This is a genomic window from Pseudoxanthomonas sp. SE1 (genome assembly GCF_029542205.1).
In the GTDB taxonomy this organism is placed as follows: Bacteria; Pseudomonadota; Gammaproteobacteria; order Xanthomonadales; family Xanthomonadaceae; genus Pseudoxanthomonas_A.
This window is the reverse complement of sequence record NZ_CP113783.1, coordinates 2,868,092-2,925,441: the sequence shown is the minus strand read 5'-3', so window position 1 is coordinate 2,925,441 and position 57,350 is coordinate 2,868,092. Positions and strand designations below refer to the sequence as shown.

General features: G+C 63.3%; 53 protein-coding genes and 2 pseudogenes (2 of these 55 running past the window's edge). 43 read left to right on the top strand and 12 right to left on the bottom strand.

Going from position 1 to position 57,350, the window contains the following annotated elements:
• The 3 genes from OY559_RS13790 to OY559_RS13780 form a co-directional block, all read right to left on the bottom strand.
• Nucleotides 1-897, bottom strand: partial view of a carboxylate-amine ligase gene (locus tag OY559_RS13790; RefSeq protein WP_277726816.1) — the 5' portion only. Its footprint begins 246 nt before the window's first position; the window shows 897 of its 1,143 coding nt (coding positions 1-897); the start codon lies at nt 895-897; its stop codon lies off the left edge, out of view.
• Nucleotides 898-1,014: 117 nt separating this feature from the next.
• On the bottom strand, nt 1,015-2,904 hold the full coding sequence (gene parE / locus OY559_RS13785) for a DNA topoisomerase IV subunit B (RefSeq protein WP_277726815.1): 1,890 nt from the start codon (nt 2,902-2,904) through the stop codon (nt 1,015-1,017).
• Nucleotides 2,905-2,919: 15 nt separating this feature from the next.
• Entirely contained in the window at nt 2,920-3,630 is a 711-nt protein-coding gene (locus tag OY559_RS13780; protein WP_277726814.1) for a hypothetical protein, read from the bottom strand.
• A gap of 161 nt (nt 3,631-3,791) precedes the next feature.
• Between OY559_RS13780 and OY559_RS13775 the strand changes: the two genes are divergently transcribed.
• The 9 genes from OY559_RS13775 (at nt 3,792) to OY559_RS13735 (ending at nt 11,021) form a co-directional block, all read left to right on the top strand.
• A complete protein-coding gene (locus OY559_RS13775; RefSeq protein ID WP_277726813.1) occupies nt 3,792-4,043 on the top strand; it encodes a hypothetical protein in 252 nt (83 codons plus the stop codon).
• Nucleotides 4,044-4,181: 138 nt separating this feature from the next.
• The gene (locus OY559_RS13770) at nt 4,182-5,843 is read left to right on the top strand and encodes a CTP synthase (protein WP_277726812.1); all 1,662 of its coding nucleotides are present in this window, start codon (nt 4,182-4,184) and stop codon (nt 5,841-5,843) included.
• An 88-nt stretch (nt 5,844-5,931) separates the two neighbouring features.
• Nucleotides 5,932-6,765, top strand: coding sequence for a 3-deoxy-8-phosphooctulonate synthase (kdsA, locus tag OY559_RS13765; protein WP_277726811.1), 834 nt, complete (start codon nt 5,932-5,934; stop codon nt 6,763-6,765).
• Between the two features lie 17 nt (nt 6,766-6,782).
• The gene (gene eno, locus OY559_RS13760; protein ID WP_277726810.1) at nt 6,783-8,066 is read left to right on the top strand and encodes a phosphopyruvate hydratase; all 1,284 of its coding nucleotides are present in this window, start codon (nt 6,783-6,785) and stop codon (nt 8,064-8,066) included.
• Between the two features lie 3 nt (nt 8,067-8,069).
• Nucleotides 8,070-8,420, top strand: a complete 351-nt coding sequence (gene ftsB / locus OY559_RS13755; RefSeq protein WP_277726809.1) for a cell division protein FtsB — start codon at nt 8,070-8,072, stop codon at nt 8,418-8,420.
• Complete coding sequence (ispD, locus tag OY559_RS13750; protein ID WP_277726808.1) at nt 8,420-9,115, top strand: 2-C-methyl-D-erythritol 4-phosphate cytidylyltransferase; 696 nt, start codon at nt 8,420-8,422, stop codon at nt 9,113-9,115. The genes ftsB and ispD overlap by 1 nt, the downstream gene beginning before the upstream one ends.
• A gap of 16 nt (nt 9,116-9,131) precedes the next feature.
• Complete coding sequence (gene ispF, locus OY559_RS13745) at nt 9,132-9,623, top strand: 2-C-methyl-D-erythritol 2,4-cyclodiphosphate synthase (protein WP_277726807.1); 492 nt, start codon at nt 9,132-9,134, stop codon at nt 9,621-9,623.
• Nucleotides 9,620-10,678: a tRNA pseudouridine(13) synthase TruD gene (gene truD, locus OY559_RS13740; protein WP_277726806.1), complete on the top strand. Its 1,059-nt coding sequence runs from the start codon at nt 9,620-9,622 to the stop codon at nt 10,676-10,678. The genes ispF and truD overlap by 4 nt, the downstream gene beginning before the upstream one ends.
• A 118-nt stretch (nt 10,679-10,796) precedes the next feature.
• The gene (locus OY559_RS13735; protein WP_277726805.1) at nt 10,797-11,021 is read left to right on the top strand and encodes a hypothetical protein; all 225 of its coding nucleotides are present in this window, start codon (nt 10,797-10,799) and stop codon (nt 11,019-11,021) included.
• A gap of 56 nt (nt 11,022-11,077) precedes the next feature.
• On the opposite strand, the gene OY559_RS13730 is transcribed toward OY559_RS13735, so the two are convergent.
• Nucleotides 11,078-11,626, bottom strand: a complete 549-nt coding sequence (locus OY559_RS13730; protein WP_277726803.1) for a Smr/MutS family protein — start codon at nt 11,624-11,626, stop codon at nt 11,078-11,080.
• An 89-nt stretch (nt 11,627-11,715) separates the two neighbouring features.
• On the opposite strand from OY559_RS13730, the gene surE reads away from it, so the two are divergent.
• From surE to OY559_RS13705, 5 genes are read left to right on the top strand one after another with little or no spacing between them, the layout of a single operon-like run.
• Nucleotides 11,716-12,495 (top strand): 5'/3'-nucleotidase SurE, encoded by a 780-nt coding sequence (surE, locus tag OY559_RS13725; RefSeq protein ID WP_277726802.1) that lies wholly within the window; start codon nt 11,716-11,718, stop codon nt 12,493-12,495.
• The gene (locus OY559_RS13720; protein ID WP_142124411.1) at nt 12,492-13,169 is read left to right on the top strand and encodes a protein-L-isoaspartate(D-aspartate) O-methyltransferase; all 678 of its coding nucleotides are present in this window, start codon (nt 12,492-12,494) and stop codon (nt 13,167-13,169) included. Before surE ends, OY559_RS13720 begins: the two co-directional genes overlap by 4 nt.
• A gap of 5 nt (nt 13,170-13,174) precedes the next feature.
• The gene (locus OY559_RS13715) at nt 13,175-13,831 is read left to right on the top strand and encodes an exopolysaccharide biosynthesis protein (RefSeq protein ID WP_277726801.1); all 657 of its coding nucleotides are present in this window, start codon (nt 13,175-13,177) and stop codon (nt 13,829-13,831) included.
• Nucleotides 13,832-13,868: 37 nt separating this feature from the next.
• On the top strand, nt 13,869-14,657 hold the full coding sequence (locus OY559_RS13710) for a peptidoglycan DD-metalloendopeptidase family protein (protein WP_277726800.1): 789 nt from the start codon (nt 13,869-13,871) through the stop codon (nt 14,655-14,657).
• A 2-nt stretch (nt 14,658-14,659) separates the two neighbouring features.
• Nucleotides 14,660-15,523, top strand: a complete 864-nt coding sequence (locus OY559_RS13705; protein ID WP_277726799.1) for an endonuclease/exonuclease/phosphatase family protein — start codon at nt 14,660-14,662, stop codon at nt 15,521-15,523.
• On the opposite strand, the gene OY559_RS13700 is transcribed toward OY559_RS13705, so the two are convergent.
• The 3 genes from OY559_RS13700 to yhbY are packed head-to-tail and all read right to left on the bottom strand — an operon-like array spanning nt 15,484 to nt 16,833.
• Entirely contained in the window at nt 15,484-16,119 is a 636-nt protein-coding gene (locus OY559_RS13700; protein WP_277726798.1) for a D-Ala-D-Ala carboxypeptidase family metallohydrolase, read from the bottom strand. The two genes, OY559_RS13705 and OY559_RS13700, sit on opposite strands and share 40 nt — an antisense overlap.
• Before the next feature lie 7 nt (nt 16,120-16,126).
• Nucleotides 16,127-16,504, bottom strand: a complete 378-nt coding sequence (locus OY559_RS13695; protein ID WP_277726797.1) for an Mth938-like domain-containing protein — start codon at nt 16,502-16,504, stop codon at nt 16,127-16,129.
• A 23-nt stretch (nt 16,505-16,527) separates the two neighbouring features.
• Nucleotides 16,528-16,833, bottom strand: a complete 306-nt coding sequence (gene yhbY, locus OY559_RS13690) for a ribosome assembly RNA-binding protein YhbY (RefSeq protein WP_192201551.1) — start codon at nt 16,831-16,833, stop codon at nt 16,528-16,530.
• A 101-nt stretch (nt 16,834-16,934) separates the two neighbouring features.
• Here yhbY and rlmE point away from each other — a divergent pair, with 101 nt between their 5' ends.
• The 18 genes and pseudogenes from rlmE to OY559_RS13600 all read left to right on the top strand — a co-directional run bounded on the left by rlmE (nt 16,935) and on the right by OY559_RS13600 (nt 38,737).
• Nucleotides 16,935-17,567: a 23S rRNA (uridine(2552)-2'-O)-methyltransferase RlmE gene (gene rlmE / locus OY559_RS13685; RefSeq protein WP_277730008.1), complete on the top strand. Its 633-nt coding sequence runs from the start codon at nt 16,935-16,937 to the stop codon at nt 17,565-17,567.
• A 49-nt stretch (nt 17,568-17,616) separates the two neighbouring features.
• Nucleotides 17,617-19,545 carry an ATP-dependent zinc metalloprotease FtsH gene (gene ftsH / locus OY559_RS13680; protein ID WP_277726796.1) on the top strand — a complete coding sequence of 643 codons (1,929 nt, stop codon included), beginning with the start codon at nt 17,617-17,619 and terminating at the stop codon, nt 19,543-19,545.
• A 189-nt stretch (nt 19,546-19,734) separates the two neighbouring features.
• Nucleotides 19,735-20,634 carry a dihydropteroate synthase gene (folP, locus tag OY559_RS13675; protein ID WP_277726795.1) on the top strand — a complete coding sequence of 300 codons (900 nt, stop codon included), beginning with the start codon at nt 19,735-19,737 and terminating at the stop codon, nt 20,632-20,634.
• A 57-nt stretch (nt 20,635-20,691) separates the two neighbouring features.
• Nucleotides 20,692-21,642 (top strand): tRNA (adenosine(37)-N6)-dimethylallyltransferase MiaA, encoded by a 951-nt coding sequence (miaA, locus tag OY559_RS13670; protein WP_277726794.1) that lies wholly within the window; start codon nt 20,692-20,694, stop codon nt 21,640-21,642.
• Between the two features lie 173 nt (nt 21,643-21,815).
• Complete coding sequence (hfq, locus tag OY559_RS13665; RefSeq protein ID WP_062355623.1) at nt 21,816-22,094, top strand: RNA chaperone Hfq; 279 nt, start codon at nt 21,816-21,818, stop codon at nt 22,092-22,094.
• A 34-nt stretch (nt 22,095-22,128) separates the two neighbouring features.
• A complete protein-coding gene (gene hflX, locus OY559_RS13660) occupies nt 22,129-23,469 on the top strand; it encodes a ribosome rescue GTPase HflX (protein WP_277726793.1) in 1,341 nt (446 codons plus the stop codon).
• 235 nt (nt 23,470-23,704) lie between these two features.
• A complete protein-coding gene (hflK, locus tag OY559_RS13655; RefSeq protein ID WP_277726792.1) occupies nt 23,705-24,835 on the top strand; it encodes an FtsH protease activity modulator HflK in 1,131 nt (376 codons plus the stop codon).
• Nucleotides 24,832-25,695: a protease modulator HflC gene (gene hflC, locus OY559_RS13650; RefSeq protein WP_277726791.1), complete on the top strand. Its 864-nt coding sequence runs from the start codon at nt 24,832-24,834 to the stop codon at nt 25,693-25,695. Before hflK ends, hflC begins: the two co-directional genes overlap by 4 nt.
• Before the next feature lie 94 nt (nt 25,696-25,789).
• Nucleotides 25,790-25,975: a DUF2065 domain-containing protein gene (locus tag OY559_RS13645; protein WP_277726790.1), complete on the top strand. Its 186-nt coding sequence runs from the start codon at nt 25,790-25,792 to the stop codon at nt 25,973-25,975.
• A gap of 221 nt (nt 25,976-26,196) precedes the next feature.
• Nucleotides 26,197-27,489 (top strand): adenylosuccinate synthase, encoded by a 1,293-nt coding sequence (locus OY559_RS13640; RefSeq protein ID WP_277726789.1) that lies wholly within the window; start codon nt 26,197-26,199, stop codon nt 27,487-27,489.
• A 273-nt stretch (nt 27,490-27,762) separates the two neighbouring features.
• Complete coding sequence (locus tag OY559_RS13635) at nt 27,763-28,083, top strand: hypothetical protein (RefSeq protein ID WP_277726788.1); 321 nt, start codon at nt 27,763-27,765, stop codon at nt 28,081-28,083.
• 309 nt (nt 28,084-28,392) lie between these two features.
• Nucleotides 28,393-28,695, top strand: a complete 303-nt coding sequence (locus OY559_RS13630) for a hypothetical protein (protein ID WP_277726787.1) — start codon at nt 28,393-28,395, stop codon at nt 28,693-28,695.
• 112 nt (nt 28,696-28,807) lie between these two features.
• Nucleotides 28,808-33,718: a DEAD/DEAH box helicase gene (locus tag OY559_RS13625; protein ID WP_277726786.1), complete on the top strand. Its 4,911-nt coding sequence runs from the start codon at nt 28,808-28,810 to the stop codon at nt 33,716-33,718.
• Between the two features lie 32 nt (nt 33,719-33,750).
• Complete coding sequence (locus OY559_RS13620) at nt 33,751-35,802, top strand: DUF262 domain-containing protein (RefSeq protein ID WP_277726785.1); 2,052 nt, start codon at nt 33,751-33,753, stop codon at nt 35,800-35,802.
• A gap of 527 nt (nt 35,803-36,329) precedes the next feature.
• Nucleotides 36,330-36,812 carry a hypothetical protein gene (locus OY559_RS13615; RefSeq protein WP_277726784.1) on the top strand — a complete coding sequence of 161 codons (483 nt, stop codon included), beginning with the start codon at nt 36,330-36,332 and terminating at the stop codon, nt 36,810-36,812.
• A 183-nt stretch (nt 36,813-36,995) separates the two neighbouring features.
• Nucleotides 36,996-37,391, top strand: a pseudogene (locus OY559_RS13610) (PAS domain-containing protein); the annotation flags it as partial.
• Between the two features lie 36 nt (nt 37,392-37,427).
• Nucleotides 37,428-38,372, top strand: coding sequence for a sensor histidine kinase (locus tag OY559_RS13605; RefSeq protein WP_277730007.1), 945 nt, complete (start codon nt 37,428-37,430; stop codon nt 38,370-38,372).
• Entirely contained in the window at nt 38,369-38,737 is a 369-nt protein-coding gene (locus OY559_RS13600) for a response regulator (protein WP_277726783.1), read from the top strand. Before OY559_RS13605 ends, OY559_RS13600 begins: the two co-directional genes overlap by 4 nt.
• A 48-nt stretch (nt 38,738-38,785) precedes the next feature.
• Here the strand turns inward: OY559_RS13600 and OY559_RS13595 are convergent, their stop codons facing one another.
• Nucleotides 38,786-39,013: a hypothetical protein gene (locus OY559_RS13595; protein WP_277726782.1), complete on the bottom strand. Its 228-nt coding sequence runs from the start codon at nt 39,011-39,013 to the stop codon at nt 38,786-38,788.
• 175 nt (nt 39,014-39,188) lie between these two features.
• On the opposite strand from OY559_RS13595, the gene OY559_RS13590 reads away from it, so the two are divergent.
• From OY559_RS13590 to OY559_RS13555, 8 genes are all read left to right on the top strand, one after another.
• Nucleotides 39,189-39,374, top strand: coding sequence for a hypothetical protein (locus OY559_RS13590; RefSeq protein WP_277726781.1), 186 nt, complete (start codon nt 39,189-39,191; stop codon nt 39,372-39,374).
• A 10-nt stretch (nt 39,375-39,384) separates the two neighbouring features.
• Nucleotides 39,385-39,666, top strand: coding sequence for a hypothetical protein (locus OY559_RS13585; protein WP_277726780.1), 282 nt, complete (start codon nt 39,385-39,387; stop codon nt 39,664-39,666).
• 75 nt (nt 39,667-39,741) lie between these two features.
• On the top strand, nt 39,742-40,899 hold the full coding sequence (locus OY559_RS13580) for a sensor histidine kinase (RefSeq protein ID WP_277726779.1): 1,158 nt from the start codon (nt 39,742-39,744) through the stop codon (nt 40,897-40,899).
• Nucleotides 40,900-41,142: 243 nt separating this feature from the next.
• Nucleotides 41,143-41,895: a hypothetical protein gene (locus tag OY559_RS13575; RefSeq protein WP_277726778.1), complete on the top strand. Its 753-nt coding sequence runs from the start codon at nt 41,143-41,145 to the stop codon at nt 41,893-41,895.
• Nucleotides 41,896-42,026: 131 nt separating this feature from the next.
• Nucleotides 42,027-42,380 carry a hypothetical protein gene (locus OY559_RS13570; protein ID WP_277726777.1) on the top strand — a complete coding sequence of 118 codons (354 nt, stop codon included), beginning with the start codon at nt 42,027-42,029 and terminating at the stop codon, nt 42,378-42,380.
• Nucleotides 42,381-42,555: 175 nt separating this feature from the next.
• Complete coding sequence (locus OY559_RS13565) at nt 42,556-42,960, top strand: hypothetical protein (RefSeq protein WP_277726776.1); 405 nt, start codon at nt 42,556-42,558, stop codon at nt 42,958-42,960.
• Between the two features lie 1,433 nt (nt 42,961-44,393).
• Complete coding sequence (locus OY559_RS13560; RefSeq protein ID WP_277726775.1) at nt 44,394-44,588, top strand: hypothetical protein; 195 nt, start codon at nt 44,394-44,396, stop codon at nt 44,586-44,588.
• 465 nt (nt 44,589-45,053) lie between these two features.
• Complete coding sequence (locus OY559_RS13555; protein ID WP_277726774.1) at nt 45,054-45,485, top strand: hypothetical protein; 432 nt, start codon at nt 45,054-45,056, stop codon at nt 45,483-45,485.
• 12 nt (nt 45,486-45,497) lie between these two features.
• On the opposite strand, the gene OY559_RS13550 is transcribed toward OY559_RS13555, so the two are convergent.
• Nucleotides 45,498-46,196, bottom strand: a complete 699-nt coding sequence (locus OY559_RS13550; protein WP_277726773.1) for a DUF2971 domain-containing protein — start codon at nt 46,194-46,196, stop codon at nt 45,498-45,500.
• Nucleotides 46,197-46,277: 81 nt separating this feature from the next.
• Nucleotides 46,278-47,376 (bottom strand): annotated as a pseudogene (locus OY559_RS13545) (IS3 family transposase).
• A 141-nt stretch (nt 47,377-47,517) separates the two neighbouring features.
• On the opposite strand from OY559_RS13545, the gene OY559_RS13540 reads away from it, so the two are divergent.
• On the top strand, nt 47,518-48,156 hold the full coding sequence (locus tag OY559_RS13540; protein ID WP_277726772.1) for an Arm DNA-binding domain-containing protein: 639 nt from the start codon (nt 47,518-47,520) through the stop codon (nt 48,154-48,156).
• 312 nt (nt 48,157-48,468) lie between these two features.
• On the top strand, nt 48,469-49,074 hold the full coding sequence (locus OY559_RS13535) for a restriction endonuclease (RefSeq protein ID WP_277726771.1): 606 nt from the start codon (nt 48,469-48,471) through the stop codon (nt 49,072-49,074).
• 453 nt (nt 49,075-49,527) lie between these two features.
• Here OY559_RS13535 and OY559_RS13530 read toward each other — a convergent pair whose 3' ends face one another.
• Nucleotides 49,528-51,438 (bottom strand): AIPR family protein, encoded by a 1,911-nt coding sequence (locus tag OY559_RS13530; protein ID WP_277726770.1) that lies wholly within the window; start codon nt 51,436-51,438, stop codon nt 49,528-49,530.
• 527 nt (nt 51,439-51,965) lie between these two features.
• On the opposite strand from OY559_RS13530, the gene OY559_RS13525 reads away from it, so the two are divergent.
• Nucleotides 51,966-56,123, top strand: coding sequence for an RHS repeat-associated core domain-containing protein (locus OY559_RS13525; protein WP_277726769.1), 4,158 nt, complete (start codon nt 51,966-51,968; stop codon nt 56,121-56,123).
• Between the two features lie 694 nt (nt 56,124-56,817).
• Here the strand turns inward: OY559_RS13525 and OY559_RS13520 are convergent.
• Nucleotides 56,818-57,350, bottom strand: the 3' portion of a protein-coding gene (locus OY559_RS13520) for an NAD(P)/FAD-dependent oxidoreductase (RefSeq protein ID WP_277726768.1). The gene runs 361 nt beyond the window's last position; the window shows 533 of its 894 coding nt (coding positions 362-894); the start codon falls outside the window, past its right edge; the stop codon is at nt 56,818-56,820.

Genomic DNA, 57,350 nt, shown 5'->3' with positions numbered 1-57,350 from the left:
GTCGATCAGTCCTGCATCAAAGCCGTACCGCTGCGCGCGCCACAGGTTCTCCGCAATCACGGCCTGGTCGCCGGTCCCCAGTTCCGCATGCAGGGCAGGCCTGCGATCCAGGTGCCGTACCAGGCAGCGGAACAGCTGCGCGATCGCCAGTGCGTCGCGCGGATCGGTGCACGCGTCGGTGACGCGCAGTTCCAGCGTGGGAAAGGCGAGCGAGGGCCGTAGTGCCCACCACAGGAAGCTCGCATCCGGGATGGCACGGCCGTCGACCATGCGTTGCACGTAGCGATCATATTCCGCTTGGTCGCGGAACAGCGGTGGCAGCCCGGTTCGCGGGATCTCCTGATAGGCGGTTTGCCGATATCCCATCAGCCCGGTGGCGTGCCCCATCCAGAACGGTGACGACGTACTGAACGCCAGCAGCAACGGCAGGAAGGGTTGCATGCGCGCCATCAGCCCGACACGCGACGAAGGATCGGCAGGTTGCACGTGCACGTGCAGTCCGCACAACAGGTTGCGGTGACCGAGCATCTGCAACTCATCCATCACCTGGTCGTAGTGCGGTTTGTCGGTGCTGCGTTGGCCGCGCCACTGCGCCGAGGGATGCGTGCCGGCCGCCAGGATCCCCAAGCCATGCTTGTGCGCAATACCACCAACCCCGCGACGCAACGCCAGCAGATCGGACTCCGCGACGGCGGGATCATCGTGTACCCGGGTCTGCACTTCGACCTGGGTCTGCAGCATCTCGCTGCCGCAGCGGTCCCCCAGCGTGTCGCGGCATTCCTCGAAGAAGCGGCGTGGCATGTGCCGCAGGCGCCGGCCGTTGCTGCGCACGAGGAAGTATTCCTCCTCGAGTCCGAAGGTGTAGGGGTGGGCGTTGTGCGGTGGTGTCTGCGCCATGCCCGCGTTATCTCATCGGGAGGGTGAACGGCATGTTGAACCGTGCCCACCATGGCACCGCCATCATTCGCGACGGGACCGCCGCGACGGCCCCTCACGTTCAAGCCCCGCCGGATTTCAGACTTCGAGGGAAGCCAGGTCGCCCTTCGCTTCCAGCCAGGTCTTGCGGTCGCCCGCACGCTTCTTGGCCAGCAGCATGTCCATCAGGCCGTGCGTCTGCAGGCTGTCGTCCACGGTCAGCTGCACCAGCCGCCGCGTGTCGGGGTGGATGGTGGATTCGCGCAACTGGGCGGGGTTCATTTCGCCGAGACCCTTGAAGCGGGTCGTGTTGACCTGGCCGCGGATCTTCTCGCGCTCGATCTTCTCCAGCAGCAGGCGCTTCTCTTCCTCGTCCAGCGCATAGAACACCTGCTTGCCCACGTCCACGCGGAACAGCGGCGGCATGGCGACGAACACGTGGCCCGCCTGCACCAGCGCCGGGAAGTGACGCAGGAACAGGGCAGCCAGCAGGGTGGCGATATGCAGGCCGTCGGAGTCTGCGTCGGCCAGGATCACGACCTTGCCGTAGCGCAGCCCGCTGATGTCGTCCTTGCCGGGATCGCAACCGATGGCGATGGCCAGGTTGTGCACTTCGTCGGAGGCGAGCACCGAGGTGCTTGCCACTTCCCAGGTATTCAGGATCTTGCCGCGCAGCGGCAGGATGGCCTGGAAATCCTTGTCGCGCGCCTGCTTGGCACTGCCGCCTGCGGAGTCGCCCTCCACCAGGAACAGCTCGGTGCGCGAGAGGTCCTGGCTGATGCAGTCGGCCAGCTTGCCGGGCAGGGCAGGGCCCTGAGTGACCTTCTTGCGGACGACCTGCTTCTCGGTCTTCAGGCGCGCGCTGGCGCGCTCGATGGCGATCTGCGCGATCTTCTCGCCAAGCTCCACGTGCTGGTTCAGCCACAGACTGAAGGCATCATGGGCCGCACCTTCGATGAAGCCGGCGGCCTGGCGTGAGGAAAGGCGTTCCTTGGTCTGGCCACTGAACTGCGGATCGGTCATCTTCAGCGACAGCACGAAGGCCACGCGGTCCCACACGTCTTCCGGCGCCAGTTTCACGCCGCGCGGCAGCAGGTTGCGGAAATCGCAGAACTCGCGCAACGCATCGGTCAGGCCGCTGCGCAAGCCGTTGACGTGCGTGCCGTGCTGGGCGGTGGGAATCAGGTTGACGTAGCTTTCCTGCACCAGTTCGCCTTCCGGCACCCAGGCCACGGCCCAGTCGACGACCTCGCTGTCCTTCTTCAGCTGACCGACGAAGATGTCCGGCGGCAGCAGGTCGCGGCCCGCCATTTCACCCCGCAGGTAGTCGCGCAGGCCGTCTTCGAAATGCCAGCTGTCGCGTTCACCACTTGCCTCGTCGAACAGGGTGACGTTCAGGCCCGGGCACAGCACGGCCTTGGCGCGCAGCAGGTGCTTGAGTGCGCGCACGTTGAACTTCGGCGTGTCGAAGTATTTCGGGTCGGCCCAGAAGCGGACGCGGGTACCGGTGTTCTTCCTGCCCACGCTGCCGACCACTTCCAGCGGCGTGGCGCGGTCGCCGTTGCGGAAGGTGATGCGGTGCTCGCTGCCCTCGCGCTTGATGTGCACTTCCACCAGCGTGGACAGCGCGTTGACCACGCTGACGCCCACGCCGTGCAGGCCGCCGGAGAAGGTGTAGTTCTTGTTGCTGAACTTGCCGCCCGCATGCAGACGGGTGAGGATCAGTTCCACGCCCGGGATCTTCTCTTCGGGATGGATGTCCACAGGCATGCCGCGACCGTCGTCGCTGACCTCGCAGCTGCCATCCTTGAACAGGGTGACCTCGATGCTGCCGGCGTGGCCGGCGAGGGCCTCGTCCACTGCGTTGTCGATGACCTCCTGCGCCAGGTGGTTCGGGCGCGAGGTGTCCGTGTACATGCCCGGACGGCGCTTGACGGGATCAAGGCCGGAAAGGACTTCGATGTCGGCGGCGTTGTAGCGGCTGCTCATGGTGCGTGCGGGTTCTCAGCGGGGTTGCGCGGCGCCCTGCAGGGCGCCGCCGGTATAGGGATTGAAGAGATAATCGCCAGGGAAGCGCTCGCCGGTCCTGGCGTCGTGCCGTGCCGGCAGCAGGCTGCCGAGCGGCGTGCGGAAGCTGTAGGTGTCGAGCGAGGTGCGTACCTGCACGCGGCCGTCCGTCATCGGGTCGAACAGCAGCTTGCCTTTGGCGTCGCGTGCATCGAGCACGGCAAAATGCATGTTGTCGCCCATCGGCCCCAGCATGTTGGCCATCACGGGACGGAGGATGGAAAGCAGGTTCTTCAGCTGTGCGGGGATGCTCGTGGGCGCCATCGGTGCGTGGGCCGTCCCCGTCGCGTCGAGGAAGCGCATGTCGCTGAACATCGTGTCGCTGTCGGCGAATTCGTCGATGCCGGCGATGCCCACCTTGCCGCGCACCATGGCGATGAGCAGATAGTCATCGAGTTGCGCGATGAACTGCTTGCGGTCGGCGTCGGACAAGCCTTGTTGCTGGGCGGCGGAAACATGCCAGTAGACGGGGGGTATGACCCAGACCAGTTCCATGGTGTCATCCACCATGTGGGTGCGCTGGGTGTCCTGCGCCACCTGGTCGAGGCGGATCTCCTTCAGGGGCAGGGGCATGCGTTGCGCCCACGCGGTCGCCGGCAGCAGGGCCAAGGCAGCGAGCGCGGCGAGCAGTCGGAGGGAGAAGCGCATGCGACGACCTCTGTCGGGATTGACGGGTGCGGCAGTGTGCCGCCTGCCCCGGATTTTTGCCATGTTCAGTCGCACACGCTGAAACTGCGCGCGTGGACAGGGATGCCCTTGGGAACGCCATGCGGTGTCCCCAGATTCCCGCCATCCACCAGGAGCCCGCCATGAAGTCCCGCAATCTGTTGCTGCTGTCCGCCGCTGCCTTCGGTGCGCTGTTCGCGGTCCAGGCGTTTGCCCAGTCCCGGACCGGTACCGACGCCGACAAGCCCAAGCAGGACCAGTCCCAGACCAGTGATCCCTCCGATCCGGAGGCCAAGGCGCGTCGCCGTGCCGCCAACGAAGCCGCCGCCAAGCGCAAGGCCGCCGAAGGTCGGCAGAAGAAGGCCGGCGAGGAAGAGGAAGAGCGCAAGCCCTGATCCGCTTCACGCCAGAAACCCTTGCCAGACAAGGGTTTCGCGACTGGTCGACCATCCAGGACGCCCCGCTTCGGCGGGGCGTCGCGCTTCCGGGCGACACGCGTTGCCTGTAGACTATGGCTTTCCGGAGCCCCGCCCATGACTCCCCTGATTTTCGTTACCGGCGGCGTTGTGTCCTCGCTAGGCAAGGGCATCGCCGCCGCTTCGCTTGCGTCCATTCTCGAAGCACGTGGCCTGAAGGTCACGATGATGAAGCTGGACCCCTACATCAACGTCGACCCGGGCACCATGAGCCCGTTCCAGCACGGCGAGGTGTACGTCACCGACGACGGCGCCGAGACCGATCTGGATCTCGGCCACTACGAGCGCTTCGTGCGCACGCGCCTGAGCCGCAAGAACTCGGTCACCACCGGCCGGATCTACGAGAACGTGATCCGCAAGGAGCGCCGCGGCGACTACCTGGGCGCCACGGTGCAGGTGATTCCGCACATCACCGACGAGATCCGCCGCTGCATCGACGAAGCCACCGAAGGTTTCGACGTGGCACTGGTGGAGATCGGCGGCACGGTGGGCGACATCGAGTCGCTGCCGTTCCTGGAAGCGATTCGCCAGATCCGCACCGAGCGCGGCCCCGAGAAGGCCCTCTTCATGCACCTGACGCTGGTGCCGTACGTGGCGGCAGCAGGCGAGCTGAAGACCAAGCCGACGCAGCATTCGGTGAAGGAATTGCGCTCGATCGGCATTCAGCCCGACGTGCTGCTGTGCCGTTCGGAGCAGCCGATCCCGGATTCCGAGCGCCGCAAGATCTCGCTGTTCACCAACGTGCCCGAGCGCGCCGTCATCAGCGTGCCGGACGTGGATGTGCTGTACCGCATCCCGATGGGTCTGCACGGGCAGGGCCTGGACGAGATCGTCCTGCGCCAGTTCCGCATCGAGAACGCCAAGTCTGCAGACCTGTCCGAGTGGGAAGCGGCGGTCGATGCCACGCTCAATCCGTTGGACGAGGTGACCATCGCCGTCGTCGGCAAGTACGTCGACCACCAGGACGCCTACAAGTCCGTGGGCGAGGCACTCAAACACGGCGGTCTGCGCCAGCGGACGCGCGTCAACCTGAAGTGGATCGAGGCGCAGGAGCTGGAAGGCACCGACATGGCGCTGCTGCGGGGCGTGGACGGGATCCTGGTGCCAGGCGGCTTCGGCGACCGTGGCTTCGAAGGCAAGGTGCTGACCTCGCGTTTCGCGCGCGAGCAGAAGCTGCCGTACTTCGGTATCTGCTATGGCATGCAGGCGGCGGTGGTCGACTACGCCCGCCACGTCGCCGGCCTGACTGACGCCAACAGTACCGAGAACGACAAGCAGTCGCCGCATCCGGTGATCGGCCTGATCACCGAATGGCGCACCGCGACGGGTGATGTCGAGAAGCGCGACGAGCGCTCCGATCTGGGCGGCACCATGCGCCTGGGTCTGCAGGAGCAGCGCCTGAAGCCGGGCACGCTGGCGCGCGAACTCTATGGCAAGGACGTGGTGGCCGAGCGCCACCGTCACCGCTACGAGTTCAACAACCGCTACCGCACGCAACTGGAAGACGCCGGCCTGGTCATCGCGGCCAAGTCGATGGACGACCTGCTGGTGGAGATGGTGGAACTGCCGCGCACCGTGCATCCGTGGTTCCTGGCCTGCCAGGCGCATCCGGAATTCCTGTCCACGCCGCGCGACGGACATCCGCTGTTCGTCGGCTTCATCCGCGCCGCGCGCGAGAAGAAGGCGGGCGGCAAACTGTTGAAGGAAGCGCGGGCGTGACCGGATTCTGTAGGAGGGGCTTCAGCCCCGACCGGGATCGGGAAGAGCATCGGGGCTGAAGCCCCTCCTACATGAGGAATCAGTCGCAATGAAGCTTTGTGGATTCGACGTCGGTCTTGACCAACCCTTGTTCCTGATCGCCGGGCCGTGCGTGATCGAGTCGATGCAGTTGCAGATCGACGTGGCCGGCCGCCTGAAGGAAATCACCGGCAAGCTGGGGGTGAACTTCATCTTCAAGTCCAGCTTCGACAAGGCCAATCGCACCTCCGGCACCAGCTTCCGTGGTCCGGGCATGGAAGAAGGCCTCAAGGTGCTGGACGCGGTGAAGAAGCAGGTCGGCGTGCCGGTGCTGACCGACGTGCACGAGTACACCCCGATGGACGAAGTCGCGGCCGTCGTCGACGTGCTGCAGACGCCGGCCTTCCTCGTGCGCCAGACCGACTTCATCAGGAAGGTCTGCGCTGCCGGCAAGCCGGTCAACATCAAGAAGGGCCAATTCCTGTCGCCGTGGGACATGAAGCCCGTGGTCGAGAAGGCCAAGTCCACCGGCAACCAGGACATCATGGTCTGCGAGCGTGGTGCCTCGTTCGGCTACAACAACCTGGTCAGCGACATGCGTTCGCTGAGCGTGATGCGCGATACCGGTTGCCCGGTCGTGTTCGACGCCACCCACTCCGTGCAGCTGCCGGGCGGGCAGGGCACCAGTTCCGGCGGCCAGCGCGAGTTCGTCCCGGTGCTGGCACGCGCAGCGGTTGCCGTAGGCGTGGCCGGCCTGTTCGCCGAAACGCACCCGGACCCGGCCAAAGCCCTGTCCGATGGGCCGAATGCCTGGCCGCTGGACAAGATGGAAGCGCTGCTGGAAACGCTGCTGGCGCTGGATAGCATCACCAAGAAGAACGGTTTCCTCGAATCCTCTCTCTGAGCTGAGCACACGACACGATGACCCAGATCGCCAAGATCCACGCCCGCGAAATCCTCGATTCCCGCGGCAATCCCACCCTCGAAGCCGAGGTCACGCTGGAAGACGGTTCCTTCGGTCGCGCCATGGTGCCGTCCGGCGCCTCGACAGGCACCAAGGAAGCCGTGGAACTGCGTGACGGCGACAAGACACGCTACCTGGGCAAGGGCGTCCGCAAGGCGGTGGAGAACGTCAACGGCCCGATCGCCAACGCGCTGCACGGCTTCGACGCCACCGACCAGGAAGGCCTGGACCGTCGCCTGATCGATCTGGACGGCACCGAAAACAAGGGGCGGCTGGGCGCCAATGCGCTGCTCGGCGTGTCGATGGCGAACGCGCATGCGGTGGCCGCGTCCAAGAAGGTCCCGCTATGGCAGCACCTGGCCAACGGCGAGGTCACCTTGCCGGTGCCGATGATGAACATCATCAACGGCGGCGCGCATGCCGACAACAACGTGGACTTCCAGGAGTTCATGGTGCTGCCGGTTGGCTTCGATTCGTTCGCCGAGTCGTTGCGCGCCGGCACCGAGATCTTCCACTCGCTGAAGTCGGTGCTGAAGGGCCATGGCCTGAGCACGGCGGTCGGCGACGAGGGCGGCTTCGCGCCCGATTTCCGCAGCAATGTGGAAGCGCTGGATACCATCCTCGAAGCCATCGGCAAGGCCGGCTACACCGCCGGTGAGGACGTGCTGCTGGGCCTGGACGTGGCCTCCAGCGAATTCTTCGACAACGGCAAGTACCACCTGGTGGGCGAGAACAAGCGCCTGACCAGCGAGCAGTTCGTCGACTTCCTGGCCGACTGGGCGGCGCAGTATCCGATCATCACCATCGAAGACGGCCTGGCCGAGGACGATTGGGCGGGATGGAAGCTGTTGACCGACCGGATCGGCAAGAAGGTGCAGCTGGTCGGCGACGACCTGTTCGTCACCAACCCGAAGATCTTCAAGGAAGGCATCGAATCGGGCACCGCCAACGCCATCCTGATCAAGGTCAACCAGATCGGCACGCTGACTGAGACGCTGGAAGCCATTGCGATGGCCCACCACGCCAACTACGCCGCGGTCGTCTCGCACCGGTCCGGTGAAACCGAGGACACCACCATCGCCGATATCGCGGTGGCTACCACGGCCACGCAGATCAAGACCGGCTCGCTGTGCCGCAGCGACCGCGTGGCCAAGTACAACCAGCTGCTGCGCATCGAAGAAGCGCTGGGAAGCAAGGCACGCTACGCTGGCCGCAACGCCTTCGTGTCGCTGAAGAAGTAATCCATGCGCAAGACGCCCTGGCTCCTGCTGGTGCTCGTGCTGCTGCTGGGATGGCTGCAGTACAAGTTCTGGTTCGGTGTCGGCAGTTCGGGCCAGGTCGTCGCGCTGGAACAGCAGGTCGAATCGCAGAAGCGCGAGAATGCCGGCCTGCAGGAGCGCAACGATGCGCTCGCCGCCGAAGTCGAGGACCTCAAGTCCGGTGAATCGGCGGTCGAGGAGCGCGCACGCAGCGAACTGGGCATGATCAAGCCGGGCGAGAAGTTCTACCGCGTGGTCGAAGCGGCTGCGGCGACACCGGTCGCGGCCACGGAAGACGCTGGAAGCGACGCTGGCGTCGCGGACCCCGTTCCCTGATGGCCCGCATCTGGGCTGTCGTGCCCGCGGCGGGACGCGGCACCCGCTTCGGCGGTGAGCTTCCCAAGCAGTATCTTGTGGTCGATGGCGCGCCGCTGATCGCACACACATTGGCGGCCCTGTTCGCGCATGACGCGGTGGAAGGCGCGGTGGTGCCGGTATCGGAGAACGATTCGGACTGGCCACGCTGGACCGAGTTCGCGGGCAAGCCGGTGCGCGCCTGCATCGGCGGTGCGAGCCGTGCGGCGTCCGTGCTGGCTGGCCTTCAGTCGCTGCCGGGAGACGTGCGCGCCGACGACTTCGTGCTGGTGCACGACGCTGCGCGACCCAACCTGTCGCTGGCGGATCTGTCGCAACTGCTGGAACGTGGCCGCAACGACCCGGTGGGCGCGATCCTCGCCGCGCCTGTGCGCGATACATTGAAGCGTGCCGGTGACGATGGCGGCATCGATGCCACAGAACCACGCGAGCGGCTGTGGCGTGCCTTCACGCCGCAACTGTTCCGCCGCTTGCAGCTGACCCGCGCATTGGAATCCGCACTCGCCGAGGGCGTCGATGTCACCGACGAGGCGATGGCGATGGAGCGCCTGGGCCTGCGGCCGCTGTTGGTGGAAGGCTCGGAAAGCAACTTCAAGATCACCACGCCGGCGGACCTGGCGCGGTTCGCGTTCGAGCTGGCGCAACGCGCCCGCTGAGGAAGACGGGATCCACATGCAGAACTCCGTGAACATCCGCATCGGCCAGGGCTTCGATGTGCACGCCTTCGGCGACGGCGACCATGTCATGCTCGGGGGCGTGCGCGTGCCCCATGAACGTGGCGTGCTCGCGCACAGCGATGGCGACGTGGTGCTGCATGCGCTGTGCGACGCCATGCTGGGCGCGCTGGCACTGGGCGACATCGGCAAGCACTTTCCGCCGTCCGATGACCGCTGGAAGGGCGAAGACAGCCGCGCATTCGTGCGTCACTGCAACGCGCTGATCGTTGAGCGGGGTTGGCGCGTCGGCAACGCCGACGTCACCGTGATCTGCGAGCGGCCGAAGGTCGGTCCGCATGCCGGTGCGATGCGCGCATGCGTGGCGGAAGACCTGGGCATCGATACCGACGCCGTCAGCATCAAGGCCACCACCACCGAGACGCTGGGGTTCACCGGCCGTGGCGAGGGCATCGCGGCGCAGGCGGTCGTGTTGCTGGTGAAGGCGTGAGCGAAGACCTGCCCCGCGCCTTCGGCGCACCCGTGCTGTCCGCGACCATGCGCAACACGCCCGAAGACTTCTTCGTGGAGGAATTGCCCGGCTTCGCGCCGTCCGGCGAGGGTGAGCACCTGCTGCTGACCGTCGAGAAGCGCGGCATGAACACCCCGTTCGCGGCCAAGCGCATCGCCGCGTGGGCGGGCATCGCGGAGATGGGCGTGGGGTATGCGGGCCTGAAGGACCGGCACGCGGTCACGCGACAGCGTTTCAGCGTCCATCTGCCACGCAAGACGGCGCCCGATCTGGCGGCCCTTGCGTCCGACGATCTGGCGGTGATCGAGTCGACCTGGCATTCGCGCAAGCTCCCGCGCGGCGCCTTGGCGGGCAATCGCTTCGAACTGGTGCTGCGCGATGTCGTTGGCGATGCCGATGCCATCGAGGCGCGATTGCGCGACATCGCCGCGCATGGCCTCCCGAACTGGTTCGGCGAACAGCGGTTCGGTCGCGACGGCGGCAATGTCGCGGCGGCATTGGCGATGTTCGCGGGGCGGCGGGTGCGTCGCGAACAGCGCTCGATACTGTTGTCGGCGGCCCGCTCGGCCCTGTTCAACCGGGTGCTGGCGGCCCGGATCGCCGATGGCAGCTGGAACCGGGGGCTGGAGGGCGAGGTCTGGACGCTGGCGGGCAGCCGCAGCGTGTTCGGGCCGGAACCCTGGAGCGAGGCGCTGGCGGAGCGACTGGCGGACTTCGACATCCATCCCTCCGGTCCGTTGTGGGGGCAGGGAGAACTGCGCGTGCAGTCTGCCGCGCGCGCTTGCGAAGAGACCGCGCTGCAGGGCGATGATGCGGCCGCACTGCGGGCCGGGCTGGAGCGCGAGGGGCTGAAGCAGGAACGGCGCTCATTGCGGTTGAGGCCCGACGGACTGGCCTGGGAATGGCTGTCGACGGACGTGCTGCGGCTGGGATTCGCGCTGCCGCCCGGGAGCTATGCCACCGCAGTGCTCCATGAACTGGGTTCGGCGCGGGACGCGTCGCAGCCACAGGACCGTCCGTCGGAACGCGACTGAAGGCACTGGAAGCGCCGTCCAGCAGGCGTATAAGCGGAAACAGGCGTCCCCAGCGCCGATCGGCAGCTGACGGCTGGAGGGCGCTCCACAGGTTCTTTCCACACGCCGGAGGGTCGCCATGAACACCATGCTTCGCCTTGCAGTTGTGTTGTCCGTCTGCGCCTTGCTGGCTGCATGCGCCAGTACCCGAGGAACCGCCAGTTCATCGCCGCCCGTCCAGCGTCAATTGACCGCTGAACAGCAGTACATCGCCTATGTCGAGCGGATCGCCAAGCGTCGCGGCATCCACCTGACATGGGTGAATCCGCCGCGGATCGAAGACCGCACCACCGACAAGCAGTGAGTTGCACTCCCTGCGTGATCACCCCATGCCGTCGGCACACCGGCATGGGGGCGTGATCAACGACGGTTTCGTGCCAGCAATACCAGCACCGCCCCCGTGCCACCCTGCGCAGGCGGCGCCGAATGGAACGCCAGCACGTCCGCGCGCTGGCGCAATATCCGGTCCACGAGATTCTTCAGTACCGGTGCATCGCCATCGGAGCGCTGGCCTTTGCCATGGATCACGCGCACGCAGCCGTGATCATGGGCATGGGCTTCCGCGAAGAACCGGCGCAGCAGTCCCTCGGCCTGCAGCGCGGTGGCGCCGTGCAGGTCCAGTTCGTCCTGCACCGAGAACTGCCCACGCTTGAGGCGCTGGAAGGCGCGCGCCGAAAGCACTTCGCGACGATGGCTCAGTACATCGCCGGCGGACCTCGCATCCAGGGTTTCCATGCCGCGCTGGAATTCTCCAAGCGCTTCGTGCTCGTCGCGCTCAGCCATGCGCGCCGAAGGCCGCGGTGGCGGCTTGCGTGGCGGCGGCGGGGCTTCCTGCAGCCGCCGCACCTCGCCGATCGCGTCGCGGAACAGCGAGGCATCGTCGTCATCGGGAGGCGTGGGGCGGGACATGCCATCAGCGTAGCGGCATCGCCGCGTGACGCAAGCGCGGGAAGCAGCGGCGCGCTTCCGGTATCATGGGGCCGTCCTCGAGGAAACCCATGCGCGTACTGGTCAGCAACGACGACGGCGTCGACGCCCCCGGCATCCGAATCCTGGCAGAAGGCCTGCGCAGCGCGGGCCACGAAGTGTACGTGGTCGCTCCCGACCGCGACCGCTCGGGTGCCAGCAATTCCCTGACGCTGGACCTGCCGATCCGGCTCAAGCGCATCGATCACTACACCTGCAGCGTGGCGGGCACGCCGACGGACTGCGTGCACCTGGCATTGACCGGGATGCTGGAATTCGAGCCCGACATCGTGGTGTCGGGCATCAACAACACGGCCAACCTGGGCGACGACGTCATCTACTCCGGCACGGTGTCGGCGGCGATGGAAGGCCGTTTCCTCGGCTTGCCGGCGGTGGCGATGTCGCTGGTCACCCGCAACCACGATGCGAAGCACTATGAGACCGCCGCGCGAGCCGCCGTGGAGATCGTGGCCCGGCTCAAGTCCGATCCGCTGCCGGCGGACACCATCCTCAACGTCAACGTACCTGATCTGGCCTGGTCCGATCTGCGAGGTTTCGAGGTCACCCGTCTCGGCAATCGCCACCGCTCCGAGCCGTGCGTGCCGCAGCCCGACCCGCGCGGCCGTACCGTGTACTGGATCGGTCCCGCGGGGCGCGAGCAGGACGCAGGCCCCGGCACCGATTTCCATGCCGTGCGCACCGGCCATATTTCCATCACGCCGATCCATGTCGATCTGACGCGCTACCAGGCGCTGGAAAAGGTCGCCGGATGGGTGGGTGGATTGACCGCCGCCCTCGAGGACTCCCCATGACGCCACGGTTGCGTCTGCAGCCCGAGGCCGTCGGCATGGGCATGACCTCGCAGCGCGTGCGCGATCGCCTGGTCGAGCGCCTGCGCGAGTCCGGCATCGCCGATGAGCGCGTGCTCAATGCCATCCGCACGCTGCCGCGCCACCTGTTCGTCGATGAGGCGCTGGCGACGCGCGCCTATGAGGACACGGCGCTGCCGATCGGCCACAGCCAGACCATTTCCCAGCCCTGGGTGGTGGCGAGGATGACCGAGGTGCTGCTGGAAACCTCGCCGAAGAAGGTGTTGGAGATCGGCACGGGTTCGGGCTACCAGGCGGCGGTGCTCGCCATGCTTGGACTCGAAGTGCATACCGTCGAGCGCATCGGCGACCTGCTGCGGCAAGCCCGCAAGCGCCTGCGCCAGTTGGGCATGAATGTGCGCAGCAAGCACGACGACGGGCGCATCGGCTGGGCCGAGCACGGCCCGTACGATGCGATCATCGTGACCGCCGCTGCGCCCGCACTGGTGCCCGTGCTGGTGGAGCAACTCGCAGTGGGCGGACAACTTGTCGCGCCCGTCGGCGGCAGCGGTTCGCAGTCGCTGGTGCGCCTGCTGAAGCGCCCGGATGGCAGCGTGGAGGAAACCACGCTGGCGCCGGTGGTATTCGTGCCGCTGCTGTCGGGAACCCTGGATTGAGCGGCGTGACGGATCCGCGACACGACGGCGATGCGCTCGATCAGGCGGCTTCGCTGGGCGAGCAACTGGCGGACATCATCGAGCGCCTTCCTCCGGACACGCTGAGCCTGGGTGAACTGCTGGATGTCTTCAGCGACGAAGGCCTGCTGCTGCTGACCATCCTGCTGACGCTGGTGTTCCTGATCCCGGTGTCGATCCCGGGCGTCAGCACCGTGTTTGGCGCGGCCATCCTGCTGGTCGGAGTAAGCCGGCTGATCAATCGGCCGTTGTGGCTGCCGGCGCGCGTGAAGGACAAGGCACTGCCGGCCGATCGCCTGCGTCCGGGCCTGGTCGGAGGGCTGGTATGGGTCCGCCGGATGGAGAAGATCAGCCGGCCACGCCGCCTGCGCTTCTTCGTCGATGGTGTGGGGCAGGGGACGCTCAACAATCTTGCTTTCATCCTCGCGGCGCTGCTGTTGATGGCACCGTTCGGATTCGTCCCATTCAGCAATACCCTGCCAGCCTTGGCGTTGCTGTTGTATGCCATCGGCTTCATCCAGCGCGACGGGGGTGCGATCCTGCTGGGCCATCTGGCCAACATCGGCACCATCGTCTACTTCAGTGTGCTGATCGGCGGCGGCGGCGTCGCTGTGCGCGAACTGTTCCAGCGATTGACCGGTTGAAGCCGCCAAGCCACGCCTTGAGGAAACGACTCCACGCATGACCACGACGCTCCGCTCCGGCAATCGAATGACGCGCGCCCTCCTGATCGGCTTCGCCGTGGCGATGCTGGGCGCCTGCTCGACCACGGTGGTACGCGAACCGTCCTCGTCATCCACCCGCAAACCTTCGCAGGCCAAGCCGGGCACGACGGTACGCGTGCAGCGTGGCGATACCCTGTTCGGCATCGCATTCCGCAATGGGGTCGACGTCAACGACCTCGCGCGCTGGAACGGCATCGCGCCGCCGTACACGATCTATCCGGGGCAGTCGTTGAAGCTGTATCCAGGCAGCGCAGGCACGCGGACGACCGCGACGACGACACCCTCCAGGCCCGCCACCGGTGCGACGACGCGCCCGACGCCGCCTCCCGCTCCGGTCACGCGCCCTGTTGCGACGCCAGCACCGGTGAATGCCGGATTCTCGTGGCGTTGGCCTGCGGAAGGCCATCTGATCGGACGTTTCGCTGCCGGTGACGCCACCAAGCAGGGCATCGACATCGCAGGCAGCAGCGGCCAGGCGGTGCGCGCGGCGGCGGACGGCGTAGTGGTGTACTCCGGCGCCGGCCTGGTGGGCTATGGCGAACTGATCATCATCAAGCACAGCGAAGCCTGGCTGTCCGCCTACGGCCACAACCGCAAGCGGCTGGTGAATGAAGGCCAGAACATCAAGGCGGGCCAGCAGATCGCCGAAATGGGCAGCAGCGGTGCCTCGCGCGAAATGCTTCATTTCGAGATCCGCCACGACGGCAAACCCGTCGATCCGCTGCAGTATCTGCCGAAGCGCTGAACATGTTTCCGCTTATCCTGCCAGCGTGGTGGAAGCCGGTCCTGGCGGCCCTGTTGGTGATCCTGGTGCTGGCCCTGACCGCGTGCCAGCGTCCACGCAGCAAGCAAACTCCATCGACCGTCGATGTGGTCACCCTCAATCTGTGGCACGACAAGCAGGACTGGCCTCATCGCCGGGACATGATCTTTGCCGAGTTGAAAACCCTGGCGCCTGACGTGATCGTATTGCAGGAAGTGCTGCAGGACGCGGCCTTGCCCAACCAGGCGCAGGTGCTGGCATCACGCCTGGGCTACCAGTACCGGTTCTTCTCGGCCGATGCGCCGCAACAAGCGCGACGGTATGGCAACGCAATCCTGGTCAAAGGCGCGATAGAACAGTCGCGTGAAGTGAAGCTCGCGCCACTCGACGATTACCGGAATGCGGGCTGGGTCCGGACGACGGTGCACGGCATCCCGTTGAACGTCTACGTGACCCATCTGCATTACAAGCCGGAGGGCGGGGCGATTCGCGCCGAGCAGATCGGGGGCGTGCTCGCGCTGATCGACGAGACGGCCGGTGACGCACCCTCGATCATCGGCGGCGACTTCAACACGCGTTCGGACACGCCGGAACTGGCGCCGCTGCGCGTGCGCTTCCTCGAAGCGTACTCGGAGGCGCACGCGGGCGTGGACACCAACACGCCGGTGCACACCACGCTCAACACGCATCTGGGTCATCCGGCGATCCGCATCGATCACGTCTTCGCCCAGCGCGATGCGTTCCGCGTCGTCGACGCGGACATCATCCTTGACCAGTCCGACGCGAAGGGCGCCTGGCCGTCCGACCACTACGGTGTCCGGGTGCGGTTGGCCCGCGCGGCCGACTGAGCCGCCGCGCCGGTGGCGCACAGTGAGGTTCCGCGCCGGTGGTCGTTGCCCCAGGTGCGGTGCCCGGACGTATCGATGTGGATCCTGGTCGGGGTGTAGAAGCCCAGTCCCATCGCCAGTGACGAACCCCGCGTGCGCCAGAACTCGCACAGGGCGCTTGCCTGGCTGCCGTCGGCGAGGTCGAAATCCAGCGCATTGTTGAGGAGGTGGCGGCTGCGGGTGCTCCCTCCCGAACAGCGGTTCAGCACGGCGGACCGGTAACCGGAGCGCGCGTTGCTGCCTTCGACGATGCCCAAGGCCTGCAATTGCGCGACCACGCGGAGGGTCGGCACGATGGCGGCGGCGCGGTCGGAAGGGGGCAGCAGGAATTCCGGCGCCTGGCAGGTCCGCCAGCGGCGGCTGGAGCGCAGCAGCGCATGCATCGGCACCACATCGCCGACACCGGCGTCGGTCAGCATGCGCTCGTAAGCGATCAGGCTCTGTGCGCCAGCGCCCTGCCGCCAATGATCGTAGCGCTGCCCGGCATCCGGTGCAGTCCGGGTGCATGCGGTGGCGAACAGGATGACGGGCAGCAGGAGCAGGTGCCGCATCGCCATGACGCGGTCAGCGTGGCGCCAGCAGGAACCCGGCCACGACCTTGCGCGATTCGCTGGCCAGCACGTTGAACGTGCGGGCGGCGGCGGCGTTCGTCATGACCTCAAGACCGATCCCCTGGCGCAGGCAGGCGGCCATCACCGCGGCTGGCGGAAATACCTGTCGGTCGCCGGTGCCCAGCAGGACCACTTCCGGCTTCAGCGCCAGCAGCGGCGCCAGATCGTCCGGTGCAAGCGAAGCGCTGTCGCGTACCGGCCAGTCTTCGACGAGTTGCTGCGGTGAGAGGATGAAGCTGGCCGACAGCGTCCGGTCGTTCACCCGGGCGGACTGGCCGTCGGCGGACCGCAGGGTGAAGGCGTAGTCGGGCAGTTCGTGGTTCAGTTGCATGGCGGGCGACCTGCGCGCCGGGATCAGCCGCGCGGCAGCACGATGTGCCGGCGTTCCTTGCTGGGCCGATACAGCACGGCCGTGTGGCCGATGCGCTGCACCAGGGCGGCGTCGGCCTTGTCGGCCAGATCGTCGATCATTGCATCGCGGGCGTCGCGGTCCTCGCCGGCGACCTTCACCTTGACCAGTTCGTGCTGCTCGAGCACGGCATCCAGCTCGGCGATGAAGGCCGGCGTGACTCCCTTGTTGCCGATCTGCAGCAGCGCCTTCAGGTCGTGGGCCTGGCCGCGCAGGAAACGGGTCTGGGCAGCGGTCAGGGCAACAGGCATGCGGCACGGTACGGGTTCAAAAGGGTGATCAGGGTATCATGGCCACCCCCACGAACGGCTCCGGCGGCTCCCGTCGCAGCGTGCCCGGAGACCTCGCCGACATGGCTACCCGCAGCAAGAGCAGCCAGCGCTGGCTGAAGGAACACTTCTCCGATCCCTACGTGAAGAAGGCCCAGGCCGAGGGCTTGAGGTCGCGGGCTGCCTACAAGCTGGAAGAACTGCTGGAGCGCGACCGACTGCTCAAGCCGGGCATGGTCGTGGTCGACCTGGGCGCCGCGCCGGGCGGCTGGTCGCAGTTCGTCCGCCAGGCGATGGGCGACAGCGGCCGGGTGGTGGCCATGGACATCCTGGACATGCCGCCTCTGGCGGGCGTGGACTTCCTTCATGGGGATTTCAGGGAAGACAGCGTCCTATCCCAGCTGGAAGCCATGCTGGACGGCGCTCCCGTGGACCTTGTGCTGTCGGATATGGCCCCCAATAAGAGTGGTGTGGATGCGGTCGACCAGCCGCGGATGATGCACCTGGCGGAGTTGGCGATGGAGTTCGCCGACAGCCACCTGAAGCCGGGCGGGGCGTTCCTGATCAAGTTGTTCCAGGGCACCGGTTCCGACGACTACATCCGCGAGCTTCGCCGCCGCTATGACAAGGTGGCGATCCGCAAGCCGGACGCGTCCCGCAAGCGCTCCCCCGAGGTGTATGCCTTGGGACAGGGCAAGCGGATCCAGATCAAGTAAGGTGACGTAAAGTGCGTATTACGAAAGAGGAACGCCGGAGCCGATGAGGATGAACGACCTGACCAAGAATCTGCTGCTGTGGGTAGTCGTCGCCGTCGTGCTGATGGTCGTCTTCCAGAGCTTCTCGCCCAAGGGCGGGGCGACTGCCACTGGCGGGCCGATCACCTATTCCGAGTTCCTGCAGGAAGTCGAATCCGGTCGCGTGGCATCGGTGGAGTTCACCAACGAGAGCAACCTCGCCACCAACGCCATTGCCTTCAAGCGCAAGGACAGTTCGAGCGGTACGGTCTACGGTCCGCAGGACGACAAGCTCGTCGACACGCTGCTCAGCAAGAACGTCACCATCGACCGCGAGCAGCCCGAGAGCGGCATCTCGCTGGTCGCCATCCTGCTGAACTTCCTGCCCGTGCTGCTGATCATCGGCTTCTGGATCTTCATCATGCGCCAGATGCAGGGCGGTGGTGGCGGTGCCAAGGGCGCGATGTCCTTCGGCAAGTCGCGCGCCAAGCTGCAGGGCGAGGACCAGGTGAAGGTGACCTTCGCGGACGTCGCCGGCTGCGACGAGGCGAAGGAAGAAGTCGGCGAACTGGTCGAGTTCCTGCGCGACCCGGGCAAGTTCCAGAAGCTGGGCGGCAAGATCCCGCGCGGCGTGCTGATGGTCGGCCAGCCCGGCACCGGCAAGACGCTGCTGGCCAAGGCCATCGCCGGCGAAGCCAAGGTGCCGTTCTTCAGCATTTCCGGTTCGGATTTCGTCGAGATGTTCGTCGGCGTCGGCGCCAGCCGCGTGCGCGACATGTTCGAGCAGGCCAAGAAGCACGCCCCCTGCATCATCTTCATCGACGAGATCGACGCCGTCGGCCGCCACCGCGGTGCCGGCCTGGGCGGCGGTCATGACGAGCGCGAGCAGACCTTGAACCAGTTGCTGGTCGAGATGGACGGCTTCGAGGGTGGCGAAGGCGTCATCGTCATCGCCGCCACCAACCGTCCCGACGTGCTGGACCCGGCGCTGCTGCGTCCGGGTCGCTTCGACCGCCAGGTCGTGGTGGGTCTGCCGGACGTGAAGGGCCGCGAGCAGATCCTGCGCGTGCACATGCGCAAACTGCCGCTGGCCGATGACGTCGAGCCGATGGTGATCGCCCGTGGTACGCCCGGCTTCAGCGGTGCCGACCTGGCCAACCTCGCCAACGAAGCGGCGCTGTTCGCCGCGCGCGAGAACGCGAAGGAAGTCCGCATGGACCACTTCGACCGTGCGCGCGACAAGATCCTGATGGGCGCCGAACGCCGTTCGATGGCGATGAGCGAGGACGAAAAGACGCTCACCGCCTACCACGAGGCAGGCCATGCCATCGTCGGCCGCCTGGTGCCGGAACACGACCCGGTCTACAAGGTCACCATCATCCCGCGCGGCCGCGCGCTGGGCGTGACGATGTACCTGCCGGAGGGCGACAAGTATTCGCTCAACCGCGTCGCCATCGAATCGCAGCTGTGTTCGCTGTATGGCGGCCGCGTCGCCGAGGAGTTGATCTTCGGTGCCGACAAGGTCACCACCGGCGCCTCCAACGACATCGAGCGAGCCACCAAGATGGCCCGCAACATGGTCACCAAGTGGGGCCTGAGCGACGAGATGGGCCCGATCGCCTATGGCGAGGAAGAGGACGAAGTCTTCCTCGGCCGCTCGGTCACCCAGCACAAGAATGTCTCCAACGAGACCGCGCGCCGGATCGATGAAGTCGTCCGCGCCATCCTGGATCGCGCCTATGCGCGTACCAAGACGATCCTGACGGAGAACATGGACAAGCTGCACACCATGTCGCAGCTGTTGCTGGAGTACGAAACGATCGACGTGCCGCAGATCGACGCCATCATGGAAGGGCGCGAGCCGCCGCCGCCGATGGGCTGGAACAAGACCGGCAAGGACGACGACAAGCCCGAGTCGCGTCCGCTGCCGCCGATCGGTGGACCGGCCGCGCAGACCTGAGGCGCGTTGATCCACCCGTCGCGTGACGCGAAGGCCTGGCCATGCCAGGCCTTCGTCGTTTCGGTCTGGCGGGAGCGACGCAGGTCGCGATGCTTCGCGCGTCGCGGCCCTCGGATGATGAGTCGCGACTGGCGTCGCTCCCACAACGGGGTGCGCTCTACAATGCGCGCAGCACATCCGGAGAAGCGCATGTTCGACACCGTCCCCCAGCTCGACTGCGCCGGCCGCATCCTCCGGCTTGACCGCCCGCAGGTCATGGGCATCGTCAACGTCACCCCGGATTCGTTCTCCGACGGTGGCGCGCACGACACCACCGAGGCCGCCGTCGCGCATGCGCTGAGGCTGGTGGAAGAGGGCGCGGACCTGCTCGACATCGGGGGCGAATCCACGCGTCCCGGCGCGGACGAGGTGCCGGTCGAGGAAGAGCTGCGCCGCGTCGTGGCGGTGATCGAGCGTCTTGCCGCGCAGGTCGCGGTACCGATCAGCATCGATACCTCCAAGCCGGACGTGATGCGCGCGGCCGTGCAGGCCGGCGCGGGCATGATCAACGACGTCTACGGCCTGCGCCGCGACGGTGCGCTCGACGCCGCCGCGGCACTCGGTGTCCCGGTGGTCCTGATGCACATGCAGGGCGAGCCGCGTTCGATGCAGGCCGCCCCGCAATACGACGACGTTGTCGGCGAGGTGCACCGGTTCCTCGCCGAGCGCATCTTCGCGGCCGAAATGGCCGGCATCGCGAAGAAGCACATCGTCATCGATCCCGGCTTCGGTTTCGGCAAGGACACCCCACACAACCTGCAGTTGCTGGCGCAGCTGGAGCGGTTCGTCGAGCTCGGCGTGCCGGTGCTGGCGGGCCTGTCGCGCAAGCGCAGCATCGGGCAGCTCACCGGCCGTGAGGTGCCGGCCGACCGCGTGTCCGGATCGGTGGCCGCGCACTTGATCGCCACGCAGCGCGGCGCGGCCATCGTGCGGGTACACGACGTGGCCGCCACGGTGGATGCGTTGAAGATATGGAATGCCGTCGCGGCCATCCCGGCGCCCCGCAAGCCGACCGCCGCGCCGACGATCCGCTGGCCCGACGACGAGTAGATGGCCGGCCCAGCCGCCACGCCGGGCTGCGTGGCGGGCGGATGCGACAATGCCCTCATGCCGCTCGATGCCCGTCCCCTCGCCATCGCCATCATGGGCCCGACCGCGTCGGGCAAGACCGCGTTCGCGCTGGAAGTGGCGCAACGTTTCAATGGCGAGATCGTCAGCGTCGATTCGGCATTGGTCTATCGCGGCCTCGACATCGGCGCGGCCAAACCCACGGCGGAAGAGCAGGCATGCGTGTCGCATCACCTGCTGGACGTGCGTGACCCGTGGCAGGCGTATTCCGCCGCCGAGTTCGCGCAGGACGCACGCGGCGCGCTGGACGGCATCGCATCGCGCGGACGATTGCCGATCCTCGCAGGCGGCACGGGACTCTACTTCCAGGCCCTGCTCGAAGGGTTGGCCGCCATGCCGGCGGCAGACACCGCATTGCGCGCCGGCATCACCGCAGAAGCGCAAGCGCAGGGCTGGCCGACCCTGCATGCGGCGCTGGCCCAGGTCGATCCCGCCGCCGCCGCGCGCATCCATGCCACCGACCCGCAGCGCATCCAGCGTGCGCTGGAGGTGTACCGGCTCACCGGCAAGCCCATCAGCCAGTGGCAGCGCGAAGCACGCGGCATGCGCCTGCCGTTCCGCGTGCTGAAGCTGGTACTCGCACCGGCCGACCGCACCGTGCTGCATGAGCGCATCGCGCGTCGCTTCGACCTGATGCTCGAACAGGGCTTCCTCGACGAGGTCCACCGCCTGCGCGCACTGCCCGCCATGCAGGCCGTCGCCGCGCCCCTCGATCTGCCCGCAGTGCGTGCCGTGGGCTATCGCCAGGCGTGGGAGTACCTCGACGGCCAGGGCGATGCGGCGACCTTCCGCGAGCGCGCCATCGCCGCCACCCGCCAGCTCGCCAAGCGCCAGCTGACCTGGTTGCGCGGAGAACTGGACGCACGCTGGTTCGATCCGGCCACCGATCGCGCCCGCCTGGACGACGCACTGGCCCTGTTCCTGCCGTGATCGTGGGCCGTTTGGGCCACATTGTCCGGAATTGGGACCCGTTGCCTGACTTGGCAACGCCCCGCCGGGCCGATGTTGTGTAACATCGGGGCTCCGGGACGACAGGGGAGCAGTTCGTCGGCCCGGCACGGCACCACATACCTAACTATAAGAACGCAAGGCGGGAGTACGTCATGTCCAAGGGGCAATCCCTGCAGGATCCTTTCCTGAATGCACTGCGGCGCGAGCGCGTCCCGGTGTCGGTCTACCTGGTCAACGGCATCAAGCTGCAGGGCACCATCGAATCCTTCGACCAGTTCGTGGTCCTGCTGCGCAACACGGTCAGCCAGATGGTCTACAAGCACGCCATTTCCACCGTGGTGCCGGCGCGCAACGTGCGCGTGGGGCCGGGCGGCGGCTACGTGCAGCAGGGTGACGAAGACGCCGAAGGCGGCGACGACGAAACCGCGTGATAATGCGTGCCTCGATTGAAGAGGCACGACCCCATTGTTTGAAAGATCCCGCAAGGGCGAGCATGCGCTGCTGATCCAGCCGCATGCCGGCGGCCGTCCCGACGACGGCCTCACCGAAGAGTTCAGCGATCTCGCACGTTCGGCCGGCGCGACCGTCGCCGCGCTGCTGACGGCGCGCATCGACCGTCCCAATCCCTCCACGCTGATCGGCAGCGGCAAGCTGGAGGAAGTGAAGGCCGCCGCCGATGCCACCGGCGCCGACCTCATCCTGGTCAACTTCCCGCTGTCGCCGGGCCAGGAACGCAACCTGGAAAAACTCCTGCAGCGCCGCGTGCTGGACCGCACGGGGCTGATCCTGGACATCTTCGCGCAGCGTGCGCGCAGCCACGAGGGCAAGCTGCAGGTGGAACTGGCGCAGCTGCGCCACATGGCCACGCGACTGATCCGCGGCTGGACCCACCTGGAGCGCCAGCGCGGCGGTTCCATCGGCCTGCGCGGCCCCGGCGAAACCCAGCTGGAAACCGACCGCCGCCTGCTGCAGAAGCGCGTCGAACAACTGCAGAAGCGGCTGGAAAAAGTGGAAGTGCAGCGCACCCAGATGCGCCGTGCCCGCGTGCGCAGCGAACTGCCGCGCGTCGCGCTGGTGGGTTACACCAACGCCGGCAAATCCACCCTGTTCAACGTACTGACCGGCGCCGAGGCCTACGCCGCAGACCAACTGTTCGCCACGCTGGACCCCACCGTGCGCCGCATCGACCTGCCGGGCGGCGCGGTGGTGCTGGCCGATACCGTGGGCTTCGTGCGCGACCTGCCGCACGAACTGGTCGCCGCCTTCCGCTCCACCCTGAGCGAAGCGCGCGAAGCCGACCTGCTGCTGCACGTCATCGACGCCGCCGACCCGCACCGCGAGGAACGCATCGCGCAGGTCGACGAGGTGCTGCAGGAAATCGGCGCTGGCGACCTGCCGCAGATGCTGGTGTTCAACAAGATCGACCGCATCGAAGGCGCCGAACCGCGCCACGACCAGCCCGATCCCGGTGTAGACGAAGGCGACGCCCCCAGCGCCGGCATGGGCCGCGAGCGCGTCTGGCTGTCCGCACGCGACGGCGTCGGCATCGACCTGCTGAAGGGCGCGCTGGCGCAGCGACTGGGCTTCCAGCGCGTGCGCGGCGAACTGCACCTGCCGGCGAACTCCGCGCGCCTGCGCTCGCGCCTGCATGCGCTGGGCGCGGTGCTGGCAGAGGATTTCGAAGAGAACGGCTGGCGCGTCACCCTCGACCTGGCCCTGGCCGACGCGCAGCGCTTGGCCTCGCAAGCCGGCGGGCATCCGCTGGAGGCGCTGCTGCCGAAGGTGGAGCGGGAAGACTGGCAGTAGGGATGGCGGGTCCCGCGGTTGTGGGTGTGGATGTGGGAGCGACGTAAGTCGCGAAGCTCTTCCCCGGCAAACCCGCAAGATTGGCGTGGCCCGTTCGCGACTTACGTCGCTCCCACAGGAGAGCGGGGCGGGGGCATGACCTCCCGGCCTTGCCTCCCGGCCGGGCCGCCCCTATCTAGTAGAATCGAAACCTGCGTGGGCCCCGGCCGCGCGAATCTTTCAATACGGAGTGGGCATGGCCTGGAACACCCCTGGCAGTGGCGGCGGCGGATCTGGCAACAACGGCAACCGGAACAACAACTGGAAGCCGCGCACCCCGCAGGGAGGCGGTGGCATCGGCGACGTACTCGACCGCCTGCGCGGCCTGTTCGGCGGCTTCGGCGGTGGCGGCAATCCGCTGCGCTGGGTGCTGCTGGGCGTGGGCATCCTGGTGCTGTTCTCCAGCTTCCAGCTGATCGGCGAACAGGACCGCGGCGTCGTGCTGCGCTTCGGCCAGTACGTGCGCACCATGCAGCCCGGCCCGAACTTCAAGTTCCCCTGGCCCATCGAAAGCGTCACCAAGGTCAACGCCACCGGCGTGCGCACCTTCAGCAACAGCCTGCCGGTGCTGACGCGTGACGAGAACATCATCACCGTGTCGTTCAACGTGCAGTACCGCGTGGGCGATCCCAAGCTGTTCCTGTTCGGCACCACCGACGCCACCCGCGTGCTGGAGCAGACCGCGCAGAGCGCGGTGCGCGAAGTGATCGGCCGTTCCGACCTGGACGCCGCGCTCAACAACCGCGGCCCGCTGTCGGCCACCGCCGGCACCGCGCTGCAGGCCTCGCTGGAGGCGTACCGCACCGGCCTGGTCGTCACCGAGCTGAGCCTGCAGGACGCCCGCCCGCCGGAAGCCGTCAAGCCGGCGTTCGACGAGGTCAACAGCGCGCAGCAGGAGAACGAGCGCCTGGTGTCGCAGGCACGCGCTGTCGCGGCCAAGATCGTGCCCGAGGCGCGCGGCGACGCGCAGCAGATCCGTACCCAGGCCGAAGGCTACAAGACCGCCGCCATCGCCAAGGCGACCGGTGACGCGACCCGCTTCAGCCTGCTGCTGGACGAATACCGCAACGCCCCCGAAGTCACCCGCAAGCGCCTGTGGCTGGATACCGTGCAACAGGTGCTGGCCGACAACCGCAAGGTGGTCGGTGGCGACAGCCGCCAGCTGATCTACGTGCCCATGGGCAACGCCGCGGGCTCGTCCTCCGGCCAGCTGCCCGCGGGCGTGATTCCCACCGAAATGATGCCGCCCGTGGAAAGCACCCCGTCCAGTTCCCGCAATGCGGTGCGCTCACCGCGCCCGGCCGGCCGTGAGGAGGCGCAGCCATGAGGAATTCCCTGATCGTCGGTATCGTCGTGGCCGTCCTGCTGGGCCTGATGGGCTCGGTCTACGTGGTGCGCGAAGGGCAGGTGGGCCTGGTGCTCAACCTGGGTCGCGTGGTGCGCAGCGAGATCGGCCCCGGCCTGCATTTCAAGCTGCCGCTGCTGGAAACCGCGCGCGTGTTCGATCGCCGCTTCACCGCCAACGAGTTCCCGCCGGAACGCTCGCTGACCTCCGAGCGCAAGGATGTCAGCGTCGACTTCATCGCCATCGGCTTCATCGTCAACGCGGCGGACTTCTACCGCGCCACCGGCGGCCAGGCCGAACTGGCCACCGAGCGCCTGGCGCCCATCATCAAGGAATCGCTGCGCAACGAGATCAACTCGCGCACGCTGACCCAGCTGGTGTCGGGCAACCGCAACGAACTGATCGAGAAGCAGCTGCCCGGCATCAATGCCGGCGCCAAGAACCTGGGCATGCAGGTGGTGGACATCCGCTTCAAGCAGATCGACCTGCCCACCGACAGCGAAGTCATCGACCAGGTCTACAACCGCATGCGCGCCGAACGCACGCAGGTGGCGAGCGCCCTGCGCGCGCAGGGTGCCGAGCAGGCGCGGATCGTGCAGGCGCAGGCCCAGCGTGACGTCGCGGTGCTGCTGGCCGAAGCCGAGCGCGATGCGCAGAAGCTGCGCGGCGAAGGCGATGCCGAAGCCGCCCGCCTGTACGGCGTGGCCGCCAACCGCGACCCCGCGTTCTACGCCTTCCAGCGCAGCCTGGAGGCCTACCGCGTCTCGTTCAAGGACGGGCAGGGCGTGATCGTGCTGGACAAGGACGACCCCTTCCTCCAGTACATGCGCAGCGATCGCTGAGCCTCTACCACCGGCCGCCCCAGGGCGGCCGGTGCCGTTTCAGCCCTCTGTCTTTCATCGCCCTGCGCTTGGTCGCGGGGCCGGGAATCCGTCCATGTCCGACCTCTGGTCCGCCCTGTGCCTCGTCGCCATCCTCGAAGGCCTGGTGCTGTTCGCCATTCCCGCCGGGTGGAAGCGCGCCGTGCTGCAACTGCTGCAGATGTCCGACGGCCAGGTGCGCGCGGTCGGCGGCTTCATCCTGATCTTCGGGCTGACGTTCCTGTGGGTGTTGAAGCGATGAACGGAAGTGCCGGGGCAGGGTAGCCCCCGTCCCCCGAAACCCGGATAATGCACAAAAGCCGGACGGGCCCCCGCGATGGGAAGCCCGCCGGCTTTTTCCGTGTCTGGGCCAGGCGTGGCGGGCGGCTCCCCGATGGAGCCTGCCGGCAGCAACGGCGCCGTGGACCAGCGCGACCCTTCCGGTGGCCCCGATGGCCGCCAACAATCGAGGAGTTACCCGTCATGGGTCAGTCAGTCGTCGTTCTCGGCGCCCAGTGGGGCGATGAAGGCAAGGGCAAGATCGTCGATCTGCTCACCGAGGAAATCGGGGCCGTCGTCCGCTTCCAGGGCGGCCACAATGCCGGCCACACGCTGGTCATCGGTGGCAAGAAGACCGTTCTCCACCTCATCCCGTCCGGCATCCTGCGCCCCGACGCGCTGTGCCTGATCGGCAACGGCGTGGTGCTGTCGCCGGCCGCGCTGATCAAGGAAATCGACGAGCTGGAATCGGCCGGCGTGGAAGTGCGTTCGCGCCTGAAGATCTCCCCGGCCACGCCGCTGATCATGCCGTACCACATCGCCCTGGATCAGGCGCGCGAGAAGGCCGCCGGCGGCAAGGCCATCGGCACCACCGGTCGCGGCATCGGCCCGGCGTACGAAGACAAGGTGGCGCGTCGCGGCATCCGCGTGGCCGACCTGCATTACCCCAAGCAGTTGGAAGAGCTGCTGCGCACCGCGCTGGACTACCACAACTTCGTGCTGACCAAGTACCTGGGCGTGGACGCGGTCGACTTCCAGAAGACCTACGACGAAGCCCTCGCCTTCGGCGAATACGTGCAGCCGATGAAGTCCGACGTGGCCGGCATCCTGCACGACCTGCGCAAGCAGGGTAAGCGCGTGCTGTTCGAAGGCGCGCAGGGTGCGCTGCTCGACATCGACCACGGCACCTATCCCTACGTCACCAGCTCCAACACCACGGTCGGCGGTGCGTTCGCCGGCACCGGCGTGGGCGCGGACGCGATCGACTACGTGCTGGGCATCTGCAAGGCCTACGCCACGCGCGTGGGCGGTGGCCCGTTCCCGACCGAGCTGGACGACGACGTCGGCCAGGGCATCCGCGACCGCGGCCAGGAATACGGCGCCTCCACCGGCCGTCCGCGCCGCTGCGGCTGGATGGACATCGTCGCGCTGAAGCGCGCCGTGGCTATCAACGGCATCTCCGGCCTGTGCATCACCAAGCTCGACGTGCTCGACGGCATGAAGACGCTGAAGATCTGCATCGCGTACGAATACCGTGGCAAGCGCACCGAGTACGCGCCGCTGGATGCGGGCGGTTGGGAAGAGTGCACGCCGGTGTACCTGGAATTCCCGGGCTGGGACGAGAACACCCACGGCGTGACCGAGTGGGACAAGCTGCCGCCGGCCGCGCGTGCCTACCTGCGCGCGCTGGAAGAACTCTCCGGCTGCCCGCTCGCCATCGTCAGCACCGGCCCCGACCGCGACCACACCATGGTGCTGCAGGACCCGTTCGCCTGAGGGATTCCCCCCGCAACGCGGGCGCATGCTCTCCTTCTCCCCGCGAGGCGGGAGGCTGCCTTTCCTTCTCCCCGCAAGCGGGGAGAAGGTGCCCGAAGGGCGGATGAGGGGCAAGCGCGATCCATCCCCACCAGAAAAGCCCCGCTCCCGCGGGGCTTTTTTCTTGCGCGCCCCCATTCCGGCACACGCCTTGCAAGGTCATCACCACCCTAAATAGCGGCCGCCCGTGGCCGTTAGTAGCAGCAGATGTCACCCGAATTTGTTGGAGCCCCCATGCATCGCAACGCCGCCCACGCTTCCGTCATCACCGGCCCCTGGCAGGCCACCGCCCCCAAGGCGGCGGCGCCGCGCGCGTCCGAGCGCCGCAAGACCACCGCCGCGCAGGATGCCGCCGCGTTGCGCGTGGGCCTCACGCCCGCGCAGTTGATGACGCTGGAAGCGCTGGAAATCTTCCAGTGGCGCCTGGCCTTCGTGCGTCGTCCGCTGTTCTGTGCGCCCATCCCGGTGTTGTTCGACCGTGACGCAACGCGTCATGTGGTGATCGAAGAAGACGGCACCCTCAACGAAACCCCCACGCTCGTCCTGCGCGCCTGACGCGCGGCGGTTCCTTCTCCCCGCGAGGCGGGACAACGCTTCTCCTTCTCCCCGCTAGGCGGGGGTGAAGACGATCTGCTTGCGCGGCATGCCGCGCGATCGTCGGAACGCCGGGCGTGCTTCGCCCGGCCGGGGTGGGTGCCGAAGGCGGATGAGGGACGAGCGCGATGCAACCCGCACCCTGAACGCCTCCCCCACGCCCCAACACCACCCTCACGTTTCCTTGAACCGGGCCGATACAAGGTAGGGCACCTGCCGTCACCGACGGCGGGCTGCTTTCGTTCCACGCCATCAGGAGCCCCCGACCGGATGACGGATCCCCATCGCCCCCGCGACACGCCCGACCCGGACACTCCGGGCACCTCTCCCCGCACGCCGGAGCGCCGCAAGGGCGCGCCGAAGATGGACGACGCCACGCTGCTGGCCGGCCTCACCCCGCAGCAGCAGGCCACCATCCACACCATGGAAACCTTCCACTGGCGTCTGAAGTTCGTCCGCCGCCCCTTGTTCAAGACGCCAATCCCCGTGCTGTTCAACCGTGAAGGCCGCTACGTGGTGGTCAATGAGGATGGGACGATTGATGAGAATCCGGCGTTGGTGTTGAGGGATTGAGTGGCGGTACATGCGCCTACTGTCGGCGCCATCCCAACCTGCCTCCTGTGCCAGAATCTCGGTAATTCACGCCGCGTAGACGGCGAACCGAGAACACAGGGAGCGCCACCGCATGAGTGCCTTGCAGGAACTGCTGCAGACCTACCGTAACGCCGCCGTTTCCGAACGAGAGAAAGGCACCTACTTCGAGGAACTGATCCTCGCCTACCTGCGCAACGAGGCCACCTACCGTGACCTCTACAGCAGCGTCTACACCTGGGCCGAATGGGCGCCCCAGCACGGCTTCAATGCCAAGGACGACGGCATCGATCTGGTGGCGGAAGTCGATGGTACCGGCGATGTCCATGCCATCCAGTGCAAGTTCTACGACCCGGACTACAAGCTACAGAAGAAGGATATCGACAGCTTCTTTACCGCGTCCGGGCGCAAGCCGTTCACCCATCGCGTCATCGTCAGCACGACCAACCATTGGTCCGAGCACGCTGAGAATGCCTTGGTGGACCAGCAGCCGCCGGTCAGCAAGATCGACCTGCACGACCTTGAGGAAAGCCAGATTGATTGGGCGAAGTACACGCCCAAGGCCAAGCCGGTCCTGAAGGAGAAGAAGGCGCTGCGCGCGCACCAGGAATCCGCGCTCCGCGCCGTGACGGCGGGCTTGAAGGAAGCGGACCGCGGCAAGCTCATCATGGCCTGCGGTACCGGCAAGACCTTTACCAGTCTCAAGATCGCCGAAGCGATGGCGGGCAAGGGCAAGCGCGTGTTGTTCCTGGTGCCCAGCCTGTCGCTGCTGTCGCAGACGTTGACCGAGTGGACGCAGGAAAGCGATGTGCCGCTGCACAGCTTCGCGGTCTGCTCGGACAGCGACGTAGGCAAGAAGAAGGGTCGCAAGGAGGACGACGCCGTCCAGACCTTTACCCACGAGCTGCGTTACCCGGCCACCACGAATGCCAGGAGTCTTGCGCTGGGCGTGGCGGCGCGCCACGACGACGAACACATGACGGTGGTGTTCAGCACCTACCACTCCATCGGGGTCATCCATAACGCGCAGGAACAGGGCCTGGCCGACTTCGATCTGATCGTCTGCGACGAAGCCCACCGCACCACCGGCGTCAGCTTTGAAGGCGATGAGGAGGAAAGTGCGTTCGTGCGTGTGCATGACGCGGCTTATATCCGTGCCGCCAAGCGCCTGTACATGACCGCCACGCCACGCATCTACAGCGCCGAGGCCGAGGCCAAGGCCGAACAGGACAAGGCACGCACTTATGGCATGAACAACGAAGCCTGGTACGGCAAGCAGTTGTTCCTGATCAGTTTCTCCGAGGCGGTCAAGCGTGGCCTGCTGGTCGACTACAAGGTCATCGTGCTGGCGGTGGAAGAGAGCCACATCAACCGCAAGCTGCAGAACCTGTTGAAGGACGAGAACAACACGCTGCGCGTGGATGACGCCGCCAAGATCGTCGGCTGCTGGAAGGCACTGGCCAAGCTGGGCATCCACGAGGACGGCAACGAGACGCCCGAGCCCATGAGGCGGGCGGTGGCCTTCTGCCAGGTGATCGAGCCTGGCAAGGGCGGCAAGAACCATAAGGTCAGCTCGAAGGAAATCTCGGGGATGTTCCAGCAGGTCGTCGAGGCCTACCAGGACGCAGAAGACATCGAAGACGGCGCCCGACTCACCTGCGAGGCACGGCACGTCGATGGCGGCATGAACGCCAGTGAGAAGGAAGCCAAGCTCGACTGGCTGAAGGCGCCCACGCCGCCAGACACCTGCCGCGTGCTGAGCAATGTGCGTTGCCTATCCGAGGGCGTGGACGTACCGGCGCTGGACGCCGTGCTGTTCCTGACGCCGCGCAATTCGCAGGTGGACGTGGTGCAGTCAGTGGGCCGGGTGATGCGCAATGCGCCCGGCAAGAAGCGCGGCTACGTGGTGCTGCCGGTGGTCATCCCGGCCGGGGTCGAGCCGCACGAGGCGCTCAACGACAACCAGACGTACAAGGTGGTCTGGCAGGTGCTGCAGGCGCTGCGCTCGCACGATGACCGCTTCGACGCGATGGTCAACAAGCTGGACCTGGTAGGTCCGGACCGCAGCAAGATGGAAGTCATCGCCATTGCGGACAACGTCCAGCGCAAGACGGCCAAGCTGGTCAGCAAGGCGGACAAGGCGAAGGGTAAGTACAGCATTGGCGAGACGCCGGCGGACTACAAAGCCCAGGTGCAGGGCGAGTTCGAGTTCGAGGTGGGCGAGATCGAGCGGGCGTTGTACGCCAAGGTGGTGGACAAGTGCGGCAACCGGCGCCACTGGGAGCAGTGGGCTGACGACATCGCGAAGATCGCGCAGACGCATATCGACCGCATCAAGGCGGTGCTGGAGGACGAGGGTCAGCCGAAGGCGAGGGCAGCCTTCGAGGCGTTCGCTGGTGAACTGCGTGACGATCTGAACGACAAGGTCACCGATGGCGAGATCATCGAGATGTTGGCGCAGCACCTGATCACCAAGCCGGTATTCGAGGCGCTGTTCGCGGATTACAGCTTCGCCAGTCACAACCCCATGTCGCAGGCGATGCAGCAGGTGCTGGATGTCCTGGAGGCGGAGAACCTGCAGAAGGAGTCGTCCACGCTGCAGGAGTTCTACGCCAGCGTGAAGCTGCGGGCGGAGGGTATCGACAACGCCACGGGCAAGCAGAAGATCATCGTGGAGTTGTACGACAAGTTCTTCCGCAATGCGTTCCCAAAGATGACGGAGCGGTTGGGCATCGTATATACGCCGGTGGAGGTGGTGGATTTCATCCTGCACAGCGTGAACCACCTGTTGCAGCAGGAGTTCGGGCAGACGCTGGGTAGCAAGGGGGTGCATATCCTGGACCCGTTCACGGGTACGGGCACCTTCATCACGCGGTTGCTGCAGTCGGGGCTGATCAAGCCGGAGGAGCTGGCGCACAAGTACAAGCACGAGATCCATGCCAACGAATTGGTGTTGCTGGCGTACTACATTGCGGCGATCAATATCGAGGCGACGTACCACGGCTTGGTCGGTGGGGACTACGTGCCGTTCGAGGGCATCCTGCTGACGGATACGTTCCAGATGTATGAGAAGGACGATCTGGTGGACGCGTTGCTGGTGGATAACAGCAAGCGGCGTCGGCGGCAGAAGAAGCTGGATATCCGGGTGATCGTGGGGAATCCGCCGTATTCGGTAGGTCAAGGAGATGCCAACGCCAATAATGCCAACGTGGCGTATCCAGGTTTGGACGCGCGTATCCGCGACACATATGCGGCGCGCTCGGATGCAAATAACAAGAATGCGCTGTACGACAGTTACATCCGCGCGATACGCTGGGCGAGTGATCGTATTGGTGATGCGGGCATCATCGGATTCGTCACTAACGCCGGCTTTGTCGAAGCCAACACCGCGGATGGATTGCGTAAGTGTCTCGCTGAGGAGTTCTCGGACATCTACGTGTTCCATCTGCGAGGAAATCAACGCACAAGCGGTGAAGCATCGCGCAAGGAGGGGGGGAAGATCTTTGGCAGTGGAAGTCGCGCGCCCATCGCCATCTCGCTGTTGGTAAAGAATCCGAACGCTAGCGAGCAGGGTCGCATCTTCTTTCACGACATCGGAGACCACCTAAGCCGCGAGACGAAACTAGAGAGAATTGAGCGCTATGGCAGCGTGGGCGGAATTTCCTCCGATGCATGGCGGAAAATTTCGCCGGATCAGCATGGTGATTGGCTTAAGCAGCGGGATGGTGGGTTTAATCGTTTCGCCATGCTCGGCGATAAGAAGGGTGGAGGTCAGAAGTTATTTGATAACTACTCTGGCGGCGTTCAGACCAATAGAGATGCTTGGGTTTTCAATTTCTCAAAGGCAGCACTTGAGAGAAACATGGCTCGTATGATTGAAAAATACGAATGTGAACTCGCGCGATTCAACGAAGCTTTCCCTGTTGGTGATCGTTCAGTGCGCGAAGCTGCTGCGCCAGGCTTTTTGGATGCGGACGCGGCGTTTATCAGTTGGTCTCGCTCTCTCAGATCGGACGTGGTTAAGAATAAGCGGCATGTGATGGACTATGAAAGGCTTAATGTCGCGACATATCGCCCGTTTACTAAGAGCTGGATGTACTTCGACAGGCGGCTCAATGAAATGGTGCTGCAGATGCCGAAGCTGTTTCCATGTGCTGGCGCAAGCAACCTGATCATTACGTTTAAGGAGCGTTGGGGTGGCGACGGTCATTTCGCCCTCATTACGGATGCGATCCTAGAACAGCAGACAGATGGAGGAGCGCAGTGCTTCCCTCTCTACCTCTACGACGAGGCTTCTCTAGAATCCGATGAGAGCCTGTTTGCTGCGCGGTCCGCTGACGGTCCCCGTCGCCGCGACGCCATCACAGACGCCGGTCTCGCACATTTCACGAGTGCCTATCCCGGCGAAGCGATCAGCAAGGAGGACCTGTTCTATTACATCTACGGCATCCTGCATTCGCCCGATTACCGCGAACGCTACGCCGACAACCTGAGCAAGGAGCTGCCGCGCATCCCGCGCGTCCGCAGGGCCGAGGATTTCTGGCATTTCAGCAAGGCCGGCCGTGCCCTGGCGGACCTGCACCTCAACTACGAAACCGTCGATAAGTACCCGCTGACCCTCCAGGCCAAGGGTCCGCTCACCGACGCCGACTACCGCGTCGAGAAGATGAAGTTCGCCAAGAGGAAGGACCCGGAAACCGGCAAGTCCGTCAATGACCGAACCACCGTGATCTACAACACCAAGATCACCCTGACCGGCATCCCCGACGCCGCCTGGGACTACATGGTCAACGGCAAGGCCGCCCTCGACTGGGTGATGGAACGCCAGGCCGTGCGCGTGGACAAGGCCAGCGGCATCGTCAACGACGCCAATGATTGGGCCATCGAAACTATGGGCAACCCCAAGTACCCCCTGGAACTCTTCCAGCGCGTCATCACCGTCAGCCTGGAAACCCAAAAGATCGTCAACGCATTGCCGCCGTTGGATATTCGAGAAGACGGCTAACCCGGACCCGCCATCACGCCAAGGAAGCACACATGCAGCCCAACAAGACCACCGTCACCGGCCTTTTCAGCACCCCGCACCAGTACCAGATTCCGATATTCCAGCGCGGGTATGTCTGGAACCTCGAGAAACAAGTCGGACCCCTTTGGGCGGATATCCAGGATCGCGCCGACGCCCTCCTTGAGCGGCAGGCGGCTGCCGCGCAGGGGGCGTCCGGCTCGATGAAGCCCCTACAGAAACACTTCCTGGGCTCCGTCGTCATGACGCCGGTGCCCAATACCTTCGGCAGGGTGCCCGCGTTCGAAGTGATCGATGGCCAGCAACGCTCCACCACCTTGCATTTGCTGCTCCTGGCCTTTCGCCAGGCAGCGCTGCAACTGTCATCCAGCCCGATTTCCCAAATGCTGGAAGGACTAATACGAAATCCTGGCCCGTATCAATCCGCTGAAGATCATTACAAGGTGTGGCCTACCCAAGCGGGTCAGGACGAGATGCGGATCTTGAATGACACCACGGGCACGGTGCAGGGATTGTGCATGGCATATCCCGCGCGTGACGGACGACGGAAGATCGAGCGGCCGTTGATGGTGCAGGCATTCTTGTATCTCCATCATGCGTGCCTGGCGTACCTGCGCGGCCTGGACCTGAGTGAACCCCATGACCCAACGGGTGACAGTACGTGGAGCGATCTGCTCGTAGCGGAGATACGTCGCAGCAATGATGTCGTCCCGCTTAAGGCGGATCTCCCGTTGGACCCCGGTCGTGCGCAGGCGCTGTACATGGCGCTCAGCGATCACGTTCAGATCATGACGCTCACGCTTGAAACGGAGGACGATCCGCAGGTCATCTTTGAAACGTTGAACGCGCGCGGTGAACCTCTCCTGGCGTCGGACCTCGTGCGCAATTTCGTTTTTCTGGAAGCTGCCCGCAAGGAACTCCCGGTCCAGCCTCTTTATCAGAAGCACTGGAGTCCATTTGATCTTGTCGCCACCGGCGCGAAGGGTGTTTCGGCGAACTCCTATTGGCGCGAGAAGGAGCGCCAGGGACGTCTTACCTATCCTCGTATCGACCTGTTCTTCTACAACTACACCGTGCTGCGGAGCCGGGAGACCACGCTGGCTAGCCACGTATTCCAGGCGTTCAAAGCGTGGTGGCAGAAAGAGTCGCGCGACATCGAAGGAGAACTGGCGCGCGTTGTCTCGGCCAGCCAGCACTTCCGTGAGCTTGTATCGCCGGAAGGCACCGGATACATGGCAGAGTTCGCACGCCTCATCAAGTCTCTCGATGTGGGCACGATTACCCCCGTGTATCTTGCGTTGCGCGAGCGCTTGCAGCCCGACAGTGAGGAGCTTCGGCAGGCTTTGGGCGATCTGGCCTCCTATTTGACGCGTCGCGCCGTCTGCGGCTTGACGACCAAGGGTTACAACCGGTTCTTCATTCGCGTGCTGCAAGCCGTGTGTGAAGCCGACGCCGAGCCGCACGCGGCGTTGCGTAAGGTGCTGCTCGACGCGACTGCAACCAGCGAGGCGTGGCCCGATGATGCTGCGTTCTCCGAGAGCTGGCGTTCGGTGAAGGCGTATAAAGAGCTGCGCCCAGCTAAGACGTGCGGAATCCTGCGTGCGATGGAGTACGCCGCGCGCGGCACGCTGCAGGGCAGCAATCATGTTCCCGTGCAGGCGGATATGAGCGTGGAGCACGTGATGCCACAAAGTTGGCAGAAGGTTCCCAGCTACCAGGTCGTGGGTATGACCGATGAGCAGAAGCTGCACAGGGATATGGCGATCCATGGCTTTGGAAATCTGACGCTTCTTACGGTGCCGCTCAACGCTTCGGTCAGCAATGGTCCATTCGGTGATTCTGAAGACGGTAGCGGTCAACGTGTGCTTGGGAAGCGCTCGCGGCTGGGTCAGAGCGCATTGCTGATGAACACGTACTTCCAGCAGGGAGATCTGCGGGTGTGGAATGAAGCAGCGATCGCCGCCCGGTCGTCTGCGCTGCTCAAGGCCGCTCTTCTCGTATGGCCGCGTCCAACCGACGGTACGCCTGATCCAGCAGCGGTTGCTTCCGCACTGTCGGGAAGCTGACGATTGGCACGATCTGCTTGATGTGGATGGCCTACACCCACGAGCAGACGATTGGCCTCAGGCCTTATGTGCCTTATGGCGGGAATACTGAGCGCTAATTCGTCTCGGTTTTTTCCTCTCATTGAGGTCCAGCGTTGGTAGGTGTTCGGTCTTTCTTCTCACACGAACATCCAGCGCTGGGCCTTTTTCAGTGTTTCTTCTCACACAAACCCCCAACGTTTCCCCTTTTTGGTGAAACGTCCCAGGTTTCCAGGCCTCTCATCTCTCACTAACGCCCAACGCTCCCCCTTCTTGGTCCAGCGTTGGATGTTTTTCGGCGTTTCTTCTCACAGTAGCGGTCAGCGTTGGATGTCTTAGGTCCAACGCTGGATGTCTTTCGGTATCGCGCGGTGGTTTTTCGCCCAATCGCATAGGCGAATGTGAGAAGTGCTTCATTAGTGCGTGCAGGCGTCGCAACGCGGGTAGGGCGCAGTAGGCTGCGTGTGCCGGCCGGACCCGGCCGGCTTAACCTGAAAGGACGCAATCACATGACACAGAACCGCATCGCCATGACGTTCCAGCCCGACCGCCTGGAACGTATCGACGGCTCCCTCACCGCCCTCGAAGCCGATCTCGACCTCCTGATCGCCCTCACCATCGAAGAACGCTCCGACCTGGTGAAGATGGGCAACAAATCGCGCGCCTTTTGCACCAGCGCCTTGGCCGTCGCCGAACAACATGCCGGTCTGATGCCGCGTGACTTCGACTACGACGCCTTCCGCCAGGACCATGCCGCCCTCGAAGCGCTGCGCCCGCGCGCCGCGCGGCTCGCCCATCTCATGCAGCGCGTATCCGACACCGAACTCGCCCTCGGCAGCGACCTGATGGCCGCCTCGCTGGAGGTCTACGGCGTCATCAAGGTGGCCGGCAAGGACAAGGGCGTGGACGAAGCCCGCCGCGAACTCTCGGCCCGCTTCGCCCGTCGCCGCGCCGCGCCCGACCCCACCGGCGAACCCGGCGGCAACAACTGACCCCCACACACCGGCTGCACCACAGAGGCCCCGCATCGCGGGGCCTTCCTGTTTCCGTTCCCTGAACCGCAACCCCCGCAAACGCCACCCACCCTGCCAAGTTTCACGGTTAGCGCACGGGCGCGGGCGATAAGGTTCAGTGTCGCCATCGGAACCCCACGCCTCCCCATGGACAGCGCCTTGATGGCAGGCGGCGCGCACGCCCCCGCAGAGCAGCGCGTCCGCCTGTACGAAACCCTCCTGCAGACCACGCCCGACCTGGTCTACATGTGGGACCTGCAACACCGCTTCACCTACGCCAACGCCGCCCTGCTGGCCATGTGGGGCATGACCTGGGATGAAGCCATCGGCAAGACCTGCCTGGAGATCGGCTACGAACCCTGGCATGCCGCCATGCACGACCGCGAGATCGACCAGGTCGTCGCCACCCGCCAGCCCGTGCGCGGCGACGTACCGTTCAACGGCACCAACGGCCACCGCATCTACGACTACCTGCTGGTCCCGGTGATCGGCCCCAGCGGCGAAGTGGAAGCCGTCGCCGGCACCACCCGCGACGTCACCGAACGCAAGCGGCACGAAGAGGCCCGCCGCAAGAGCGAAGAACGCCTCGCCGCCATGGTCGACGCCACCTCCGACCTGGTCTACCGCACCAACCACGACTGGAGCGAAGTGGACATCGTCGGCGGCAGCCTGCTGTTCGGGCGCCACGGCTCGCTGACCCCGGACTGGCTGGACGTGCTGATCCACCCCGACGACCGCGACCTGGTCGCCGAGGCCATCACCCGCGCACGCGCCACCCAGACCCCCTTCAGCGCCGAACACCGCATCCGCAGCGAAGACGGCAGCTGGGCATGGGTGTCCTCGCGCGCCGTGCCCATCCGCCCCATCGGCGGCGACGTGACCGAATGGTTCGGCGCCGCCACCGACATCACCGCGCGCCGGCTGCACGAAGAACACCAGCGCCTGCTGCTCAACGAACTCAACCACCGCGTCAAGAACACCCTGGCCATCGTGCAATCGCTCGCACTGCAGACGCTGCGCGGCGCCGAGGACACGGGCGCGGCCTGCGACCGCTTCGAGGCGCGCCTGCACGCCCTGGCCCTGGCGCACGACGTACTCACCCGCCAGCAGTGGGAACACGCGCCGCTGGGCGATATCGTGCGGACCGCCATCGCCCCGAGCCTGGTGGCCGATCCCGAGCGCTTCGACATCGAGGGGCCGGAGATGCAACTGGACCCGCAACGCGCACTGGCGCTGTCGATGGCGCTGCACGAACTGTTCACCAACGCCATGAAGTACGGCGCGCTGTCGACCCGGCCAGGACGCGTGCGCATCCACTGGCGCGCCGAGGCCGTGCAGGGCCGCCGCAGCCTGGTGCTCTCGTGGGAAGAAATGGACGGCCCGCAGGTGCATGCGCCCGAGCATCGCGGCTTCGGCTCGCGCCTGATCGAACGCGGCCTGCGCCATGACCTGGGCGGCGACGTGGCGCTCGACTTCAACACCGCCGGCGTGACCTGCCGGATCACCGCCCCCATGCCCGACCCAGGAGTGGCCGCATGACGACGACCAACCCCGCACCGCGTGTTTTCATCGTGGAAGACGAATCCATGCTGGTGATGCTGCTGGAAGACCTGCTGCCCACGCTGGGCTACGACGTGGCCGGCAGCGCCGGCTCGGTCGACCAGGCGCTGGCCGGTCTTGCCGACGCGCAGATCGACCTGGCCGTGGTGGACGTGAATCTGGCGGGCACGCCGTCGTTCCCCGTCGCCGATGCGCTGCGCGCGCGTGGCGTGCCGTTCCTGTTCACCACCGGCTACGGCCAGCAGGGCTTGCCCGACCGCTTCGCCGATGCGCACGTGCTGGCCAAGCCGTTCCGCCGGCACGACATCGAAGTGGCGCTGACGCGCCTGCGCTCATCGGTGTAGGCCGCACGCGCGCCGTCGCCTTCGACCGGCACGCGCGCGCCTGCGCCGTCACGCGGAGGTGCGATCGCCTTCGCCGTGCACATAGGACGCCCCCAGGTGCCGCGACAGCGTATGCAGGCGGCGCAGCACGGGCGAGCGCAGATGCATTGGCGCGCGATCGTAGACCTCGGTCCACAGGCCGCGCAGGAACGCGTGCGGGTCGCCGATGTCGGCGCCGGCGCGGACCAGGCTTTCAGCGTCCGTCAGGCGCGCGTCGATGCGTTCTTCACACAGCATGGTGCGAATGCTGCGGTGGCGTTCGTGAAGGCGTCGTGTGCATGCCATCGACGCGTTCAGCGAACAGCCGCCTTGCGGCCATAGCGTGACCACACGCTGAAAAGCCGAACGCCACGCTCACGATTCCTCAACGTTGCCATGCGCACGCTGGCCCCACGCAAGCGAGGAACCCGCCATGGATCGCAAGACCCGCGACGCCACCCGCGTGGCACCCAATCCGATGGAGAAACAGCGTCGCCCCGACGGTGCCGTGGTGCCCGGCGAATCGCCCGGCAAGCGCACCAACGAGGAACGCAACGATCCCGAAGCCGAACCCGGCGCGACCGACGGGCAGCCACGCCGCCATCCGCCGCAGATATGAAGGACATCCCATGACGCCACGCGACATTGCCGCACACGGCACACCCAAGCCGAGCGAACCGGGCACGCCCACACCGCCCGGCCAGCCCACGCTGCCAGGCACGCCGTCCGAACCCGGCAAGCCCAGCGCGCCCGGTGCGCCGAGCGATCCGTATCGTCCCGAGGATCCCGCCAGGCCGCCGATGCCGCGCGATCCGGGCGACCCCGAGGACGCGCCCGTGGAGCCGGACCCGCCACCGGACGCACCGGCCCACATCGATGATCCGCGTGATCCGCGCAGCATCGCCGACTGATCCATGCGCACCACGCCCGACAGGGGGAGCGATCACATAGCGACCACGACACCGCACCCATGCCAAGGAGCGCCCATGCGACTTGCCGACTTCATCGAAGCCCATCCGCAACGGATCCTCGACGACGCCGTCGAGTTCGCCGTCACGCAGGCACCGGATGGCGCGCAGTTGAACCTGAAGCGCCTGCGCAACGACATTCCCCTCATCCTGCGCGAGATCGTCGCCGACCTGCGCACGCCGCAGAGCCCGGCGCAGCAGCGCGCAAAGGCACAGGGTCGCGCGCCTGCCTCCAGCGGGCCGGAGTCGGCGGCCAGCAGCCATGGGCGCAGCCGCGCCGATGATGGCTTCGGCGTCAACCAGATGATTGCCGAATACCGCGCACTGCGCGCGTCGGTGCTGCGGCTGTGGGCGGCGCAGGAAGCGCTGGCCGCCGGCTGCATCGAGGACATGATCCGCTTCAACGAAGCGATCGACCAGGCCGTGGCCGAATCGCTCATGGAGTTCTCGCGCACGGTGGAGTCGTGGCGCAATGTCTTCCTCGGCGCCCTGGGGCACGACCTGCGCGGTCCGCTCACGGCGGTGGTGGGCACGGCGGAATTCCTGGTGGACCGCACCAAGGACACGCCGCAAGCGCGGCTGGCCGAGCGCATCCTCAGCGGCGGCCTGCAGCTGAGCCGGCTGGTGGACGGATTGCTGGACTACAGCAAGAGCACGCTGGGCGCGGGCATGACGCTGCACCGGTTGGCGTGCGACCTGGGCCAGGCGGTCGCCGAGGAAGTGGAGCTGCTGCGCGCCACGCTGCACGATGCGCCCATCAGGCTGTGCGTGGACGGCGACACCTGCGGCCACTTCGACGACGCGCGCGTGCGCGAAGCCGTGCACAACCTGGTGACCAATGCCGCGAAATACGGCGAGGCGGGCGCGGAGATCGGCGTGACCATCACCGGCGATGGCGATCATGCGTGCATCGAAGTCAGCAACGCGGGCGACCCGCTGTCCACCGAGGCACTGAACGCCCTGTTCGACCCGCTGCGCCGCGGTTCGAGGGCGGCCAACCAGGGCGAGCACACCAGCCTGGGGCTCGGTTTGTTCATCGTGCGCGAGATCGCCACCGCGCACGGCGGTGATGTGGTGGCCAAGGTCGACCAAGGCAGGACGGTCTTCGCCATCACGCTGCCACGCGGTACGGACGTGCCACGCACCCTTCAGCACGAGCGCACGGCGTACGCGTAGGCGACGGTGCACGACGCGCGATGCGCGCGTGACGTGGCGGTGATTCATTTCGGGTTGTGGCATTGCGTCCGTTTCGCTCACGACGCGATCACCAACATGACCCGAGTGCACGCGCTAGTCACCTGCGATCCGGAGTATCGGGGTTACGCCGCGCGCGGCCTCCACGTCGATGTCCGCGACCGGAATGGAGCGGTGCATGTCGCACCGCTTCATCACTTCAAAAAAGAAGGAAGGACACAGCAGATGACACGCGATACTTCACAACGTGACCAAAACCGTGACCCCCTCACAGGCGCACCCGGTTCGCACCCGGTGGGCGTGGGCGTGGGAGGCGTCGCCGGCGGCATGGCAGCCGGTGCCGTGACGGGCACCGTGTTCGGTCCCATCGGTACGCTGATAGGCGCCGCCGCCGGCACCGTCATCGGCGCGGCGGCCGGCAAGGGCGTGGCCGAGCGCATCGATCCGACCGGTGAGGAAGCCTACTGGCGCGAAACGTACCGCAGCCGTCCGTACTACACCGACGAGTACGACTTCCAGCGCGACTACGCGGGCGTCTACCGCGCCGGCGCCGTGGCGCGCGGCGAGTATCCGGAACAGTCGTGGGAAGAAACCGAACGTCGCCTGCGGGCCGACTGGGAAACGCAGAAGGGCGAGTCGCGCCTGGACTGGGCGCACGCACGTCCCGCCGCGCAGGATGCATGGGAGCGCGCCGACCGCACGTACGGCGCCTATGCGCGGACCGACGATACGTTCTCGAAGCGATTCGACCGGGCGCCGTATCGCCAGGAAGGGGAGGCCTATGACGACTACCGCCCGGCCTATCGCTATGGCACCTACGCACGTGGTCTGTACAGCGACCGCGAATGGGACGACCGCCTGGCCTCGGACCTCGAGCACGGCTGGGATCGCGCCAGGGGCGGTTCGCGCCTCACGTGGGAGCGCGCCAAGCACGCCGTCGCCGAGGCGTTCACGCTCGACCGCCAGAAACCGCACTGATCGCGGACGTGTGCATCGCGATCCACCCCGGACACAGAAGGCCCCGCACCGCGGGGCCTTTTCATGTGCGGTCGAGCAAGCGCGCATCGGCGTGATAAAACCCGGCTACCGCACCCGTCACAGGAGCCTGCATGCCCGTCTACATGATCCTCAGCTGGATCTTCATCATCGCGGGCCTGGTGTGCACGGTGTTCGTGCTGGTGCTCCAGTGGCGCGCATGGCGCCGCTTCCGCCACGTCAGCTTCGGACTGCTGACCATTTCCAGCATCGCCGTGCTCATCGACCAGCTGCTGATGGCCATTCCCTACGTGCACACCCTCGACGCCACCGCATTGGCCTCGCTGATGGCACTGGCCGCCATCCCCTTCGCCCACGCCCTGGTGCTGGGCGTGTGGGGAACGTGGTCGCTGTTCCGTGCGTATGGGCGGGTGGTGGAGGAGAACGTGCGGTTGCGGGAGGGGTTGGGGGAGGAAATAGATGCCTGACGTAACCCTTGGCGTGCTTACGGTTTCGGGTGTTGCGCTGATTGCGAGGAAGAACTCGGTGGTACGAGACGGCTTGGTCGCCACAAGGCTCGGTCTTGTGGCGATGGGAAAAGCGGATTGACACCTGTCAACCTGCTTCTACACAATCCGGCGACTTTCGTTGGGGGGCGTGGGCATGAAGAAGGTATTTACGTTGGTCGTGGCAGCCGGTTTGGCGTCTGTTTCCCTGCAGTCGTTTGCGGCGCCTGGCGAGCCATGGATGTGTCGATACAAGGGATACACGCCGGACGGCCAGTACTACTACATTGCAATCAAGCCATTCGACGGTAACGGCGACCCTCGCCAAGATAGCGAGCTCAATAGTTCGGACTTCGCGAAGCGCTTGTTTGACGACTTGGCGCCTGGCAACCGGTTCTCGGGAGAGCGGGCCTGCGCTATGCGTCCCAGGGAAGTGACTGAAAAGTGGTGGGCCAAGATGTTGGCCGGAGACGACATGTTCAGTTCCTCGTACAACACAACGTTGGCCGAGTGGCGCGATGGTCAGGTGGTGAAGTTGCCATGGCCAAAGTCTGCACAGTGATCGGCTGAAGGAACTTCCCGTGGGGCGGGCGAATTGCCATAGGGGACGGTGGGCTCTGAAGTTCCGGCCCCAACGCGGGACCGGCCCCTTCGCAAAGCCTCCAGCACAGTTCCGGATCGATACGACAAGCAGCCCGGACAAGGCCCGCTGACGCGGGCCTTTGTTTTTTTCGGGGTTTCCGGTCAATGCGGATGAGGAGGGCGGACACGGTCGCGTGGCGCCGGCGTAAGGGACGTCACCGGTAGAGTTTGAAAAGCGCTACGCGCAAAGCGGCGACGGAGTGTCTACGAAACTCTGGGGCTCGGGACGCCGCCCCGACTGCGCTGAAGTGGGGCGGGTTGGACGAACTCCATACAGGGCCAGATCCCCGGATAACCCGGCGCTCGGCGAGTCACGCGTTCGTTTGCTGAGATTGACGGAGTGGATGTTGACCTTCGAGTAGGCGAGCCTATCGGTGATTCATCCGAGGCATTCCCAGAAAGCATGGCGAACTGGAAAGACAAAGAGGCCTTCGAGCGGGCCAAGGCTCTATGTACTGACCTTGGCTCAAACATTTACAAACAGTCGCCACTTGGTCATGGCGGGCTCGGCTTGGTGGTAGTGCTACCGACAACGGTCCCTAATAACAGCTTGCCCATTCTGCATAGTCCATCGCGTTCGGGGGCTGCTCACCCTTGGAAGCCTCTCTTCCCACGTGTGACGCATTGATTGTCAGCTATTGCCTAGCCCCACCCCCCCGGCTTCCCAGCGGCTTACCACCCCATCCCGAACACCCCCACATTGACCCGCCCCCGCCCCAACCCCTAAAATTCGCGGCTCCGCCGGAATAGCTCAGTTGGTAGAGCGGTGCATTCGTAAAGCCTCCAGCGCAGTTCGAAGCGACACTTACAAGCAACACCGAACAAGGCCCTAACTAACGGGGCCTTTGTTTTCAGGTGTTTCCAACGGATGCGGACGCAGCGCATCCAAGCGCGAAATCGACGTTCGGGGCGTAGGTTGGCTTAGTGCCGGCTTCAGCACGCGGACTATTAAGGACTCAATCGTCCATGCTTGGGTGGCATAGCCCAAGCGTCGTGGAACCGCTTGTTTGCCTGCTTGTTGGTCGGACTGAGCGGCACTAAGATCAAGCCATAAGGGGCAGAACACCATTTATGCACTTCACGGCCAGAGCCGTTCGGGGAGGACAGAAGGATGGCTACAAAGGGGCAAATGTCGGGAATGCGAGGTGTTTTCCTCGCTGCAGCCGAGTTGGCAAAGCAGAATTACATAGTGTCACCGACTTCACGCAGCGCTGCGGGAGCCGACCTGCTGGTGACGAATCATAGCTGCTCCACCGCCTTCTCGGTCCAAGTAAAGACCAGTAGCAAAAAAAGGCGTCCTTCTGGCTGGTGGGGAAGAACTGTCAAGATATTGTTGCGAAGTCGCATGTCTACGTGTTTGTGATGATCAGCGAGATGAGGAAGGGTGGGCAGGTGGAAGAGGTGTTCGACTACTACGTTGTGCCAAGCCGTATCGTCTCGCAGTACACGCAGAAGTACGATCGCCCCAACGGCGCCCGCTATTCCATCCAGAGAAAGCTAATCGAGAAGTACAAGGACAAGTGGAGCCTATTCGGCAGCCCGAACTAATCTGACTTGCATGCTTCCGCATGCGGTATGAGAACAACAGGCAATTAAAATGACCAAACCAACCCTCGACTCCATCGCCACGGCTAAGGCCAGGTGGAGGAACTCCGCAAGCTGGAAGAACAGGAAGTCCAGCTGCGCGCAACAACAGTCAGCTGATGCCTATACCGAGATCATGGGCTTGTTGTCCCAATACGGGGCATTGTTCACAGCTAAAAAAGGCCGAGATCGTTACGGCCGTTGGTGCGAGCAGTCCCGGCCGCCCCAAGAAGGCCCCCCCGTAAGCAAGGAAGTAGCCCCTGAAGTACTGGTTACCGCATTCCGGGGGGAGACTTGGACGGGGGCGGGGTCGTCCGCCCCGTGCCTTTACGGCGTGGGAAGGGACGGCTGCTTACAAGGAATGGAAAGCAAGGCACGCGAACGAGAAGTTCCCTAAGTTCCCGGGCTGACAATTTGAGGGCGACGAAAGTGACAAAGCGTTTAGTTGCGTTGCGGGGTAAAGGTCAAGTTGGCAAGACCACCTCTTTGCATAATTTGAACCGGCTTCTTTTGTCGGAACCCAATGCGAAGACGGTGAAGTTCACGAAGTACGGCTACAAGCTCGATTTCTCCCAATTGTTATTGATTACGCCGGCAAACGTGTCGGCATTGTCAGTCGGGGTGATGTTGCTGCCGACCTGGCGGGCTTCATCGCAGAACTTGAGTCCGACAGGTGCCACGTTATCGTATGCGCTGCGCGAACAAAGGGGGGAGATCGAGGAAGTGCTTGCCTCTTACGCGAATCGGGGTCAATTGATTGAAGTCCCCAAGGTCGGGTGCCACAGAGACTACTTTGATGCTTCTAACCTTGCGGCAGCACATCAGCTCGCCGCGTACGTGTATGGTGCAATGGTTCCGTAGTTCGGGCCTTGGTCAAGGCTTCATTTGCATGTAGCGGGAGATTCGCTTGGTGAAGCCTGCGTGCTCGATCACCTCAAATTTTGTGAAGGCGAGCCGGGATTTCCTGACCTTGATGTCGTTAGAAACCGATCGCGCGATTTCACAAACACGCTCCACCTTTTCTTCGCATCGAGCGCCAATGATGACTTCACGAAGTCGCAGTTCGGCACCGAATTCGTAGAAGTACAGGCCATCTAATGCGGTTGAGTGGTCAAGTAGACAGAAAGCGCGCATTTCATCTTCATACTCCCAGTGCCGGAACTTTGTGGTTAGCACCTTTGCAACTTCGTCACGGGCAAAGTCAAGCCCACGCACATTTTCATATTCCAGTGCGGTGAGGTCGAACTGCTGTACGGAGTCTACATACTTGACAGGGAATACATAGCGTTCGCCAACGTCGAACCCAAGGCAGATGCCACGATGCTTGTCACCGTAGTGGCTCCAAAGAACCGGATTGCTCCATCGTTGACTGAAGCAGATGACTCCATGCTCTTCATGGAATGACTTCCTGAAGTCCAAGAATTTCTTTCTTAACGACCTGTCTTGCAAATTCCCGGGGCGGAGTTCGAAAGGATCGTTGAGGTCATCAATTCTCGATATTTTCAGGCGCTGCTTGCTGATGTTCTGCAAGGCATATCCGGCCGATGTTAGGTAGTACAGGCGTTTGTGCATAGTCGGCTACTCAACATTGAACTTTGACCTGAAAGGATGTGGACCGGTAATCCCCATTTTTTAGCAGTCGCCAAAGTGGAGCTATGCGGCCATCGCCAGCCTCATGGCTGGTGTGTGATGCCGCCGAGCGCCATGTTCGGGCGCTCATGGTTGTAAGTCCATAGCCAGCGCGTGGCCTTGTCCTGCACCTGCTCGATGGTGTCGAACAGGGTACGGGGGCCAGCCAGGCGTAGCGGACCGTGCGGTTGTAACGTTCAACGTAGGCGTTCTGCTGTGGCTTGCCCGGCTGGATGTGCTCGATCCGGATGCCGTTGCGTTCCGCCCACGCCAGCAGTGCCCCGCTGATGTATTCAGGTCCGTTATCGCAGCGAATGACACGCGGCTTGCCACGCCATTCGATGATCTGTTCCAACGATCGGATCACCCGGGCAGAGGGCAGCGACAAGTCCACCTCGATGGCCAGCCCCTCGCGATTGAAGTCGTCCAGGACGTTGAACAACCGGAAGCTGCGGCCATCGGCCAGCTGGTCGTGCATGAAGTCCATCGACCAGATCTGGTTGATCGACTCCGGCACGGCCAGCGCCTCGGGCCTCTCGCGCACAAGTCGCTTCCTTGGCTTGATCCGCAGATTCAATTCCAACTCCCGGTAGATGCGGTACACCCGCTTGTGGTTCCAGCCCAGGCCCTTCACGTTGCGCAGGTGCAGGACAGGAAGCAAAGACCGAAGCCCCAGTCGCGATACGTCGTCGTCAATCGCACCAGCCAGTCCGCGATCCGGGCGTTCTCGTCCGAAGCCTTGGCCTGGTACCGGTAGCAGGTCTGACTCACCTCGAATGTCCGGCAGGCGTGCTGGATGTTCGTGCGTCCGCCTTCGACCGTTGTTCGGGCCATCTCCCGGCGTTGAGATGGCCTCACCATTTTTTTTGACAGCGCCTCCTTCAGCAGGTCGGCGCTGAGCTGGGCGTCGGCGTACATCTTCTTCAGGCGCCGGTTCTCTTCCTCCAGCTCCTTCATCCGCGCGACCATGGACCTCCTCCATGCCGCCGAACTTGCTGCGCCACTTGTAGAACGTCGCCGAGCTGATGCCGTGCTCGCGGCACAGCTCAGGCACGGGCGTACCGCCTTCGGCCTGCTTGAGCACGGCAATGATCTGGCTGTCGGTGAATCGGGACTTCTTCATGGAACCTCCTCGGGAAAGCGTACGAGAAAATTCCACTTCTGGTGTCAGCTAATCCGCGGGGGATTACCGACCATTCTCATCCAAACACCGTAAGCCGGGCCATCCTACGCTCTGGGCATCGACCCTACATCGGTGCCCAGCATGCGTATCACCCTGACCAAGCGTCTTGTCGCCCAAGCCCAGCCCCAGCCCAAACCCTACGAGATGCGGGACATCCTCGTTCGAGGCTTGATCCTACGTGTGCAGCCCAGTGGGCATAAAGCGTGGGTCGTCACCTGGCAGCATGGGAAGCGCCGTACGCTCGGTTCGATTGAGCACCTCACGCTGGAGCAGGCCCGGGCGCACGCGGCTCAGGCCGTGGCTGAGGCCGTCCAGCAGCGTTTACCAGCCTTGGCAACGATCAAGCAACGGGCCTGCACCCTGCGGGAGTTCCTTGACGACCATTACGCCCCTTGGGCTGCTACCGAGCTACGCCGGGGTAGCAAGTACGTCATGCGGATCAAGACACACTTTGCGGACCTGCTGGACCGCTCCATGTCCGATATCGACGTGGCGACGATCAATCGCTGGTGGTCCGATCGCCTGACGCCCGTAGACGGCAAGCGCGCCGTTGAACGCATCACGGCCCATCGGGACTTTTCGACGTTGCGCGCTGCTATGTCGTACGCCGTCGAGTGGCGCTTGTTGGATGGAAGCACCTTGAGGCGTTCCGGTGCTTTTGATGAAGTTGTGTCGCCACAGAACCGCGACGGCTCCAGAAGGCTTCCTGTTGCGTTTTAGGTATGAAGTGCCCGGAGCTGCCTTGATGTTGCCGGCAACGACGGAACTCCATCAGTAACGCAACGAAACTCCATGGCGGAAGCCGTCCCGGCCCAACGTTTGGCAACTGCTTCTAGTTTGCCCTTGCCCTGCATGCTCGGCCTACCAAGGTGTCGCCTTCTTGTATGAAGTGTCAGCCCATGTTTCGCTTTGCACGAATGGGACATTCTGTGATGCGCTGGAATCCGAGTCTCAGCCGGAGCGACGGCCAGCGAAGATGCTGGGTAGAGAATATTTATTTCACTCACCTAAAGTTCAACCGAGGGCTATTTCATGGTAGAGATCAGAAGCAGCGTTGGGATGGGATGGTCTTCGGCCCGTTTGGTGGACAGCGCTAAAGCTACTTACACGCCCCCACCAGCGCCGGAGATTCTGGTCGGTGCCATTGTCGATAGGGTTGAACGGCGCCCTGAAGGTTCGCTCATTGTCGTTCTGCAGCCCGCCTGGGATGCCATTGGGAAGCTGCTCCGGGATAATCCGTCTGAGCTTCCGCAGCTGTCCCCGGATCAATGGGAAGAGCTGATTGCCGGAGCTTACGACAGGGCTGGATACGATGAGGTCGTACTGACGCCGAGAAGTGGAGATGGTGGTCGTGACATCATTGCCGTTAAGCGCGGTTTGCACTCGATTCGCATCATCGATCAAGTCAAAGCGTACGCACCGGGGAATCCGGTTCCGGCGAACGACGTCAGGGCCCTGGTGGGTGTCTTGTTGTCCGATCCACTCGCCACAAAGGGGATTGTTACGACGACATCCACCTTTGCTCCGAGAATTCTTGATGATCCCAGTATCGCGCGGCATATGCCCTTTCGACTGGAACTGCACGACGGTGAGGAAGTCAGGAAGCGGCTCCTTGCGCTCACCTCAGGCAAGCGTTAGCTGTGCGGGTTGGCTCTGCGCTCGGAATCGTCGCCAATACGCACCTGAGCTGTTTCGTCTTGCCTGACGCGCCAATAGTGCTCCATGCACTGGAGAGCGGTAGGGAGCGATTGGTGCGCATTGGGGCGCATCCCTGTAAGTGGGGACATCAGGGATGCAACGCGCATTCGAGCCCAATGCTCGTCGGTCCCGGCTTAAGGGATGTCACCCGCCACGGGCAGGGGCGCTGGGTCGGTCCGGTAGTGCTTGATCCGTAAGGGGATAAGGGTCGGGCCCAGCCAAAGGGGCCACGCATACGTTATGCGCCGCTCCCCTGATTTACCCCAATGCGGGTGATCCGCGTTACGGGGTATGGAAGTCCTAGAACGGTGCTGGAAATGCTGCCCCGAGCGCGCCGAAGTGGGGGATAGGGAGGATGAACTCCATACAGGGGGGGGGGCTAGTGTCCGCGTCCTAAGGAGCGGACAACTCTTCCTGCTTAGAATCCCATTCGGCTAGTCCATTCTTCATGTTGAAGAGAATGCGCTTACCTACTACAGGCTGATTCTTGGAGCTGTTTTTTACCTGCAGAATGAATGGGCCATATCGCACATTGAAGCTAGATGGGCTGAACGCACTTTCATCAACTATACCAACATAGTTTCCGTCGGAGAGCGTCGGAGGCGTTCTTGTGCTTTCACCAGCCGCCTCATTTCTCTTCTGTTGTGAGGCGGCTCGCACTTTAGAAAGCAGCTTCTTTGTGACGTCAGGAACTCGATTGTCATTACGCGCCAAGTTCTCTGCCTGAATCAGTCTTCGGGCTATCTCGTATGCTGAATCGAACTCTTCATCAATGCGGCCGAGAAGTTCCAGGAACTTCCTGTCATTAACTTCAGATCCCTTTCGAAGGTCAGGCGCTATCTGCTTTTTAATCAAAAGCGCAGTGTGATAAATCCAGTTAGACATCCATGCGTACTTTCCGCTAGCGGCCTTCACTCTGGCGCAGATGTGATGCGCTGCAAAGTACATTCCTGGGTAGTCGTGGGTTGCGAAGAGTTCGCTAGCCTGATCCTTGTTGTATTCCTGAAGCAGGGTGCCGTAGTAGTAGTGAACCTTATGAGGCTCTTCAAGCGCGACAGATATGAACGATTTGATTAGGAGTGGAGCAGAGACGATGTTGCTCTGAAAGATCCCAGCCATTCCATCGAACTGGTGTGGTCTGCGCTCATATCGATACTTGTAACCGGAAGAGCGCATTGCGTTGAAGAAGTCCTCAATGTTTCGGTGATAGGGACGAATGGTAGCTAGTGCCTCTTTCGTAACTTGAGACTGACTATTGGTGGTTGCAATGACCTTGCCACTGAGGTCTATGTCAGAAGTCTCGATAAGCTTTACCGTGATGTACATGTCATCACTAAGCAGGCTCTTGTTGTTGTACAAGACATGACTGGTCTGACAGCCGTTAACAACTTGGAAGCCCGAGAGTTTGAAGAAATCTCCCGATGGCGTGACACTCTTGGCTACGATGGTCACCCCGTTGTTAAGTATCGCAAACCTATTCCTTTCATCCTCTGTGCGGATGGTCTTTGCAATCTCCTCGTTAACCGAGTTGCTATCACCAAGATAGTCGCGCACGTTCTCGAAGAACAAGCCTTTATTGAGTTCTCCGCTCTCCTTCTCGACTAGGTTAACGTAGTCAATGCACTTAACCACTCCAATGTAAGCAGCTCTGGAGCCTTTGATGGGTGGGAGCGCGACATGGCGTTGAAATGAAATCTCCCTTTGGGTTTCATTCTGAGCCTCGCGATAGAGTCTGGCGATCGCATCTCCATCGTAGACGCGCCAGCTGACGTCACTGAAAAGGTATGGAAGATCTCTTATGGAGGTAGCTTGCGCCTCAATTACCGGGGCTGCAGTGTTTTTATCTAACGCATATTTTCCAGCGTATACGTAAGAAAGTGCAACCTGCGGGAGGCTTCGCAGCTTGGAGGCGCGGCTGTAGATGTGTTCTTTGATGTCAAAGGCATTACGAAGCTGTTCTGGCACCGCATTTCTATTCTTCTCAAAGAACAGTTTTACCGTACCTATGAACTTCAAGAACTCCCCCGAGTCAAAGTGGGAAGATGTCTTAGCCTGGGAGAACAGAAAACGGGCGTCGAAGTTGCCTTGAGTCAGCGCCTTGGCATCGTCTAGGTCATTTACGATGACTCCACCAATTGTTATGGCCACTCCATCAACGCCTATGCATGTGCCAGTTTCGACTTTGCTGAACTCGAACGAGTCGTAGTGGTCTGCTTTCCATAAGCAATAGTTGGAGAACTTCTCGAACTGGAGGTCCTGCTTTTCGCTTTGGAGCTCATAGCGATTCGCGAATTCCTGCAGCATTCCCGATAAAATTATGTTGTCCATTCCCTTCCCCGTGTGTGGCTTTCGCCCTGGCTCCTTTCTAGAGCAGCAGCCCGGTCGAAAATCCTGAATCTGTGTTTCGCGGTCGCTCCCCAGCGAGCAGGACGCGCTGACTACGTTGCATGCGCCCAAGCCGATCCTCCGCCCGAATGTGATGGGCGTCAAGTACGTTCAGGGCGTGGTAAATTCGTGTAGCGACAAGGGGTTCGTCAGCTACTCGTTAAACGCAATGTACGAATAGGGGTTGCGGCGTTCGCTGGGAGCATTGGAAGTCCTAGAACGGCGTTGGAAACCCAGCCCCGAGCGCGCCGAAGTGGGGCATCGGGCGGATGCACTCCATACAGGCGTCTCGCTCTATGGGCGTCGTCACCGTTGTACATGCGTTTACATCAGTTCCCGACTTCCCAAGACGGATCGGCTAGGAGTAGCTTCGCCGAAATTGGGTGTCCCACCGGGGTGGTGGACGCATGGACTCTGGCCTGCAAGGGGCTGGAATGGAGCGAAACATGTCAGTAGGAGCAGGCAAGCGTTGTGCCAATCAAGCACTTCGACTGTTGGTCTTGGGCATCCTGGTTTGGGCCCAAAGCCTAATGGCTCAAACGAGCGCGCCAGTGGATAAAACCCTTGATAGATTGAATGTAACTGGGTTCACAATTCAACAGCGTGAGCGATTTCATACGTACACCGGGATCTCGGTAATTCACGATATTCGCAACACATACAGCCCAACGTCGGCGACGATTTCATACGTTGCCCCTGTTACCGATGCCTCATCGCAACAAGGAAAATGCACCAGTACTCAGTCAAATGTTGTGGGTAATCCAATAACCATAACGAATGGCAACAAAGTTGAGACGGACACCGACTTCAGTACTGTAGAGGAGTACGGCCTCCATCTGACTAGGTCATGGAATCAGCGGCTGAACGATCGCGGACTATTTGGGTTCAACTGGATTTCCAACTTCGACAAAAAATTGATCTTTAGGTGGGAAAACGGACAGGTGTGCAATCCCATGCCTGGGGTGGCGTGTACAGCAAGTCCAGCACGACTCGTTCAAGTTCAAGCTCAGCGGCCAGATGGGAGCCGGGTTCTGGTGTATCAATGGGGGGCGCCTAACCCTCAAAACCTTTATCCAATCACCGGCAACATGACAGCCGGGTGGACGTTGAAAATAGATGGTGAGATCACCGAAACATACACCGGCGGTGGCTTCATCACGAGTGAAGCAAGCGGGCAGGGCATTGGCTGGGCATACACCTACGGTGGATCGAACGGAACGTATCTTCAGAAGGTCGCCCACACGAACGGCCGCGAAGTCGCGTTCGGTTGGTCAGGAAATCAAGTTAGCTCTGTAGTAGCTCCGAATGGAGCGACTTACACGTACACAAATACGAGCACACAGGCGACGGTAACCTATCCTGGATTGCCAGCAATGACAAATACGTACCATTTTCAGAATATTCCCGCAGTTGGGATGGGAGGGAAAGCGTACGTTGGAAAATCCATAAACGGCGTACGCTACTCGACGTTTGGTTACGATGCGGCAGGGAGGGCCAATCTTTCCGAGCACGCAGCTTCGGTCGACCGCGTATCTCTAATTTATTCTGCAGACTCCTCTGGAAACATCACAGGGGTGGCTGAGACAAACGCGCTGGGCAAGGTTGCGAATCATATCGTTTCAAACCGACAGATCGTTTCAACCGCCGGCTTAGCAAGTGCCAACTGCCAATCGAGTGCAAGGTCGTTCACTTATAGCTCTTTTGGAAGGGTTGATATCGTCGTGGATGACAATGGTGTTATGTCTGACTACGATTACAACTCAAGCGGTCAACTTACTCGCTTGGTTGAGGCAGTAGGCACCGCACAAGAGCGGACCACTACATATGTTTGGGATGTCGCTCCTAAGAATAGAATTCTAAGTCAGACTAGGCTTGGGGTATGGAAACGTAGCTTCTCGTACCATGCAAACGGAAGGTTGGCTACCGAATCTGTTGAGAATCTTTCAGGCTATGGTGTACCCAACCAAGTGCTTACCACAACCCATTCCTACACCTACCATTCCAATGGGATGGTCGCAACTCATGTGGTTCAAGCGCCTGGCGTCGATCCAGTCACGCATGCTTACACGACGAAAGGCGAATTGTCGTCAGTAACCAATAGCCAAGGACACGCTACGTCGTTCTCGGGTTTCAATGGGCTTGGGCAGCCGACTTCCCGTACCGGTCCGAATGGCGATCTGACGTCATACCAGTATGATGTTCGCGGCCGTCTGCTCAGCAGCACAAGTTACCCAAATGGGACTGCTCCTGCCGTCACGTCCTACACATACGGCACAAACGGACTTGTTGCGAGTATTACTTCGCCAGATGCTGTAACCACATACTACTTGTATGACGCGGCTCTGAGGAACGTGCTCCAGTATCGGTCCGTGGGTGGCTCGTATGAGTACGCCGTGAAGACCTTTGACATTGCCTCGAATATAAAGCGGATCCGGCTAGGTAGGAGTGTCAGCATTCCAACCCCAGCGACCACATCTGGCACTACTCAACTGCGTGAGTATGACTATGACGAGTTGTCGCGTTTGATCGGTGAGAGAGGAAACTATGGTCATAACATTCGGTTCACATATGACCTGTTGGGGAATCTGAAGAGCGTCGTTGATTCTTTGGGTCGGCCGGAGACTTACTTCTACGACGCACTTAATCGGAGAGTTAGGGTAGTAGACAGAGAAAATAAATCCTCTTACTACAACTACGATGGTAGTGATGAGCTGATACAGGTCACTGATCCGCGTGGGAAGGTCACGAGCTATATCTACGACGGACTCGGGCAGCTTTGGGCGCAGTACAGTCCTGATACGGGCACGACGACTTTTCAGCACAACGCCTACGGTCAGTTGGCTACCGTTACTCGCAACAACGGTAGCGCCATCTCCTACAATTACGACGGTCTCGGGCGGGTCACGTGGTTTGGCAATGCTGGAGAAGGTCGCGGCTTCGGTTACGACTGGTGCACGAATGGTAAGGGCCGGCTTTGCAACGTTGAGGCAAACGGCAGCACAGTTCATTTTGCCTATCAGCCAGATGGGCGGATCAGCGTACGGCGAGAGCTAACTACCGCATTCGGTGTGCAAAGCGACTACTGGACGCACTACTACTATGACGTCTATGGTCGATTGAACTCGTTGACATATCCCAATGGTGTCGCGGTCGGCTACGGCTACGCGGACGGCAAGATGCTGACCATGACGGTCAACATCGGGGGCAACGTGTCGTTAGTAGTGTCCGACACCAAGTACATGCCCTTTGGTGCGTCGGTCGAGACGACCTACGGCAATGGACTGAAGAGGAATCGTCCACGCGATCTCGATGGACGGTTGACGGCCAGCGCAGTGCTGAACGGGGCAACGCCGATCCAGAGCCTGTCGTACGCTTACGATGCGGACAATCAGATCAGTCAGCTGACCAATGCGGTCAGCTTGGGCCTGTCGCAGACGTACGGGTACGATGCAAATTTCCGCCTCACTGGCGTCACGTCCGGGTCTGGGAACCAGTCCTTCAGCTATGACGCCAATGGCAACCGCACGTCGGCGTCGGGGGCAACATTCGGGGCGGGGACCTACTCCATTGAAAGCAGCAGCAATCGCGTGTCGTTGCTGACAGGCACATCTCCCAGCAGGCCTGTCGAGTATCAGTACGATACGCTGGGCAATCTCACCTGGACGCACGATCATGGGAGATACATCGCCAGCTACGGCTATGGCACGTATCTGAACATGACAGCTGCTTCGCATTTTAACGGGAGCACCACTGAAAGCATCGGTTACGGCTACAACGCCTTCAGCGAGCGTGTGTGGAAGTCGGCACCAAGTCACGGGTATTACCGTTACGTGTATGGCCCTGGCAGTCGCTTGATGAGCGAGCACAAGGACAATGGTGATGTGTGGACCAATTACTTGTGGTTTGGTGGTGAGCTTGTCGGCATCACACGTGGCAGCCAGGTGTATTGGGTGCACAATGACCACCTTGGCCGCCCTGAGGTCGCGACCAATAGCGCCAAGGCTGTGGTGTGGCGTGCCAGCAACTACGCGTTCGACCGTACGGTGACGCTGGACAGCATTGGGGGCTTGAACATCGGCTTCCCCGGTCAGTACTACGATCAGGAGACGGGGCTCTGGTACAACGTCAACCGGTACTACGATGCACGGCTGGGGCGATATACGCAGTCTGATCCGATTGGGTTGGGGGGTGGGTTGAATACTTATGGGTATGTGGGTGGTAATCCGATAAGCAATACTGATCCTCTTGGATTGCAACAAGTTCCCCGAGTTGACCAGCAAGGCTTTGTTACGCACAGTCGACTACAAACTGCGCAAGCAAACCTCCGCAACATGGATCTGCGGGATGCAGCAGCGAGTTGGCTGCAAGAGGTGGGAGTGTTCTGGAAGTGTGTGGGTAGAGCGGCGGGCAGCGAGTTCATTGGCGAGACTGCGACAGAAGCGATTATCAACGTACACGAAGACGCGGTGATGGCTGGCCTTGAACAAGGTTTAAAGGAGGGGGGGAAGAAGTGCGCGGCCAAGGTGGTTGGAGTGATTGGTGCGCTCCAGACATTCTCTGATGCAGCAAAGGCTGGTTGGAAGGCAGGGGACTGCGTGAACTAATGGCCACTAAGCAGCCAACAAGCGTCATGGGCATCGTTTGTGTTGCGTTGGCCGTGCTCATATTTGTAGCGAATCGTATGTATCGAACTTCGAGCCGTAACGGTCTTGACTTCTTTTCGATTGAGACCTTGGTGCAGAGTTGGCCATATTGGATGGGTGCTGGGTTGGGATTGATCCTCATAGCGTTGTGGTACGCCCTTAGGCGCTAGCTGGGTTCACCTATGTGAGGATTTTCACTTCCGTTTCGAAGAGCAGTTGCGATGGCTTCTGAGAACAATGCCAGGGATCTGGGGGGAGTCGACAGGCGACTAATGCCACTGAGTCGACTTTGGGGAATGCAGGCTATAGGTGGATCTCGTCAAGCCGTCGCATAAGTCCCCTGGCTTCCCAGCGGCTTACCGCCAATCCCCAACACCCCCACATTGACCCGCCCCCGCCCCAACCCCTAAAATTCGCGGCTCCGCCGGAATAGCTCAGTTGGTAGAGCGGCGCATTCGTAAAGCCTCCAGCGCAGTTCCGAAGCGATGTTTACATGCAACACCGAACAAGGCCCGCTAACGCGGGCCTTTGTTTTTTCAGGTGTTTCCAGACAATGCGGATGTAACGCATCCAGGCTCTAAATCGACGGTTTCGACCGAAGTCGGCTTAGTTCCGGCTTCGGGAATTCGTCCACTTTTGACATGTCTTGTGATCGTTAGCTATCAGGCCAAACCAGAGACCGATGAATCTGAGCGCCTGCCCACGCACCATCCCCAACAGCCAGAGAAACCGAGTGGGGGACACGAGCAGCATCACCACACGCGAAGACGCCAGCGATGTTGGTTTCCTTTGTCTCGCTGGTCTGGATCTGCGTACCCATCGGGGTTTCAGCGAGAGCGCAACCGAGTTCATCCGCTATAGGTGTCGACGGTGCGTTTTTTGAGGCAGTAAACAGACCCGCGAATCCGAGACGCCTGCCGTCCGTCAGCACCACATCGGCATGTCCCTCAATCCGATCGATGCGTGCTGCTTCCACGGTCACGCCGCGCTTCGAGAGATCCTGCAGTATGGGCTCTTCCAGCTCCACCACGCCATTGGTGAGGAAGGTCACTGATCCCCACTCAGGCAGTAGCTGCGCTTGGTGAATGGACATGGGGTTTGCCGCGATCACGCCAATCTGCCCCTGATCCAGCTCATACCCATGACAGTAGGGGCAATGAAAGACACTGGTTCCCCATCGCTCGGCCA

Coding starts and splice junctions, on each gene's coding strand:
- OY559_RS13625 (WP_277726786.1), top strand. CDS start 28,808: ATGAGTGCCTTGCAGGAACTGCTGCAGACCTACCGTAACGCCGCCGTT.
- OY559_RS13640 (WP_277726789.1), top strand. CDS start 26,197: ATGGGTCAGTCAGTCGTCGTTCTCGGCGCCCAGTGGGGCGATGAAGGC.
- ispD (WP_277726808.1), top strand. CDS start 8,420: ATGGCCCGCATCTGGGCTGTCGTGCCCGCGGCGGGACGCGGCACCCGC.
- hfq (WP_062355623.1), top strand. CDS start 21,816: ATGTCCAAGGGGCAATCCCTGCAGGATCCTTTCCTGAATGCACTGCGG.
- ftsB (WP_277726809.1), top strand. CDS start 8,070: ATGCGCAAGACGCCCTGGCTCCTGCTGGTGCTCGTGCTGCTGCTGGGA.
- OY559_RS13550 (WP_277726773.1), bottom strand. CDS start 46,196: ATGCACAAACGCCTGTACTACCTAACATCGGCCGGATATGCCTTGCAG.
- OY559_RS13585 (WP_277726780.1), top strand. CDS start 39,385: ATGACGCCACGCGACATTGCCGCACACGGCACACCCAAGCCGAGCGAA.
- miaA (WP_277726794.1), top strand. CDS start 20,692: ATGCCGCTCGATGCCCGTCCCCTCGCCATCGCCATCATGGGCCCGACC.
- hflC (WP_277726791.1), top strand. CDS start 24,832: ATGAGGAATTCCCTGATCGTCGGTATCGTCGTGGCCGTCCTGCTGGGC.
- hflK (WP_277726792.1), top strand. CDS start 23,705: ATGGCCTGGAACACCCCTGGCAGTGGCGGCGGCGGATCTGGCAACAAC.
- OY559_RS13720 (WP_142124411.1), top strand. CDS start 12,492: ATGACGCCACGGTTGCGTCTGCAGCCCGAGGCCGTCGGCATGGGCATG.
- OY559_RS13570 (WP_277726777.1), top strand. CDS start 42,027: ATGCCCGTCTACATGATCCTCAGCTGGATCTTCATCATCGCGGGCCTG.
- surE (WP_277726802.1), top strand. CDS start 11,716: ATGCGCGTACTGGTCAGCAACGACGACGGCGTCGACGCCCCCGGCATC.
- OY559_RS13710 (WP_277726800.1), top strand. CDS start 13,869: ATGACCACGACGCTCCGCTCCGGCAATCGAATGACGCGCGCCCTCCTG.
- rlmE (WP_277730008.1), top strand. CDS start 16,935: ATGGCTACCCGCAGCAAGAGCAGCCAGCGCTGGCTGAAGGAACACTTC.
- yhbY (WP_192201551.1), bottom strand. CDS start 16,833: ATGCCTGTTGCCCTGACCGCTGCCCAGACCCGTTTCCTGCGCGGCCAG.
- OY559_RS13735 (WP_277726805.1), top strand. CDS start 10,797: ATGAACACCATGCTTCGCCTTGCAGTTGTGTTGTCCGTCTGCGCCTTG.
- OY559_RS13605 (WP_277730007.1), top strand. CDS start 37,428: ATGGTCGACGCCACCTCCGACCTGGTCTACCGCACCAACCACGACTGG.
- OY559_RS13535 (WP_277726771.1), top strand. CDS start 48,469: ATGGTAGAGATCAGAAGCAGCGTTGGGATGGGATGGTCTTCGGCCCGT.
- OY559_RS13595 (WP_277726782.1), bottom strand. CDS start 39,013: ATGCTGTGTGAAGAACGCATCGACGCGCGCCTGACGGACGCTGAAAGC.
- OY559_RS13730 (WP_277726803.1), bottom strand. CDS start 11,626: ATGTCCCGCCCCACGCCTCCCGATGACGACGATGCCTCGCTGTTCCGC.
- OY559_RS13600 (WP_277726783.1), top strand. CDS start 38,369: ATGACGACGACCAACCCCGCACCGCGTGTTTTCATCGTGGAAGACGAA.
- OY559_RS13590 (WP_277726781.1), top strand. CDS start 39,189: ATGGATCGCAAGACCCGCGACGCCACCCGCGTGGCACCCAATCCGATG.
- OY559_RS13695 (WP_277726797.1), bottom strand. CDS start 16,504: ATGCAACTGAACCACGAACTGCCCGACTACGCCTTCACCCTGCGGTCC.
- OY559_RS13525 (WP_277726769.1), top strand. CDS start 51,966: ATGTCAGTAGGAGCAGGCAAGCGTTGTGCCAATCAAGCACTTCGACTG.
- OY559_RS13540 (WP_277726772.1), top strand. CDS start 47,518: ATGCGTATCACCCTGACCAAGCGTCTTGTCGCCCAAGCCCAGCCCCAG.
- OY559_RS13575 (WP_277726778.1), top strand. CDS start 41,143: ATGACACGCGATACTTCACAACGTGACCAAAACCGTGACCCCCTCACA.
- ispF (WP_277726807.1), top strand. CDS start 9,132: ATGCAGAACTCCGTGAACATCCGCATCGGCCAGGGCTTCGATGTGCAC.
- OY559_RS13700 (WP_277726798.1), bottom strand. CDS start 16,119: ATGGCGATGCGGCACCTGCTCCTGCTGCCCGTCATCCTGTTCGCCACC.
- folP (WP_277726795.1), top strand. CDS start 19,735: ATGTTCGACACCGTCCCCCAGCTCGACTGCGCCGGCCGCATCCTCCGG.
- OY559_RS13630 (WP_277726787.1), top strand. CDS start 28,393: ATGACGGATCCCCATCGCCCCCGCGACACGCCCGACCCGGACACTCCG.
- OY559_RS13580 (WP_277726779.1), top strand. CDS start 39,742: ATGCGACTTGCCGACTTCATCGAAGCCCATCCGCAACGGATCCTCGAC.
- OY559_RS13770 (WP_277726812.1), top strand. CDS start 4,182: ATGACTCCCCTGATTTTCGTTACCGGCGGCGTTGTGTCCTCGCTAGGC.
- OY559_RS13615 (WP_277726784.1), top strand. CDS start 36,330: ATGACACAGAACCGCATCGCCATGACGTTCCAGCCCGACCGCCTGGAA.
- OY559_RS13635 (WP_277726788.1), top strand. CDS start 27,763: ATGCATCGCAACGCCGCCCACGCTTCCGTCATCACCGGCCCCTGGCAG.
- OY559_RS13705 (WP_277726799.1), top strand. CDS start 14,660: ATGTTTCCGCTTATCCTGCCAGCGTGGTGGAAGCCGGTCCTGGCGGCC.
- OY559_RS13775 (WP_277726813.1), top strand. CDS start 3,792: ATGAAGTCCCGCAATCTGTTGCTGCTGTCCGCCGCTGCCTTCGGTGCG.
- parE (WP_277726815.1), bottom strand. CDS start 2,904: ATGAGCAGCCGCTACAACGCCGCCGACATCGAAGTCCTTTCCGGCCTT.
- ftsH (WP_277726796.1), top strand. CDS start 17,617: ATGAACGACCTGACCAAGAATCTGCTGCTGTGGGTAGTCGTCGCCGTC.
- OY559_RS13780 (WP_277726814.1), bottom strand. CDS start 3,630: ATGCGCTTCTCCCTCCGACTGCTCGCCGCGCTCGCTGCCTTGGCCCTG.
- OY559_RS13565 (WP_277726776.1), top strand. CDS start 42,556: ATGAAGAAGGTATTTACGTTGGTCGTGGCAGCCGGTTTGGCGTCTGTT.
- OY559_RS13530 (WP_277726770.1), bottom strand. CDS start 51,438: ATGCTGCAGGAATTCGCGAATCGCTATGAGCTCCAAAGCGAAAAGCAG.
- OY559_RS13645 (WP_277726790.1), top strand. CDS start 25,790: ATGTCCGACCTCTGGTCCGCCCTGTGCCTCGTCGCCATCCTCGAAGGC.
- kdsA (WP_277726811.1), top strand. CDS start 5,932: ATGAAGCTTTGTGGATTCGACGTCGGTCTTGACCAACCCTTGTTCCTG.
- OY559_RS13620 (WP_277726785.1), top strand. CDS start 33,751: ATGCAGCCCAACAAGACCACCGTCACCGGCCTTTTCAGCACCCCGCAC.
- eno (WP_277726810.1), top strand. CDS start 6,783: ATGACCCAGATCGCCAAGATCCACGCCCGCGAAATCCTCGATTCCCGC.